35 protein-coding genes and 2 pseudogenes (1 of these 37 cut by a window edge) are annotated in these 44,217 nt (G+C 50.7%); 25 read left to right on the top strand and 12 right to left on the bottom strand.

Annotated elements, in window-relative coordinates; all coding sequences use genetic code 11:
* Window positions 1–396: the 5' end (the start) of an AI-2E family transporter gene (locus ACH6EH_RS15135; protein ID WP_397332929.1), read on the bottom strand. Its footprint begins 792 nt before the window's first position; the window shows 396 of its 1,188 coding nt (coding positions 1–396); the start codon lies at window positions 394–396; the stop codon falls past the left edge of the window.
* A 136-nt stretch (window positions 397–532) separates the two neighbouring features.
* Between ACH6EH_RS15135 and ACH6EH_RS15140 the strand changes: the two genes are divergently transcribed.
* A complete protein-coding gene (locus ACH6EH_RS15140) occupies window positions 533–1,903 on the top strand; it encodes a polysaccharide deacetylase family protein (protein WP_397332930.1) in 1,371 nt (456 codons plus the stop codon).
* Between the two features lie 255 nt (window positions 1,904–2,158).
* On the opposite strand, the gene ilvD is transcribed toward ACH6EH_RS15140, so the two are convergent.
* Complete coding sequence (ilvD, locus tag ACH6EH_RS15145; RefSeq protein WP_138225147.1) at window positions 2,159–3,844, bottom strand: dihydroxy-acid dehydratase; 1,686 nt, start codon at window positions 3,842–3,844, stop codon at window positions 2,159–2,161.
* A gap of 247 nt (window positions 3,845–4,091) precedes the next feature.
* A pseudogene (locus tag ACH6EH_RS15150) lies at window positions 4,092–4,334 on the bottom strand (KGG domain-containing protein); the annotation flags it as partial.
* Between the two features lie 212 nt (window positions 4,335–4,546).
* Between ACH6EH_RS15150 and ACH6EH_RS15155 the strand changes: the two are divergent.
* The 3 genes from ACH6EH_RS15155 to mgrA all read left to right on the top strand — a co-directional run bounded on the left by ACH6EH_RS15155 (window position 4,547) and on the right by mgrA (window position 7,224).
* Window positions 4,547–5,323: an HAD family hydrolase gene (locus ACH6EH_RS15155; RefSeq protein WP_397332931.1), complete on the top strand. Its 777-nt coding sequence runs from the start codon at window positions 4,547–4,549 to the stop codon at window positions 5,321–5,323.
* Window positions 5,323–6,111 (top strand): NAD-dependent protein deacylase, encoded by a 789-nt coding sequence (locus ACH6EH_RS15160; RefSeq protein ID WP_397332932.1) that lies wholly within the window; start codon window positions 5,323–5,325, stop codon window positions 6,109–6,111. Before ACH6EH_RS15155 ends, ACH6EH_RS15160 begins: the two co-directional genes overlap by 1 nt.
* Before the next feature lie 108 nt (window positions 6,112–6,219).
* A complete protein-coding gene (gene mgrA / locus ACH6EH_RS15165) occupies window positions 6,220–7,224 on the top strand; it encodes an L-glyceraldehyde 3-phosphate reductase (protein ID WP_397332933.1) in 1,005 nt (334 codons plus the stop codon).
* 115 nt (window positions 7,225–7,339) lie between these two features.
* Here mgrA and ACH6EH_RS15170 read toward each other — a convergent pair whose 3' ends face one another.
* Window positions 7,340–8,191 (bottom strand): AraC family transcriptional regulator, encoded by an 852-nt coding sequence (locus ACH6EH_RS15170; protein ID WP_397332934.1) that lies wholly within the window; start codon window positions 8,189–8,191, stop codon window positions 7,340–7,342.
* A gap of 181 nt (window positions 8,192–8,372) precedes the next feature.
* Here ACH6EH_RS15170 and ACH6EH_RS15175 point away from each other — a divergent pair, with 181 nt between their 5' ends.
* The 4 genes from ACH6EH_RS15175 (at window position 8,373) to ACH6EH_RS15190 (ending at window position 13,519) form a co-directional block, all read left to right on the top strand.
* Entirely contained in the window at window positions 8,373–9,551 is a 1,179-nt protein-coding gene (locus tag ACH6EH_RS15175; RefSeq protein WP_138227668.1) for a galactokinase, read from the top strand.
* Entirely contained in the window at window positions 9,552–10,541 is a 990-nt protein-coding gene (galE, locus tag ACH6EH_RS15180) for a UDP-glucose 4-epimerase GalE (RefSeq protein ID WP_138225153.1), read from the top strand.
* Between the two features lie 12 nt (window positions 10,542–10,553).
* Window positions 10,554–12,146, top strand: a complete 1,593-nt coding sequence (locus tag ACH6EH_RS15185) for a UDP-glucose--hexose-1-phosphate uridylyltransferase (protein ID WP_397332935.1) — start codon at window positions 10,554–10,556, stop codon at window positions 12,144–12,146.
* A 209-nt stretch (window positions 12,147–12,355) separates the two neighbouring features.
* Complete coding sequence (locus tag ACH6EH_RS15190; protein ID WP_397332936.1) at window positions 12,356–13,519, top strand: iron-containing alcohol dehydrogenase; 1,164 nt, start codon at window positions 12,356–12,358, stop codon at window positions 13,517–13,519.
* Between the two features lie 200 nt (window positions 13,520–13,719).
* Here the strand turns inward: ACH6EH_RS15190 and ACH6EH_RS20240 are convergent.
* A pseudogene (locus tag ACH6EH_RS20240) lies at window positions 13,720–13,878 on the bottom strand (IS1182 family transposase); the annotation flags it as partial.
* 275 nt (window positions 13,879–14,153) lie between these two features.
* Between ACH6EH_RS20240 and ACH6EH_RS15200 the strand changes: the two are divergent.
* From ACH6EH_RS15200 to ACH6EH_RS15240, 9 genes are all read left to right on the top strand, one after another.
* A complete protein-coding gene (locus ACH6EH_RS15200; RefSeq protein WP_397332938.1) occupies window positions 14,154–14,687 on the top strand; it encodes an NfeD family membrane protein in 534 nt (177 codons plus the stop codon).
* A gap of 4 nt (window positions 14,688–14,691) precedes the next feature.
* Entirely contained in the window at window positions 14,692–16,233 is a 1,542-nt protein-coding gene (locus ACH6EH_RS15205) for a flotillin lipid rafts scaffold protein FloT (RefSeq protein ID WP_397332939.1), read from the top strand.
* A gap of 150 nt (window positions 16,234–16,383) precedes the next feature.
* Window positions 16,384–17,607: an aminotransferase class I/II-fold pyridoxal phosphate-dependent enzyme gene (locus ACH6EH_RS15210; RefSeq protein ID WP_397332940.1), complete on the top strand. Its 1,224-nt coding sequence runs from the start codon at window positions 16,384–16,386 to the stop codon at window positions 17,605–17,607.
* A gap of 36 nt (window positions 17,608–17,643) precedes the next feature.
* Window positions 17,644–18,498: a glucose PTS transporter transcription antiterminator GlcT gene (glcT, locus tag ACH6EH_RS15215; protein WP_208202961.1), complete on the top strand. Its 855-nt coding sequence runs from the start codon at window positions 17,644–17,646 to the stop codon at window positions 18,496–18,498.
* Window positions 18,499–18,776: 278 nt separating this feature from the next.
* Entirely contained in the window at window positions 18,777–20,840 is a 2,064-nt protein-coding gene (ptsG, locus tag ACH6EH_RS15220; protein WP_397332941.1) for a glucose-specific PTS transporter subunit IIBC, read from the top strand.
* A 57-nt stretch (window positions 20,841–20,897) separates the two neighbouring features.
* Window positions 20,898–21,173 (top strand): HPr family phosphocarrier protein, encoded by a 276-nt coding sequence (locus ACH6EH_RS15225; protein WP_138225160.1) that lies wholly within the window; start codon window positions 20,898–20,900, stop codon window positions 21,171–21,173.
* Window positions 21,166–22,881 carry a phosphoenolpyruvate--protein phosphotransferase gene (gene ptsP / locus ACH6EH_RS15230; RefSeq protein ID WP_397332943.1) on the top strand — a complete coding sequence of 572 codons (1,716 nt, stop codon included), beginning with the start codon at window positions 21,166–21,168 and terminating at the stop codon, window positions 22,879–22,881. Before ACH6EH_RS15225 ends, ptsP begins: the two co-directional genes overlap by 8 nt.
* Before the next feature lie 392 nt (window positions 22,882–23,273).
* The gene (gene pulA / locus ACH6EH_RS15235; RefSeq protein ID WP_397332944.1) at window positions 23,274–25,622 is read left to right on the top strand and encodes a type I pullulanase; all 2,349 of its coding nucleotides are present in this window, start codon (window positions 23,274–23,276) and stop codon (window positions 25,620–25,622) included.
* Window positions 25,623–25,848: 226 nt separating this feature from the next.
* Window positions 25,849–26,493, top strand: coding sequence for a 50S ribosomal protein L25 (locus ACH6EH_RS15240; RefSeq protein WP_397332945.1), 645 nt, complete (start codon window positions 25,849–25,851; stop codon window positions 26,491–26,493).
* Window positions 26,494–26,576: 83 nt separating this feature from the next.
* Here ACH6EH_RS15240 and kduD read toward each other — a convergent pair whose 3' ends face one another.
* Genes kduD through kduI form a run of 3 tightly spaced genes read right to left on the bottom strand, consistent with a single transcriptional unit; the run spans window position 26,577 to window position 29,019 of the window.
* Complete coding sequence (gene kduD, locus ACH6EH_RS15245) at window positions 26,577–27,329, bottom strand: 2-dehydro-3-deoxy-D-gluconate 5-dehydrogenase KduD (RefSeq protein WP_397332946.1); 753 nt, start codon at window positions 27,327–27,329, stop codon at window positions 26,577–26,579.
* 54 nt (window positions 27,330–27,383) lie between these two features.
* Window positions 27,384–28,145 (bottom strand): DeoR/GlpR family DNA-binding transcription regulator, encoded by a 762-nt coding sequence (locus ACH6EH_RS15250; RefSeq protein ID WP_397332947.1) that lies wholly within the window; start codon window positions 28,143–28,145, stop codon window positions 27,384–27,386.
* A 40-nt stretch (window positions 28,146–28,185) separates the two neighbouring features.
* Window positions 28,186–29,019, bottom strand: coding sequence for a 5-dehydro-4-deoxy-D-glucuronate isomerase (gene kduI, locus ACH6EH_RS15255; RefSeq protein WP_397332948.1), 834 nt, complete (start codon window positions 29,017–29,019; stop codon window positions 28,186–28,188).
* A gap of 187 nt (window positions 29,020–29,206) precedes the next feature.
* Between kduI and ACH6EH_RS15260 the strand changes: the two genes are divergently transcribed.
* Complete coding sequence (locus ACH6EH_RS15260; RefSeq protein WP_397332949.1) at window positions 29,207–30,910, top strand: glycoside hydrolase family 13 protein; 1,704 nt, start codon at window positions 29,207–29,209, stop codon at window positions 30,908–30,910.
* A gap of 53 nt (window positions 30,911–30,963) precedes the next feature.
* Here the strand turns inward: ACH6EH_RS15260 and ACH6EH_RS15265 are convergent, their stop codons facing one another.
* Entirely contained in the window at window positions 30,964–31,182 is a 219-nt protein-coding gene (locus tag ACH6EH_RS15265; RefSeq protein WP_397332950.1) for a hypothetical protein, read from the bottom strand.
* A gap of 308 nt (window positions 31,183–31,490) precedes the next feature.
* Between ACH6EH_RS15265 and ACH6EH_RS15270 the strand changes: the two genes are divergently transcribed.
* A complete protein-coding gene (locus tag ACH6EH_RS15270) occupies window positions 31,491–32,279 on the top strand; it encodes an alpha/beta hydrolase (protein WP_138225171.1) in 789 nt (262 codons plus the stop codon).
* A 113-nt stretch (window positions 32,280–32,392) separates the two neighbouring features.
* Here ACH6EH_RS15270 and ACH6EH_RS15275 read toward each other — a convergent pair whose 3' ends face one another.
* Window positions 32,393–32,923, bottom strand: coding sequence for a type 1 glutamine amidotransferase domain-containing protein (locus ACH6EH_RS15275; protein WP_138225172.1), 531 nt, complete (start codon window positions 32,921–32,923; stop codon window positions 32,393–32,395).
* 279 nt (window positions 32,924–33,202) lie between these two features.
* Here ACH6EH_RS15275 and sigK point away from each other — a divergent pair, with 279 nt between their 5' ends.
* The 6 genes from sigK (at window position 33,203) to ACH6EH_RS15305 (ending at window position 42,578) form a co-directional block, all read left to right on the top strand.
* On the top strand, window positions 33,203–33,904 hold the full coding sequence (gene sigK / locus ACH6EH_RS15280; protein ID WP_138225173.1) for an RNA polymerase sporulation sigma factor SigK: 702 nt from the start codon (window positions 33,203–33,205) through the stop codon (window positions 33,902–33,904).
* Window positions 33,905–34,185: 281 nt separating this feature from the next.
* Window positions 34,186–35,661 (top strand): hypothetical protein, encoded by a 1,476-nt coding sequence (locus ACH6EH_RS15285; protein WP_397332951.1) that lies wholly within the window; start codon window positions 34,186–34,188, stop codon window positions 35,659–35,661.
* An 82-nt stretch (window positions 35,662–35,743) separates the two neighbouring features.
* Window positions 35,744–40,423 (top strand): RHS repeat-associated core domain-containing protein, encoded by a 4,680-nt coding sequence (locus tag ACH6EH_RS15290; protein ID WP_397332952.1) that lies wholly within the window; start codon window positions 35,744–35,746, stop codon window positions 40,421–40,423.
* A 14-nt stretch (window positions 40,424–40,437) separates the two neighbouring features.
* A complete protein-coding gene (locus ACH6EH_RS15295; RefSeq protein WP_397332953.1) occupies window positions 40,438–40,809 on the top strand; it encodes a hypothetical protein in 372 nt (123 codons plus the stop codon).
* A gap of 209 nt (window positions 40,810–41,018) precedes the next feature.
* On the top strand, window positions 41,019–42,086 hold the full coding sequence (locus ACH6EH_RS15300) for an RHS repeat-associated core domain-containing protein (RefSeq protein WP_397332954.1): 1,068 nt from the start codon (window positions 41,019–41,021) through the stop codon (window positions 42,084–42,086).
* Window positions 42,087–42,098: 12 nt separating this feature from the next.
* Window positions 42,099–42,578, top strand: a complete 480-nt coding sequence (locus tag ACH6EH_RS15305) for a HEAT repeat domain-containing protein (RefSeq protein WP_397332955.1) — start codon at window positions 42,099–42,101, stop codon at window positions 42,576–42,578.
* A 354-nt stretch (window positions 42,579–42,932) separates the two neighbouring features.
* On the opposite strand, the gene ACH6EH_RS15310 is transcribed toward ACH6EH_RS15305, so the two are convergent.
* Together ACH6EH_RS15310 and ACH6EH_RS15315 are read right to left on the bottom strand one after the other, a co-directional pair.
* Window positions 42,933–43,178 (bottom strand): DDE-type integrase/transposase/recombinase, encoded by a 246-nt coding sequence (locus tag ACH6EH_RS15310; RefSeq protein WP_397332958.1) that lies wholly within the window; start codon window positions 43,176–43,178, stop codon window positions 42,933–42,935.
* 6 nt (window positions 43,179–43,184) lie between these two features.
* Window positions 43,185–43,385 (bottom strand): IS3 family transposase, encoded by a 201-nt coding sequence (locus ACH6EH_RS15315; protein ID WP_397332959.1) that lies wholly within the window; start codon window positions 43,383–43,385, stop codon window positions 43,185–43,187.
* Window positions 43,386–44,217 lie beyond the last annotated feature (832 nt).

The following is a 44,217-nucleotide window of genomic DNA, read 5'->3' on the forward strand; positions in this document are numbered from 1 at the left end:
GCTCTCGGTCACATCCGGAGGCAGTGCCGCCAGCTTGACCTGAAGGAAGCTTAGCAGGGCTGCGAACTGTTCCTGCAGCATGGAGGTATAGAGCGGTAAATTCTTCTCGAGCTGCATCAATTGCGAGACGATGATCGCGCCGGCGCCGAATAGCAGGGCGACAATAATGAGCAGGAAGATGAGAACCGCGAGGGCGGAAGCGAAGGTTTTCTTCATGCCGCGGCGGTGAAAAAAACGTGCAATCGGCTCGATCATCCAGAACACAAGGAAGGATAAAAAGACGGGAGCCGCAATTTGGTACAGTTTGCTGAACACAAACATGACCAGATATACAGTGAGGACAATCATTCCGATATCAAAAAAAGTCCTCCAGTATTTTTTGTACAAGGGAAGCATAGTCTAGTCAAACGCTCCTTTCAACATAATGACTTCATTGTACATGATTTGTTAAAAAAACGCCTATTTCTTTTTGGCCTATGATAAAATAACAGGTGTGTAATGCCAAAGTAAACAGAAAAGCGGGGAAATTGGCATGCAGACAGTGCTGCTCTGGTTGTTTTACATTTCTTCTTTTTATGCCTTCATTCCCGGGATAATCACCCGTTTTTTCGGTTATCGTGTATTTCGGAGAGGGACGGTGGAGGGCGAGTTTGCCTTGACCTTTGACGATGGACCTGATCCCGTATATACACCTCAGCTTCTGGATTTGCTGAAGCGCTACAATATGAAGGCCACCTTTTTTGTGGTCGGCTCTCATGCAGAGTCCCATCCAGAAATTATCAAGCGCATTCATGATGAGGGACATCTGATTGGTATTCATAACTATGTTCACAAATCCAACTGGCTCATGAGGCCCAAGACGGTCCGCCTGCAGCTCAAGCGCACGGATGATATCATTTTCGGCATTACGGGTGAGCGGCCGGTGTATTACCGTCCTCCCTGGGGCATTGTGAATCTATTTGATTTTGCCAAAAACAGCGGTTACCGTATCATTCTCTGGTCCTCGATGTACGGAGACTGGAGAAGCAGCGTCGGTGCTGATAAGCTGACCCACAGAATGCGGCGCAAGCTGAGAGCAGGGGAAGTGATGCTCCTTCACGATTGCGGAAATACGATGGGTGCAGATGTACAGGCACCGGAGCAGATGCTGCTGGCACTGGACCGGGTGCTGTCAGAAGCAGAGCGTGAAGGCCTGAGAAGCGTTCGGATCGACGAAATGATTACTCATGAGAGGATGTCGTCTTCAATGAAGCTGTCCTTACCGAAACGAATGGCTGTAGCAGTGTGGCTGCTATGGGAGAAGCTGTTTCATGTTGTATTTCGCCTGAAAACGGCGAATCCGTCGGACCCTATGCTGCATTATCGCTTGACCTCCTATCAAGGACAGGACATGGTGACACAGGATGGCTTACGCCTTGTGAAGGGTGATGAGGTGCTGGAGCTTCATTTCGATAATCAGAAGCTGTTTGATATCGGCAGACATGCCCGGAACGAGATGCAGATTGCGATTCAGATGATCCGTGCGGTTCAGAAGGACCTGCCAACCATTGCACAGCGGGTGCTCGACAAGCCGGAATATCGAAACGTGAAAGGTCTGTACGGGGTCACAATGATTACCCGAGGACCGGAGCAATTCGGATTTCATCTTCAGGATTTGCCCTCCGGGCTGTTTGCCAGCTCTACCCGGGTGTATCTGAAGCTGCTCCTGTCTGTCATTCATCCCAAGGGCCAATCGCGGCTCAAGGAAGGCAGCCGGCGCATGGAGCCGCGGATGTTGATGATGCCGGTAGAGGTCCTGATCAGCCGTTATGCCCCACGGGAACTTCGTTCCCGAAGATCTTCTGTCGAGACCGGTCTTGGTGAGCTGTCTGTGGGCAGTACCGCGAAGGAGCTGTCCTCCTAAATAAAATTTATGCACCCAGGGGCTGTCCCAAAAGATCCAGGATCTTGCGGGATAGCCTCGTTTGTTGTTGCCAGATGCTCCGCGTACGCTGCTGCCACTCCAAAGATTTCTTGAATACAAACCAAATAAAGACATGGCGGTGCCGGGCTAATCTCCCTGACTCCACCATGTCTTTATGGGTTGCTTCCTCTTTCACTTAAATGGGCTGCCTCGTTAAATAAGAATCTATTATGGAACAGCTTCTTCTTATTATTGTTAGATCTTCATGATACCGCCGCTGCTGGCGTTGGTTACGAGCTTGGAGTAGCGAGCCAGGTAGCCGGTCTTGACCTTCGGCTCAAAGCCCTTCCAGTCGGCACGGCGCTTCGCCATCTCCTCGTCACTAACCTCCAGCTGAATGGTGCGCTTCTCCAGATCCAGCTCGATAATATCTCCGTTCTCGACAAAAGCGATCGGTCCGCCTTCAGCAGCCTCCGGAGAAATATGTCCGATGCTGATGCCGCGGGATGCGCCCGAGAAGCGGCCGTCCGTGATCAGGCCGACCTTGGCACCCAGTCCCATACCTGCAATCTGCGAGGTTGGAGCCAGCATTTCCGGCATACCCGGTCCGCCTTTAGGACCTTCGTAGCGGATGACAACGACCATACCTTCCGAAACTTTGCCGTTTGCGATGCCTTCCAGCGCTTCCTCCTGGGAATCAAAGCAAATGGCAGGACCGCGATGGTATCCGCCGACGGAAGGGTCAACGGCGCCCACTTTAATGATGGAGCCTTCCGGAGCCAGATTGCCGTAAAGCACAGCGAGGCCGCCGCGCTCGGAGTATGGCTGATCAATCGGGTGAATTACGTTCTTGTCCTGAATCTCACAGCCTGCAACGTTCTCGGCCAGCGTCTTGCCCGACACGGTAATGCAGTCGCCGAACAAGGCATCCGGCTTCTTCAGAAGCTCGTTCAGTACAGCGCTAACGCCGCCTGCCAGATGGACATCCTCGATGAAATAGTCAGAGGCCGGGGCCAGCTTTGAAATATGCGGTACCCGGTTAGCTACTTCATTGATACGCTCCAGCGGGTAATCGATGCCGGCTTCATGCGCCAGAGCCAGTGTGTGCAGTACTGTGTTGGTGGAGCCGCCCATCGCCATATCCAGGGCAAAAGCATTATCGATCGCTTCGCGGGTTACGATGTCGCGCGGCTTCAGGTCCATCTCGATCAGATTCATCAGCTGGCGTGCGGATTGTCTTACAAATTCCTTACGCTCTTCAGCTACCGCGAGAATGGTTCCGTTACCCGGCAGGGCAAGGCCAAGTGCCTCGGAGAGACAGTTCATAGAGTTCGCTGTGAACATGCCCGAGCAAGATCCGCAGGTCGGGCAGCCGTACTGCTCCAGCTCCAGCAGCTCTTCGTCGTTAATCTTGCCGACCTGGTGAGCGCCTACGCCCTCAAATACGGAGGTCAGGGAGAGCTTGCGTCCCTTACTGTCTACGCCGGCTTTCATCGGACCGCCGCTGACGACAATGGTCGGGATGTTAACGCGAAGCGTTCCCATCAGCATGCCTGGCGTGATTTTGTCACAGTTGGGAATACATACCATGCCGTCAAACCAGTGTGCGGAAACGACGGTTTCCAGGGAATCGGCAATGATTTCCCGGCTTGGCAGAGAGTAGCGCATACCGATATGTCCCATGGCGATTCCGTCGTCAACACCGATGGTGTTAAACTCAAATGGAACTCCGCCCGCTTCACGGATGGCTTCTTTAACGATCTTGCCGAATTCCTGCAGATGCACATGGCCCGGTACAATATCGATATAAGAGTTGCAGACCGCGATGAACGGTTTACCGAAATCTTCCTCTTTCACGCCGGCGGCACGCAGAAGACTGCGGTGCGGGGCCCGGTCAAAGCCTTTTTTGATCATGTCTGAACGCATTTTTTTAGCTTTCATGATGCCTTGTTCCCCCCATGTCCTATTGAAATGTATGATGGTCACGCGCTTTAGCGCGGCTTACCGGCAAAGCAGCCGGGTGACAAACGATAATTGATATCATTTAACAGAGTCTATCATAAAAAGTCATGTTTTTCTACCTGTCATTCCAGCGCGGGCAGGGGTTGCTTCCTTATTATATGAGAAAAAGAGCGTCTCCTTCATTCGTGAGGAGCACGCTCTTGCAAACTTCCATCTATGGCTATTTTTTTCCGCCCTTGCGGCCGATTTCCTGGTAAAATTCACGGTCATGATTGCGGGAAGTTGCCTCGCCGCCTTTTTGCCCGATTCCCTGGTAGAACTCGCGACTGTGATTTTTGGAGGTAGCTTGTCCGCCTTTTTTGCCGATTTCCTGATAAAATTCACGGTTATGCTTCTTCGCTGTTGCTTCACCGCCTAAGCGTCCAGCTTCTTCGCGGGTCATTTTTTGTCCGTTATTTTTCTTGGCCATCTTGGTTGTTCCTCCTTCTCCATCATCCTTTTATTGGTTACCGCACGACTTACTTACCACACCCTAGTTGTCATGAAACAGAAAAATAAACTAAAGAATGGAAAATAAGAGGGGTTTTTTTGTCTGTTTTTTGAACAGAGTCTGCTGCTCGAAAGGAAACTTGCAGAAGTAAACAGAAAGTGTAAGATGGAGAAGAAAAGGAGGGGAAGGCTGTGCCGGTGCTTGAGATCCATGAGCGTCGTATGATCTGCAGCGGGCTGCTGTTTGACAAGGACGGCACGCTGCTGCATTTCATGTCTTTATGGGGCGGCTGGGCAAGCTACATGCTGCAGGCTTTGGAGGAGCGGCTGGAGCTGATCGGTAAAGGGTTTACCGGTCCGAGAGACAAGGTGCTCGGTACGCTGCAGGATTCCTTGGGGCAGCTGTATTCCTATGACCGGAAAGGTCCGCTTGCGATGGCTACGGCAGAGGAAACGATCGGGCTGTTAGCCTGGCAGCTGTATGCGGCAGGAATGCCGTGGAATGAAGCGCTGCTGCAAGTCCGGCAGATGGAGAAAAATGCCATGGTTCAGGTAAGGCAGACCAAGCCGGCTTTTCCCATGCCCGGGCTGAATGAGCTGCTGAAACAGTGCCGGACACTCAAGCTTCCGTTGGCCGTTGTCACCTCCGATACGACGGCTGCAGCGAAGGAACATCTGGCCTGGATGGGCCTTTTGGAGAATTTCCCGGTCATTATTGGCCGTGATCAGGTCAAGCAGGGCAAGCCCGGCCCGGATATGGCGCTTGCGGCCTGCAGGCAGCTTGGTCTTCAGCCGGAAGAGGTCGCGGTCATTGGAGACAGTAACGGTGACATGCAGATGGCGAAGCAGGCAGGCTGTGCGCTGGCGATCGGTCTTTACGAAGGAGATGCTGATCATGGGGATGCCCGACATCTCGTGGATGCCGATCTGATCATCAGCGATTATAATGAAATTAGATTAAAGGCCTGATGGCCAGACGTTCTACGGGAGGTGCGCAGGTGGAAAGCAATGAAAAAATAGAAATGCTCGCGACCTGGATCGAAGCAAGCGATTACATCGTTTTTTTTGGCGGAGCCGGAACCTCTACGGAAAGCGGAATTCCTGATTTCCGCTCGGCGGCGGGATTATATCAAAGTGAGCATCATTCTCCCTATCCGCCGGAGATTATGCTCAGCTATAGCTTTTTTATGGAGAAGCCGGACATATTCTATGATTTCTACCGCAGCAAAATGCTGCACCCGGCGGCGCGTCCAAACGGCTGCCACCAGTTGCTCTCGCGCCTGGAGCAGGAGGGCAAGCTGAAGGCGGTAATTACCCAAAACATCGACGGCCTCCACCAGACCGCAGGCTGCGGCGAGGTACTGGAGCTGCATGGCTCGGTGCACCGCAATTATTGCATGGACTGCAACCGCTTTTATTCACTTCAGCAGGTGATGGAAATTCAAGAGCTGGTGCCCCGCTGCGCCGATTGCGGCGGAATGATTAAGCCGGATGTGGTGCTGTATGAGGAGGAGCTGGATCATCAGCTGTTAAAGCGGGCGATCCATGAAATCTCAACAGCGGATCTGCTGATTGTCGGAGGAACTTCTCTTACCGTTCACCCGGCAGCGGGATTAATCAACTACTATCAGGGAAGCCGGACCGCCATTTTGAACGGGGACCCGACACCGTATGATCACAGGGCAGGCCTGCTGATTACCGAGCGCATCGGTGAAGTGATGGACAAGGTGAACGGAATGCTGCGCAGCAGCGTGTAAGCCTGGAATTTACGGTGCAGCGACGCAAGCGGCCGCAGTTTGGGTTAATCATATAGTATGAATTGTATGACCAAAGCATATTTCCAAATGGAGAGGCAGGGATGACCAATGACATATGTAGCGAGTGAAGACCGCTATGAAGGCATGATATATAATCGCTGCGGGCGATCCGGCTTGAAGCTGCCGGCCATTTCCCTCGGCTTGTGGCATAACTTTGGAGGGATTGACTCCTTCGAAAATGCGCGGAGCATGGTGACCCGTTCTTTCGACCTTGGAATCACGCACTTTGATCTCGCCAACAACTACGGTCCGCCGGCGGGCTCCGCCGAGGAAACCTTCGGACAGGTGCTGGCGAAGGACCTGAAGGCCTACCGTGACGAGATGATTATCTCCTCTAAGGCCGGTTATTACATGTGGCCCGGACCTTACGGAGACTGGGGCTCACGGAAATACCTGGTGTCGAGCCTCGATCAGAGCCTGAAGCGGATGGGTCTTGACTACGTGGACATTTTCTACTCACACCGGATGGATCCCGATACACCGCTGGAGGAGACGATGATGGCGCTGGATCATATCGTTCGTTCCGGTAAAGCGCTGTACGTCGGTATTTCCAACTACACGCCAGAGAAGACCAAAGAAGCGGCTGAAATTTTAAGAGGGCTGGGTACACCGCTGCTTATTCATCAGCCGAGCTATTCCATGCTGAACCGCTGGGTGGAGCAGGGCCTGCTTGATGTGCTGGACGAACAGGGCGCAGGAAGCATTGCATTTACGCCGCTCGGCCAGGGACTGCTGACCAATAAATATTTGAATGGAGTTCCGAACGACTCCCGGGCAGCCAGCGCTTCCCAGTTTCTGCATGAAAGCAATATTACGCCAGAGGTGCTCCGCAAAATCCGCGCCTTGAATCAGATGGCTGCCGCCCGGGGCCAGAGCCTGGCTCAATTCGCTCTCGCTTGGGTGCTGCGTGGAGGCCGGGTTACCTCAGCCCTGATCGGGGCGAGCAAGGTTAGCCAGATTGAGGACAATGTGGGGGCTCTCAGTAATCTGGAGTTTTCTAAAGAGGAGCTGGACCGGATTGAGTCCATTCTGAAAAAAGAACCGGAGGCCTGATGCCTCACCGCAGCCGGAAATGGTGCTCCGTGCTCCTTGAGCTGTCAGGGCTGCATCAGCCAGAAGCCCGCTTTCTGCCGAGGAAAGCGGGCTTTGCCATGACTTAGAGAGAGCATCAGCCGGAATTCTCCCGTCGGTAGGCGGTGGGAGACATGCCGCAGAAGCGCTTGAACTGACGGGAGAAGTAAAGGCTGTCGGGCAGGCCTACAGAGGCGGACACCTGCTCCACCGACAGGTCTGGACGCTCCCGCAGCAGCCGCTTGGCCCGGTCCATTCGCAGCTTGAGCAGATACGTAACCGGAGGGAGGCCGGTCTCCTTCTTGAATATGCGCGATAAATAAGCGCGGTTATACCCCAGGCTGGCACACATCTGCTCTATGGATACTGGATGCGCGTACTGGGAGGTCATGACGGTAATCATTTGCTTGACTGTTCGCTGGATCTGCGTTTCCGCTGCAGAGGGCAGCACATGTCGCCGGGTATGAGTCATCAGCTCGGCCCAGAGCAGCTGGAAGTAGCCGGAGGCGGCAATATGTGCCTGATCCTGCTTGCGGCTGAAGCACTCCTGAATCAGCCTTATATATCGGGCGGGCCTGTGAGAACCGGGGTTAAATACGACCGGTGTGTCCGGCAGCATGCCTGCAGCTTTGACCAGGCCCTCCGCCTCCTGACCCTTAAAGGCGACCCAGCGGTAACGCCAGGGCTCCTCCGCGTCAGATACATAGCTGACCAATTGACCGGGATGAATGAGAAACGCATCGCCGGGGCCCAGCTCATATAGAGCATGCTCCGTCTGAAAGGTGCCTTTACCAGCCTCCACAAGATGCAGCAGGTAATAATCATACAATTTGGGACCAAGGGCATGAAGGGGAGCCGTCTGGCTCACCCCTGAAAAAAGCACAATAAGACGGTCATGCAGAGGTAACACGGGACTGGAGGAAACCGAATATGTTTCTTCGTTTGACATACAGCACCTGCCTTTAGGGGTCATCAGGTTGTAGCATCCTGTTGTTCTAACTCTTGTATTTTACTATGAGAAGTCACATATATCCATATGTAGCACACAAGATTGCATTAATCGAAAAAGAGCTTTCTTCTATACTGGAGTCAAGACAGATGGATTTAGAAAATAGGATGGAGTGAACATAATGAACCTGGAATCATTAGTATCCACATTTCATAGTAAGTACGGTACCAGTGATGCTCCTCTGCGGATGTTTAACGCACCGGGACGCGTCAATCTGATTGGCGAGCATCTTGATTATAATGGCGGTTATGTCCTGCCGGCGGCGCTGGAATTTGGCACCACGCTCTTGATTCGCGAGCGCAAGGACAATCAGGTTGCATTTGCCTCGACGAACCTGCCATACGAAGCAGCAGCGGGACCGGAGGAGAGCTATGGGGGCAAGACTGGGGAATGGACAGATTATCCGGTTGGCGTCATCGTCGAGCTGGAGAAGCTGGGCTGCTCTCTTACTAAAGGCTATGAGCTCTTGTATCACGGCGATATCCCGAACGGTGCGGGCTTATCTTCCTCAGCTTCCATCGAGGTAGTGACTGCCTATGCGTTTATGTCCATGGAGGGCTGTGATCGGGATCCTGTAGAAATTGCGAAGCTGTCCCAACGCGCCGAGAATCAGTTCGTCGGTGTGAACTCCGGTATCATGGATCAGTTTGCTGTTGCGAACGGCCGCAGCAATCATGCGATTCTGCTGATGTGCGACACGCTGGAATATGATCTGGTGCCTTTTGAAACAGGCAGCTATAAGATTGTTATCGCGAACACGAACAAGCGCCGCGGCCTGGTGGATTCCAAATACAATGAGCGGCGCAGCGAATGTGATTCCGCGCTGGAGCAGCTTCAAGGCACAAGACCGGAATTGAATTACCTGGCGCAGCTTACACCGGAGCAGTTCCAGGAGCTGCAGGGTGTCATTGAGGATGAAACCGTGCGCAAGCGGGCTCAGCATGTGGTCGAAGAGAACCAGCGCGTGCTGGATTCAGTAGCAGCATTGAAAGAGAATAACCTCCAGGCGTTCGGCAGCTTCATGAACGACTCCCATGCTTCACTGCGCCATCTGTATGAAGTGACTGGAGATGAGCTGGATGTCATGGTCGAGGAGTTCCAGCGGCAGGAGGGCACTCTGGGCGCCCGGATGACGGGAGCCGGCTTCGGCGGCTGCACGGTCGCGCTGGTGCACGAGGATCATGTGGAGCAGGTCATTGCCGAGGTCGCTGTCGGTTACGAGAAGAGAACCGGACTGAAACCGGATTTCTATGTATGCGGTGTTGGCCAGGGTGTACACGAACTGAAAGGGGTGCTGTAAATGGCAATTTTAGTAACGGGAGGAGCCGGATACATCGGCTCGCATACGGTTGCGGAGCTGCTGGAGCGCGGCGAAGAGGTTGTTGTGATCGACAGTCTGGAAACCGGGCACAAGGAAGCGCTGCTGGGTGGCAAGCTGTATCAGGGAGACCTGCGTAACAAGGAGCTGCTGAAGACGCTGTTTGCCGAAAATGAGATTGATGCGGTCATTCACTTTGCAGCCAACTCTCTCGTTGGCGAGAGCATGAAGGACCCTGTGAAATACTACGACAATAACGTCTATGGAACGCTGTGCCTGCTGGAAGCCATGAATGAGGCAGGGGTGCGGAAGATTGTCTTCAGCTCCACAGCGGCCACTTACGGCGAACCGGAAAAAGTGCCGATCGAAGAAAAAGACCGCACGCAGCCGACCAATGTGTACGGCGAGACCAAGCTGATGATGGAGAGAATGATGGCCTGGTTTGATCAAGTGCTCGGCATCAAATATGTATCACTGCGTTACTTCAATGCAGCCGGCTCTCATGCCAGCGGCAAAATCGGAGAGGACCACCGTCCGGAGAGTCACTTGATCCCATTGGTGCTGCAAACTGCGCTGCAGCAGCGTCCGCATATTTCCGTATTCGGAGACGATTATGCTACACCGGACGGCACCTGTGTCAGAGACTATATTCATGTCAGCGATCTGGCGGATGCGCATCTTCGGGCCGTGGAGTACCTGCGCCGCGGCGAGGACAGCAATGTGTTCAATCTGGGCAACGGTCAGGGCTTCTCCGTAAAAGAAGTCATTGAAACCTCCAAAGCCGTCACCGGCCGCGAGATTCCGGTCGTGATGGAAGCGCGGCGCGCGGGAGATCCCGCAGTTCTGGTGGCTTCCTCGGACAAAGCACGTACTGTTCTAGGCTGGCAGCCAGCCCGTGTGAAGCTGGAGGATATTATTCAGGATGCATGGAGATGGCATGTTAGTCATCCGAACGGTTATGAGAGCAACTAAGGAGGCCGCAGCATGGAACAGGAATTGAATCAGGCAGCACCCGAGCCCTATCAGGTGCTGCATGCGATAGAACAGCTGGTGCAGTTTGCGCTGCGCCAGCAGCTTATTCAGGACAGTGATACGGATTACAGCCGGAACCTTCTGCTGGATCTGCTAGGCTATACAGAGCCGCTGCTGGAGGAGATCACTCAGCCGGTACCGGACAGCCCGCAGCCAATGGTCGATATACTCATTGATGCAGCCGCCTCCAAGGGTCTCATTCCCGACAACAGCGACACCTACCGTGATCTGCTGGATGCCAAAATCATGGGTTTGCTGATGGCCAGGCCCTCCGAGGTCACAGGCCGATTCATGCAGCTGAAGGAAGAGCAGGGCATTGAAGCGGCTACGGATTATTTCTATAAGCTGTGCATCGACAGCAACTATATCCGAATGGACCGCGTGGCAAAGAATGAATTCTGGCGGTATGACAGCTCTTATGGTGATATTGAAATTACAATTAACCTGTCCAAGCCGGAAAAAAGCCCGAAGGAAATTGCCATGGCCAAGCTGCTCCCGCCTCCGGTGTATCCTAAATGCCAGCTATGCCGCGAAAATGTCGGTTATGCCGGACGGGTTAATCATCCGGCCCGCCAGAATCTCCGCGTCATTCCGCTGGAGCTGAATCAGGAGAAATGGCTGTTTCAATATTCTCCCTATGTTTATTACAACGAGCATTGCATTGTGCTGCATCATGACCATGTACCGATGAAGCTGACCAAGGACACGTTGCGTCGTCTCTTAGGCTTTGTGGAAGCGTACCCGCATTATTTCTTGGGCTCCAATGCAGATCTGCCCATCGTGGGCGGCTCCATCCTGACGCATGATCATTTTCAGGGAGGTCGCCATACGTTCCCGATTCAGAAGGCTGAGGTCCTTGCAGTCTATGAACACACCAGTCATAAAGGTGTTACTGCCGGCATTGTGAACTGGCCGATGTCGGTTCTGAGACTGACGGCAGAAGACCCAGAAGCTCTGCTGGAATGCGCGAACGAGATTTATGAAGCCTGGAAAGGCTACAGCGATTCAGCACTTGACATTGAAGCATGGAGCGATGCGGAAGGGGAGCGGGTACCTCATAATACAGTGACTCCGATCGCCCGCCGAAGTGCAGATGGCGGCTATGAGCTGGATCTCGTGCTCCGCAACAACCGGACGAACGAGCAGCATCCGGAAGGGATTTTTCATCCGCACCGGGAAATGCATCATATCAAGAAAGAAAATATCGGGCTCATTGAGGTCATGGGCTTGGCAATCCTGCCGGGAAGGCTCAAGAGCGAGCTGGACCAGGTGGGAGATATTCTGGCTGGCGACACGGCGCTTTACGCTGCTGCGCAGGAGGACTCCAATCCGCTTCAGGTACATCTTCCATGGATTGAGCAGCTGAAGAAAGAGCATGCTGAAGGACTCTCCAAGGAAGAGGCGCAGCACGTCATCCGGGAAGCCGTCGGGGAGATCTTCACAGAAATTTTGGAACAGGCCGGCGTGTACAAGCATACGGAAGCAGGGCGTCAGGGCTTCCATCAATTCCTGGATCACATGGGATTTCAACAATCCGGCTTATAATTTAGGCATAAGCACTACTCCCCTGTAAACACAGGACATAGCAGCTCTGGGAGAGATCCCGGGCGGCTATGTCCTTTCTTTTTGCACCCCAAGGATTGGTATATACATCCAGGCCGCACAGGACCGTTTTGAAATCCGTTCGCAGGGGTAGTATAATGAGTGGCTGAAACCAAAGAAATTTGGATTACATATAACTGGAGGGTGATCAGATGGGTCCTTTTGAATTTTATAATCCTACGACCTTGATTTTTGGAAAGGGCAAGCTGAGCTCTTTACCAGCCGAAGTTTCGAAGTACGGCAAGAAGGTGCTGCTGGTTTATGGCGGAGGAAGCATTAAACGCAGTGGACTGTATGACCAGACCCTGTCTCTGCTGAAGGAAGCAGGCGCAGAGGTAACGGAGCTTGCCGGCGTGGAGCCCAATCCCCGCTTGTCCACGGTTCACCGCGGCGTTGAGCTTTGCCGGGAGAACAGTATTGAGCTGATTCTAGCGGTTGGCGGCGGCAGTGTACTGGACTGTGCTAAGGCAATTGCTGTTGGTGCCAAGTATGAAGGTGACATGTGGGATTTTGTAGAGCGGAAGGCTGCGCCGGAGGCCGGACTGCCGTTAGGAACGATACTGACAATGGCGGCTACGGGCTCTGAAATGAACGGTGGTTCTGTCATTACAAACGAGGCTACACAGGAAAAAATGGGCTGGGGCAGCCTCTACGCTTACCCTGCATTTTCTATATTAGATCCAGAGCATACCTTCTCCCTGCCAAAGGATCAGACGGTATACGGCATTGTGGATATTATGTCGCATGTGCTGGAGCATTACTTCCATCTCGATTCCAACACGCCGGTGCAGGACGGGTTCTGTGAAACCATTTTGCGTACGGTTATGGAAACAGCACCGAAGCTGGTGGAGGACCTCAACAATTTCGAGCTGCGTGAAACGATCATGTACTGCAGCACAATGGCGCTCAATGGCATGATCAGCATGGGGCTGCGCGGCGACTGGGCGACCCATAATATCGAGCATGCCGTTTCAGCCGTGTATGACATACCGCATGGCGGAGGCCTGGCTATCCTGTTCCCGAACTGGATGAAGTACAATATCGACGTTCAGCCAGAACGCTTCAAGCAGCTGGCTGTTCAGGTCATGGGTATAGATCCTGCAGGCAAGAGCGACAAAGAGATTGGTCTTGAAGGCATTGAGGCTCTTCGGTCCTTCTGGACCTCAATCGGGGCACCGAGCTCTCTGGCGGATTACGATATTGATGACAAGGACATCGAGGTTATGGCAGATAAGTCTGTCCGCTTTGGACCGTTCGGCAACTTCCGCAAGCTGGAACGCCAGGACGTGATTGAGATTTACAACATGTCACTGTAAGCTTTAATGAACTTATGGATTATACGGGGCTGTCTCATACGGGGCTGTTCCAAAAGTAGATTCTTGTTTAACGAGGCAGCTCACTTGAATGAGATCTGAAGCAAAAAATAAAGACATGGCGGAGTCAGGGAGGTGATCCCAGCATCGCCATGTCTTTATTGTGGTCTATTGCCGCCTTCTTCAACAGGTTATGGGCGAGCGAAAGCCATCCGACCTCCACCAGGATATGCATCCTGGAAGATTATGTCATCAAGGCGATGGACCGCTTCATGGACTACAGTAACAAGCGGATTGGATGGAATGTCGTCTTCTACATCCATGAGCAGATAAAGTTGATCCATGGTATATTGAATGTACAAATGAAACCGCTCCTTTTTAGATGGTTGCTAGACACTTCCATTCTGCCAAAGGGCGGTTTCTTTGTGTTACCTGTTTTTGGGGGCAGCAGCGAGGTGAGGAACGTTTCGTACGCGGAGCATCTCGCAACAACAAACGAGGCCATCCCGCAAGACCCTAGATCTTGTGGACAGCCCCTTTTTGCGCAATTTGGATACAAATTTTTGAAACGATGTTAACTTTTCTTCGTAAGAAGAGTTATCTATACAGTAAGGTTCAACTCGGGGAGGCAGTCAATATGGAGGCACTGTTTTGGGGATGCTTGACAGGCGGCGTGTTGTTCGCCATTGTAAGCGTTCTGCTGGGGGATGTTCTCAGTGGGGCATTGGATGGGGCGCTTGATTTTTTGTCCTTGGATGTTTTGAATCCTATGGTCATTGCAGCGGCGGTAACTGTGTTCGGCGGGTCGGGCATCATGCTGACTACATACACGGAATTCAGCCTGCTCTTCGTCATGATGCTGTCGCTGCTGATCTCAGCCGCTGTCTCAGTCGTAGTCTATTTCGGCTATGTCCGTCCCATGGAGAACAGTGAGAACTCGACCGGCTTCTCCGTACAGGAGCTGACAGGACGAATCGGTGAAGTGATGATTCCCCTTCCAGCCGTCGGCTACGGTGAGGTCATGGTACGGGTCGGTGCCAGCAATACCCTCCATATTGCCTCAAGCTTTGATCAGCGGCCGGTTCCTGCAGGGGTGCGGGTCGTCGTGATTGATGTGGTGGATGGCGTCCTCCGAGTGTCTGAACTAGAAGAAGTCAAGGGAGAGGTGTAACAGCATGCCAGAATTTTTAATTATTCCGTCGGTTGTCATTGGGGTCATTGTCGTATTGGGTCTTGCGTTCTGGGCCCGCTACAAGACCGTAAGTCCGGACGAAGCAATGATTGTGACGGGCTCGTTCCTCGGGAGCAAGAACATTTCGTCGGATGAATCCGGCCGGAGAATCAAGATTGTCCGCGGCGGCGGCGCATTTATCCTTCCGATCTTTCAACGCTCGGAGTTTGTATCGCTCCTGTCTCATAAGCTGGATGTTATGACGCCGGAAGTGTACACGGAGCAAGGTGTACCGGTTATGGCTGACGGCGTCGCGATTATCAAAGTCGGCAGCTCGATTGAAGACGTGGCGACAGCGGCAGAGCAGTTTATGGGCAAGCCGATTGAAGCGCTGAAGGGAGAAGCACAAGAAGTGCTCGAGGGTCATCTGCGCGCGATCCTGGGCTCCATGACGGTAGAAGAGGTATACCGGAACCGGGATAAATTTGCGCAGGAAGTGCAGGGCGTAGCCGCACGTGATTTGAAGAAAATGGGCCTGCAAATCGTTTCCTTCACGATCAAGGATGTCCGTGACAAGCACGGCTATCTGGAAGCGCTCGGTAAGCCGCGGATCGCTACCGTAAAGCGCGATGCTGAGATTGCCGAAGCCGAAGCCGTTCGGGATGCCAGAATTCAGAAGGCGCGTGCGGAAGAGGAGGGACAGAAGGCAGAGCTGGTGCGGGATACGAACATTGCGGAAGCTTCCAAGGAGAAGGAGCTGAAGGTGGCCGCGTTCAAGCGCGATCAGGATACAGCAAAGGCCGAGGCCGATCAGGCTTATCATATTCAGGAAGCCCGTGCGAAGCAGACCGTTGTTGAAGAACAAATGAAGGTCGAGCTCGTTCGGAAAGAGCGGGAGATTGATATTCAAGAAAAGGAAATTATGGTTCGAGAGAAGCAGTATGATGCAGAGGTCAAGAAGAAGGCCGATGCAGATCGTTATGCGGTAGTGCAGGCGGCTGAGGCGGAGAAGGCCCGCCGGATGCGCGAGGCGGATGCGGTTCAGTACTCCATTGAAACCCAGGCAAAGGCTTCGGCGGAGCAGAAGCGCCTGGACGGTATGGCGATCGCCGATGCCGAGCGGGCGAAGGGCTCGGCCGATGCCGAGGTCATTCGTCTTCGCGGCTTGGCGGAAGCAGAAGCGAAGGAGAAGCTGGCGGAAGCCTTCTCGAAGTTCGGTGAAGCGGCTGTTCTCGACATTATTGTGAAGATGCTGCCAGAGCTCGCCGGCAAGATTGCACAGCCAATCTCGTCCATTGATAAGCTGACGGTTGTGGACACCGGTAAAGGTGAAGGTGCAGCCCGGGTCAGTAACTATGTGACGGAGCTGATGTCCACTGCTCCGGAAATGCTGAAAAGTGTGTCAGGCATCGACGTCGAGGCGTTGATCCAGGGACTGACGAAGAAGTCGTCCCCTGCTGCTGCGGAGCCGACGAAGCTTGAGCCGGCAAAGGTCCTGCTGGAGACCAGTGCAGCGAAGGAAGAGAAGGAGCTGGAGACCATCTAACGGCTCTTGGCTCCAGCAATATCGTCATAGCCGTGTCAGAGAAGACTTTCTGACGCGGCTATGCTTTTTTTATGCAAATGTTCTGCACTTCAGGAAGAGGACGCCATGGACCTAGCAAGGTATAATGGTTCTTAACAGGAGGGATACCATATGAAACAGCCGGCAGCGCCTGTATGGCGCTCTGACAAACTGGCCGCGATGGGCAGCTCGATATTTGCCGAGATACAGGCTTGGAAGCAGGAAGCAGCCCAGAGAGGAAGAGAAGTGATAGATCTGAGCATCGGAAGTCCGGATCGGGCGCCATCCTTGGAAATTCGGGAGCTGCTCAGCCGCAGCGTGCTTCAGGAGGATCAATATACATACCCGTCTTCACAAGGTACACCGGCCTTTCGGAAGGCCGCTTCAGCCTGGCTCAAGCATCGCTTCGGGGTGGACACCAACCCGGAGACAGAGATTCTGGCGCTGATGGGTTCGCAGGATGGACTTGCCCATTTCGCTCAGGCTGTGTGCAACCCGGGAGATCTGGCGATGGTGCCGGATCCCGGTTATCCCATTTATGCGGGGGCGCTTCAGCTCGCCGGGGTCGAGCCCTGGCTGCTGCCGCTTCGGGAAGAGAATGGCTTCATGCCTGATTTAACCAAGATCCCGGAGCAGATCTGGCAGCGAACCAAATTTCTGCTGCTCAATTTCCCAGGAAATCCGATTGCGGTTCAAGCAGATCTCTCATTTTTTACCGAGCTGGTTGCGCTGGCGAAGAAGCACAATGTGCTCATCGTTCATGATGCTGCGTATTCGGAAATGGGCTTTGATGATTATCGGCCGGTCAGCATCCTTCAGGTACCCGGGGCCTCGGAAATTGCCGTGGAATTTCATTCTTTCTCCAAGAGCTTTCATATGGCGGGCTGCCGGATTGCTTTTCTGGCCGGCAATGCAGAAGCAGTCGGAGCCCTGAGAGATTTGAAGAGCAATATTGACTACGGCGTATTTCTTCCTGTCCAGCTGGCTGCAGCAGCGGCACTGGAGCACGCCATGGCTTCGGGAACAGAACGGGAAACGGCGCTGCTGTATGAGAAGCGGAGAGATGTGTTCACAGCGGCACTGGAGGCAGCGGGCTGGACGGTGAAGAAGCCGAAGGCAACCATGTTTATATGGGCCAAGTTGCCGGAAGCCTTTCGTCAGGGCCATAACGCAGGAAATTCCCGTCAATTCGCACGGAAGCTGCTGCTCTCTACAGGGGTGGCTGTCGTACCGGGCATTGCTTTTGGGCAGCAGGGGGAAGGGTATGTACGCATTGCCCTTGTGCAAGAGGCTGAAGTACTGACGGAAGCGGCTGCCCGCATCGGGGCTTTTTTGCTACAAGAAGCAGATGTTTGATATGATAGAGGATATGAATGTGTAAATTGAGGTGCAATGGTGGGCAGCATACAAGTATCCAAGGTATTAAACAATAATGTAATTATCGCGAAGCATCCCCGGCATGATGAGGTGGTCGTGATCGGAAAGGGCATCGGCTTTAACCGTAAACCGAAGGACGCCATTCCCTTGACGCTCGTAGAGAAAATGTTCATCTTAACGAAGCCGGAGGAGCAAGAGCAGTATAAGCAGCTGGTGCCTCAAGTCGATGAGCAGCTGATCGAAGCCATGAATGAGATCATTCATTATGCGGCGAACGCGGCCGGGGAAACGCTGAATGAGCATATTCATGTCGCGTTAACCGATCATATTGCATTTGCGATCAAGCGCCAGGCTCAGGGCCTGTATATTCATAATCCTTTTTTGTACGAGACTAAAGAGCTGTATCCGGAGGAATTCCGGATGGCAGAATATGCGGTGCGTACGCTCAAACAGCGACTGGATGTGGATTTGGGAGAGGAGGAGGCTGGCTTTATCGCCTTGCACTTTCACAGCGCATTGACGAATCAGCATATTTCCGAGGTGCGCAAGCATTCCAGGCTGGTATCGGATCTCGTGCATATTGTAGAGGACAAGCTGGAATACGTCATTCCCAAGGATTCGCTTGATTATTCCCGCCTGATCACCCATCTCCGGTTCGCTATCGAACGGATCCGCCGGGGAGAGGCCGAGCCTCAGGAGGGAAGGCTGGATGAGCTGTTGAAGCGGGAATACCCTGAAATGTACGCCTTAGGCTGGACATTAAGCAAGATGATGGAGGTCCGGCTGGGGAAGAAGGTCTATCCGGCCGAAGCGGGTTATCTGACGATTCACTTACAGCGGCTTGCCCAGCGGAAGGAAGATCATGAATAATGCATGAAGATTTTCAAGAGCAGGGATTACACCTCTTGCAAGCCGCTGATCAGGGTGATACAATACGTTCTGTCTTTATGAAAAGCAACAGTATCTAACGTGTAACTGATTCGATCAGGCATGAGTATATAACAGGATTCTTTGGTTGTTTCCAGCCCTTTCAGGGTAACCTACGGGGAGAAACAGCTCAGTGGTCCTGCTGTATGCTTATGCCTTTTTTTGTTGGTATGTTGCTAATGATTCACCTTGAGAGGTGAAATCAAGAAAGGAGATGGACGATGTTTAAGCGTCTGTTTGGCGTTTTACAGAGAGTGGGTAAAGCTCTCATGCTGCCTGTAGCGATCCTGCCGGCTGCGGGCTTGCTGCTGGGTCTGGGGAATATGCTGGTCAACGAGGATTTCCTGCAGTATGCTTCCTGGCTGGATACGGCCTGGGTTCAGGCCATTGCAACGGTCATGATGAATGCCGGGCAAATCGTGTTTACAAACCTGCCGCTTCTGTTCGCGGTCGGTGTAGCAGTCGGCCTGGCTGGTGGAGACGGAGTTGCCGGACTTGCGGCAATTATCGGCTACCTCGTGCTGAATGTGACGATGGGGACCGTCCTCGGCGTAACTCCGGCCATGGTCGGCACAGATTACGCTTACGCCAGTGTGCTGGGCATCCCGACGCTGGCAACCGGGGTGTTCGGCGGGATATTGGTCGGGATCCTGGCGGCCAGCATGTACAATCGCTTTTTCAGGATTGAGCTGCCCTCGTACCTCGGCTTCTTTGCCGGCAAGCGGTTTGTTCCCATAATGACGGCTGCCACAGCGGTGCTGCTGGGCTTGCTCATGACCGTCATCTGGCCACCGATTCAGATCGGGCTGAATGCTGCATCGCATTTCATGCTGGAGCAGAACCGCACACTGTCCGCTTTTGTATTCGGGGTGGTTGAGCGGGGATTAATTCCTTTCGGGCTGCACCATATTTTCTACTCTCCCTTCTGGTTTGAGTTTGGAGAATATGTGAATAGCGCCGGGCAGCTGGTTCGCGGTGATCAGAATATCTTCATGGCCCAGCTGCGGGACGGTGTAGAATTCACAGCGGGTACCTTCATGACCGGGAAATTCCCGTTCATGATGTTCGGACTTCCTGCGGCAGCGCTGGCGATCTATCATGAAGCAAGACCGGAGCATAAAAAATATGTGGCCGGCATTATGGGCTCTGCAGCCTTGACGTCCTTCCTGACGGGGATTACAGAGCCGCTGGAATTCTCCTTCCTGTTCGTGGCACCGCTGCTGTTCGTGGTTCACGTGCTGTTTGCCGGTCTGTCGTTCATGACGATGCACATTCTAGGCACTAAAATCGGCATGACCTTCTCCGGCGGATTGATTGACTACGTTATCTTCGGTGTCATTCCAAACCGGACGCCATGGTGGAACGTCATCATTGTCGGTCTGATCCTGGCGGTCATTTATTACTTCGGGTTCCGGTTCGCGATCCGCAAGTTCAAGCTGCGGACACCGGGTCGGGAGGAGCCGTCAGAGGCCAAAGACGGCGCGAGCGCAAGGTCTGGAAGCAAGGACGATTTGCCGGGCAGCATTCTGTCGGCACTGGGCGGCCAGAGCAATATTGCTCACCTGGATGCCTGCATTACCCGTCTTCGGGTAGAGGTGAAGGAGAAGGGCAATGTTGATAAAGAACGCTTGAAGCAGCTGGGCGCTTCCGGGGTACTGGAAGTGGGTAACAATGTACAAGCGATCTTCGGTACACGCTCTGATACGATCAAGTCGCAAATCCAGGACATCATGTCCGGGATTACGCCGGCTGAAGCACCTCAAGCAGCAACAGGGGACGTCAAGCCGGCCGAAGCGGAGCAGCAGGCGGCATTGGATGGCGATGCGGTTATTCTGGAGGATATTGTGTCTCCGGTTAACGGCGAGCTGATGGATATTTCCAATGTACCTGATCCGGTATTCTCTCAGCGCATGACAGGCGATGGCTTTGCCGTTCTGCCGCATGATGGAACCATTGCATCTCCGGTCTACGGCAAGGTGTTCAATGTATTCCCAAGCAAGCATGCCATTGGCATTATGTCTGATGGCGGCAAGGAAGTGCTGGTGCATATCGGCGTCAATACCGTGAAGCTGAAGGGACAGGGCTTTAAAGTGCTTGTTCAGGAGGGCGATCTGGTGGCTGCAGGCCAGCCGATTATGGAGGTAGACCTGGACTATGTGAAGGAGCACGCGCCTTCGATCATTTCGCCAGTGATTTTCTCGAATCTGCCGGAAGGATCCAAGGTGAAGCTCAACAAGACGGGGAACGTCACCGCCGGAGAAGAGAATATTATCACGATTCAATAATTTTGGGTAAGTACATTCTATACAACAACCATAAACCAAGGAAAGAGGATGATCAGCATGCAAAAAACATTCAGAATTACAGACGAGGATGGCATCCACGCACGTCCGGCTACAGCACTGGTGAACACGGCGAACAAATTTAAGGACACAGAATCCTTTGCAGAAGCAAGCGGCAAAAAAGTAACCTTGAAATCGATTCTAGGCGTACTATCCCTGGGTTTGGAGCAGGGTGACAGCCTGACTCTGATCTCCGAAGGGCCTAGCGCCGAGGACGCGCTGAACGCACTGGCTGAAGTGATGGTGAACGAGGGGCTGGGAGAGCTCAATGACTAACATCAAGGGTATTGCGGCCTCGGCCGGCATCGCCATTGCAAAAGCATTTATTCTGGAGCACCCGGACTACACGGTCAAGCATACTCAGGTTGAGGATGCTGACCGTGAAGCCGCCCGGCTGGACGATGCGCTGAGCCGCTCCAGAGCGGAGCTGGAGGACATCAAAAGCCGCACGCTGCAGGAGCTGGGAGAGAAGAAGGCGGAGATTTTCGAATCTCACCTTCTGATCCTGGACGACCCGGAGCTGATTAATCCCGTCAAGGATAAGATTCGGGAAGAGTCGGTAGCTGCCGAATATGCTCTGAATGAGACAGCGAATCAATTTATCGAGATGTTTCAAAATATGAAAAGTGCTTATCTTCAGGAGAGAGCAGCAGACATGCGGGATGTCACCAAGCGCGTGCTAAAGCATCTGCTGGGGCTGAATTATGTGAGCCCTTCGGAAATTTCCGAGGAGGTCATCGTAATTGCCGAGGATTTGACGCCTTCGGATACAGCGCAGCTAAACCGTAATTTTGTTAAAGGGTTTACCACCAATATCGGGGGACGCACCTCGCATTCCGCGATTATGGCACGCTCTCTGGAAATTCCAGCTGTTGTTGGAACTCAGTCGATACTGTCCAGTGCCGAAAGCGGCGATCTGATCATCGTTGACGGACTGGAAGGGCTCGTGCTCATTAATCCAGATGAAGATACCGTAGCCCAATACCGTGACAAGCAAGAACAGTATGCCAAGCAGCTGGAGGAGTGGAGTAAGCTTCGCGGAGAGCCGACCATCACCCAGGATGGTGTGCACGTCGAGCTGGCTGCAAATATCGGTACGCCGAATGACGTGACCGGAGTGCTGGAGAACGGCGGCGAGGGCGTAGGACTTTACCGCACAGAATTTCTGTATATGGGACGGGATAAGCTGCCTTCTGAAGAAGTGCAGTACAATGCCTACAAATCTGTTCTGGAAAAAATGCAGGGCAAGCCGGTTGTCGTCCGAACCTTGGACATTGGCGGCGACAAGGAGCTGCCATATCTGGATCTTCCCAAGGAAATGAATCCATTCCTGGGCTTCCGGGCCGTTCGCTTGTGCCTGGATCGTCAGGATCTGTTCCGAACCCAGCTGCGTGCTTTGCTTCGTGCCAGCGTCCACGGGGATTTGCGGATTATGTTTCCGATGATTGCGACGTTAGGTGAATTCCGGGAAGCGAAGGGACTGCTGGAGGACGAGAAGGCCAAGCTTGCTGCAGAGGGCATTGCGGTGTCAGACCGCATTCAGCTGGGCATTATGGTGGAAATTCCATCAACGGCTGTCATGGCGGATCAGTTCGCCAAAGAGGTGGACTTCTTCAGCATCGGCACCAATGACCTGATTCAGTATACGATGGCGGCAGACCGGATGAATGAGCGGGTCTCTTACCTGTATCAGCCGTATAACCCGGCGATTCTGCGTCTGGTGAAGATGGTCATTGACGCTGCTCACAAGGAAGGCCGCTGGGCGGGCATGTGCGGGGAGATGGCCGGAGATCCGCTAGCCATTCCGCTGCTGCTCGGTCTGGGGCTTGATGAGTTCAGCATGAGCGCAACCTCAATTTTGCCGGCCCGCAGTCAGATTTCACGGCTGTCTAAGGCCCAGATGCAGGAGCTGGCGTCTAAAGCGCTGGAGCTGCGTACGGCAGAAGAGGTCGTAGAGCTGGTAGAGAGCACCGTTTCCCAATAAGGCATAGGCGCATTTTCCTTTTTCAATTTTTCAAGGTTGACTTCTACAAACCACATTTAAGGTATTCTTTGCTCTTTCATAGAGCGAGGGATACCTCTTTTTTACATACTTTTTCAAAAATATAAAAATATGAAGGGGGCTTTTATGCTAAAATGAGAGTAATCTGCAAGCTGTCTAAATAGGACTGAGCTATTGGCAGGCTATGCAGAAGTCTTATGGATGATGCGGAATTTTCCGATAAAAGACATAGGCCCGAACTTGCCTAGCGCCTACGGCATAGCATAAATATATATCCTATTTTTTGAGTCCGCAGGTCTGTCTTATCAATCAGGCGCCCATACTAGAGCTTAGAATCTACATTTAAAGTGACGGTGATGATGATGAATAGGGACATGATCCAAGAGATTACTGATCAGAGGTTTGGCCTCATCTACAGTGCTGCATCCAGCACATTCAGATTGTGGGCTCCATCGGCTGCTCAAGTATCGTTGATGCTGTATAAAAATGACGGCGTCGAGGGGGGAGAGGCACTCCTGTCGCAGTCCGGGGGCAGCGAGCATCCGATGCTCATAAAGGGTAACGGTGTTTGGGAAACCAACGTGAGCGGCGATTGGGCCGGCTGGTATTATATGTACCGGATCCGGCAGCAGGACGGGCAGCTTCATGAGGCTGTGGATCCCTTCGCCAGAGCTGTCAGCGCGAACGGTCGCCGCGGAGCCATCGTGGACCCTGCGCAGTGCAGCCCGGACGGCTGGGAGAGCGATACCAGACCGCCGCTGGCCTCACCTACGGACGCTGTGCTCTACGAGCTTCATGTGAGAGATTTTTCAATTTCGCCGGATTCCGGCATGACCTATAAAGGAAAGTTCAAGGCATTTACAGAAACAGGCCTGCGCGATGAGGCCGGGAACAAGCTGGGCATTGATCATCTGGTGGAGCTGGGTGTGACCCATGTGCATTTGCTGCCGATTTTTGACTTCAAGACCGTTGACGAGCTGATCTCCTCCTCCAATTGGGACCCGGAAGGCGAATATAACTGGGGATATGACCCCCAGCATTATAATGTGCCCGAAGGCTCTTACGCCACGGATCCGCGAAGGCCAGAGACCCGGATCGTGGAATGCAAGGAAATGATTCAGGCTCTTCACCAGCATGGGATCCGGGTCATTATGGATGTGGTCTACAATCATACGTATTCTGTCGAGGAAGGTCCCTTTGAGCCGATTGCACCGGGGTACTTCTACCGCCAGAATCATGACGGGACGCTCTCTAACGGCTCCGGCGTCGGCAACGAGCTGGCTACAGAGCGGCCGATGGTTCGGAAATTCATCAAGGATTCTCTCCGCTACTGGGCCGAGGAATATCATCTGGACGGTTTCCGCTTTGATTTGATGGCGTTGATAGATACCGAGACCATGGTTCAGATTGTAGAGGAGCTCCGCCGGGAGGTGGCTCCCGATCTCCTGATCTATGGCGAGCCATGGACTGGAGGCGGCAGCCCGCTGGCGAACCAGACGGTTAAAGGAACACAACGGGGCAAAGGGTTTGCCGTGTTTAATGACGATTTCCGGCATGCGATCAAGGGGGATAATGACGGCGGCGGCAAAGGCTTTGCTACCGGTGAAGCCTGGTATGAAGGCGCCGTCGCGGAGGGTCTTATGGGTTCTATCCATGATTTCGCGCTGGAGGCGTCGGAAACCGTCAACTATGTAACCGTGCATGATAACCTCAACCTGTGGGATAAGGTGCTGGTAACGATGGGGAAATGGGATGAAGCCGGGTTTATCCCGCTGCAAGACGGCCGGCCGCACGACGGAAGTCCGCTTATGCCAAAGATTGCTGCTGCCACACCTTATGCAGACGTGGTAGAGGGAGAGGCTCTTGCATCCGAGGCGGTGAAGCGCAGCCTGCTTGCCAACAGCATGGTGCTGCTCTCGCAGGGAATTCCGTTGATCCATGCGGGAGATGAGTTGCTTCGCACGAAATATGGCGATCATAACAGCTATCGCAGCGGGGATGCCATTAACGCAATTTCATGGAGCCATAAAGAGCGGTTTACAGAGGTCTTTCGATATTATCAGGGACTCATTAGGCTGCGGCGCCAGCATCCGGCTTTTCGGCTGAATCGCAGAGAAGAGATTGAGAAGCATATGGAAATCATCCGCTGCAGTGACCGCGTCGTAGCCTACCGTCTCCACAGCCACGCCGGAAATGACGAATGGAAGCAGATCGTAGCTGTGTTCAATGGCGGCGTGGAGGCTGCCAGTGTGGAGCTGCCGCCGACCCCATATGGCTGGAATGTTGTCGTTAATGAGCGGGAGGCCGGTACAGAAGTGCTCTCCACGGCAGACGGTGCTGAAGTGACCGTACAAGGTCTGTCTTGTATGGTATTGTATGAGGATCCGGAGCGGCTGAAGTCGGATCTGACCGAGGTTCACGTGAAATACGACCGGGAGGATGGGGATTACGCCGGCTGGAATTTGTGGGTCTGGGGCACGGGAGTTCAGGACGGCGAGGTTTCACTGACTCCTCGGGAAGACGGGGATGCAGGAGCCGTGTTCTATACTGCGGCTGACGTGAAGAAGATTGGCTGTATCCTCAGACTGAATGAATGGGAAGCCCGGGAATGGGAGCAGGACCGCTTTATTACCGTTCCGGAGGGGGAGAAGACCATCCGTATTCACATTCACAGCGATGGTGTTGATATTCGCCCCCATAATCTCAGCGGCAGGGCATCCTAGAAGCCCTTCCATGTTCATGTATCTTCAACGTCTACCAGAGAATTCGGACATAAAAATGCCGCTTTGCAGCTGCACCTGCAAAGCGGCATTTTTATATATTTAAGAGAGGGGTACATATCATTACCCTGCATCTCTGAGATGAAACGCTTACCTCAAAAATGATTACCTACCAAGGAGAAGGGGTAATGGATACATAAGCTTGTTTCGTATAAGGAGGATGTTAAAGATGACGTCAAAAAGAAGCAGTGTTCAACTGGAAGCTGAGGTTCGAAATGAATTTACACGCGCCTCCCGGCGTACCATTCGGGAGAACGGCGGTGTTCCGGCAGTTGTATATGGAGCAGGCACAGAAAGTGTTCCTGTAACCGTCGATTTGAAAGAGGCGGCCAAGCTGTTTTATAAAGGTCGTTCAGAATCCTTTAAGCTAAATATTCAGGGCTCTGAATCTCTGCCCGTGCTGATCAAGGATGTACAGCAGCGCGCCGGCAAGGTGGTTCATGTAGACTTTCTCCATATTTCCATGAATAAGCCGGTTCGGGTCACGATCCCGGTCAGCTATCAGGGTGAAGCAGTAGGTACCAAGAATGGCGGCACCTTGCAAACGCAGGTGACCGAGCTTGAGGTAGAAGGCTTGCCGGGCGATCTTCCAAGCTCCATTGAGGCAGACATTTCTGCACTGGATGTCGGAGATAAGATGACGGTGGGAGATCTTCAGATTCCGGAGAAGATCACACTCCATGCCGAGGATGAGGAGGTTCTGGCCTCCGTGATCGTTCCTCGTCTGGTTGAGGACACTGAGCCGCAGGAAGAGACCGGCGAAGAGGACGCAGAAGCCGGCAGCGACAGCGCGGAGGAAGAACCACAGGAGTAGCTCCGCCAGATACAATCATAAAAGAGCAGCCCGGCTTGGAATTAAAGTTCCAAGGGCCGGGCTGCTCTTTGTCATTATTTCGTCTAGCGTGCCATCCATCCGCCGTCAACGCACAGCACATGTCCGTTGACATAATCTGCTGCTGCAGAGGCCAGGAAGACCGCTGGAGCCCCGATATCCTTCGGAGTTCCCCAGCGTCCCGCTGGAATGCGATCTGTAATGGAGCGCAGACGGTCAGGATCATTGCGGATTTGCTCCGTATTATCGGTTTCGATATAACCAGGAGCGATTCCGTTAACCTGGATGCCGCTGGAGGCCCACTCGTTCGCCAATGCCTTGGTAATACCAGCAATGCCATGCTTGCTCGCTGTATAGCCAGGAACATTGATGCCGCCCTGATAAGAGAGCATGGAGCAGATGTTGATGATTTTGCCGCTGCCGCGTTCAATCATATGGCGTCCCGCAATCTGGGACAGGAAAAAGGCAGAGTTCAGGTTCAGGTCAATGACATCCAGGAAGTCCTGCATGCTGTGATCCTTAGCCGGAGTCCGGCGGATTACACCAGCGTTGTTCACAAGAATATCTATATGTCCTGTCAGCTCCAGCGCCTGATCGAAGGCTCCCTGCAGCTTGTCGCGGTCGCTGAGGTCCACTTCAATGCCGGAGGTGCTTCTTCCTAATGAGCGAATACTGCTCATTGTGTTCTCGCTGCTATTGTAAGATACGCAGACTACATCTGCTCCCGCTTCTGCCAATGCAACAGCGATCCCTTGGCCTAATCCGCGGGCTGCTCCGGTAACAATTGCGGTTTTGCCGCTCAAATCAAATACACTCACGTGCTTCAGCTCTCCTTCGTTATAATTCTGTAGAAATCAGGAATACGTGCTTATTCATTCGTTCGGCTTGAGAATCGTGACTCCAGCCTGCTCATACACCTGTCCGATGTCGGAAGGCAATTCCCGGTCGGTTAGCACAGCGGTAATTTCGTTCAGGCGGGCAAAGGTACGCAGAGCCGTCTGTCCAAACTTTTGGTGATGCACCACCGCGTACACCTCCTGTGCCGTACTGACCAGCGCTTGCTTGAAATCGATCAAATCGCCGGTATAAATCGTAAGGCCATGCTCGGGATGAACACCTGTTGCCGATATGAAAGCCTTCTGGATATTAAGCTGGCTGATATATGCAGCAGAGTCCGGGCCTGCCAGCATATTGCGCACCCGGTAGCCTCCGGGGACGACCAGGCGGATCGCATCCTTGGCGGCAAGCTCGCTGATAATGTAAACATCATTGGTCACGACCGTCAGCGGCTCATTGGGCAGCCGCTTGGCAATCGCCAGCGTAGTGCTTCCGCCGTCCAGCGCGATAATGTCGCCTTGTTGAATCCGGGCCAGCGCCATCTCGGCAATGGCTGCCTTTTCATCGCCATGCTTGGTCAGCGGCTCTTTGGCCGGGAGGATGCCGAATTGGTCGCTCTGGGCCAGGACCGCTCCGCCATGTACGCGAAGCAGCAGGCCCTGTTCTTCCAGACGGGTCAGGTCCTCCCGAACGGTTTTCCCGGAAACCTCCAGCTGATCGCTCAGCTCGGAGACGGTAATTTCCTTGCGGGTGAGCAGCAGCTCCATAATTTTTTCATATCGTCTAATCGGGTTCATGTAGATAATCCACTCTTCCTTAATGAATTGCGCCGGGGTCTTATCTTAATTCCTTCATGGATACAGGGTCCATATCGTCATAACGCTTGTTGTCTCCTGCCATTCCCCATACAAATGTATAGTTGCTTGTACCTACGCCGCTGTGGATAGACCAGCTCGGGGAAATAACGGCCTGCTCGTTGCGCATCACGATGTGACGGGTTTCGGAAGGCTGTCCCATCAGATGGATAACAGCTGCATCCTCTGGAAGGTCGAAGTACATGTAAGCTTCCATCCGGCGCGGGTGAGTATGGGCTGGCATTGTGTTCCACATATTGCCTTCCTTCAGCAGGGTCATGCCCATGACGAGCTGAGCGCTGTCGATGCCCTTCTGGTGAATAAAGCGGTAGATGACGCGGTCGTTCGAGTTCTTGATGTCACCCAGTGCACTGGAGTCTGCCTCTTCCAGCGTAGCCTTGGCTGCCGGGAATGCCTTATGCGCCGGAGCAGAGTTCAGATAGAATTTGGCCGGCTTAGAAGCATCGCTGCTCTTAAAAATAACGTCTTTAGTGCCCATACCGATATACAGGCATTCTTTGTGGTTCAGTGTGAATTCTTCTCCGTCCGCCGTAACGGTACCGGTGCCGCCTACGTTAATAATACCAATCTCGCGGCGCTCCAGGAAGTATTCCACGCCCAGCTCCTTCATGTCTGTATCCAGCTTCACTTCACCTTGTACAGGGTGAGCGCCGCCGATAATCAGGCGATCCTCATGGGTCAGCACAAGCTCCAGCTGATCGGGTGTAAACAGGGTAGGGATGTGAAACTCCTTGCGCAGTCGGTCAGTATCAAATTGCTTAACCTCATTCGGGTGCGAAGCAAAACGTCTCTCCATGATTCATTTCTCCTTTATGATCAATTAATGATGAACAAACAGGTTCATATATGTACAAATTACTCCATTTGAGTTCATATTGCAAGTCCGAATTATATTCTAGTATGGTGGAAATATAGGAGTCGTCTGAGTGATATTAGAAATGGTTAAGGATAGATAACACAATCTATTCGGAGGTGCGTCTTTGATGGAGCGGGCTTTTTGGAAAGAAGGAGTGGTCTATCAGATTTATCCCATCAGCTTCAAGGATTCGGACGGGGATGGGCGCGGCGATCTGCGCGGTATTTTGGAAAAGCTGGATTATTTACAGGGTCTCGGCGTTACGATGCTGTGGCTGGGCCCTGTATGCAAGTCGCCGATGGAGGATTACGGCTACGACGTCAGTGATTATTATGAAATCAATGAGCCGTTTGGCACAATGGAGGATTTCGAGGAGCTGCTGCGAGAGGTGCATGCCCGGGGGATGAAGCTGTTCATGGACCTCGTTATAAATCATACCTCGGATCAGCATGCCTGGTTTCAGCAGGCCTCTTCCAGCCGGGAGCATCCGCGCCGCAGCTATTACATCTGGAAAGATGGAGTGGCCGGGGCAGAGCCGAACAACTGGATGTCTTTTTCCGAGGAGTCGGCATGGAAGCTGGATGAGCAGACCGGCCAGTATTATTTGCGAATTTTCGATGTGACTCAGCCGGATCTGAACTGGGAGCATGCTCCCATGCGGCATGAGATGTATGAAATGATCAGGTATTGGCTGGACAAGGGAATTGACGGTTTCCGGCTGGATGCGATCAATATTTTGTCCAAAGAACCCGGATTTCCCGATGCTCCGGCAGAGGATCCCCATCCGCGAGGTCAGCGCTATTTCAAGAATGGACCAAAGGTCCACGATTATTTGCAGGAGCTGCATACAGAGGTGTTCTCTCAATATGAGAACATCGTAACCGTGGGTGAGGCACCGAGCATTTCTATGGAGGAAGCGGTGTGCTACTCCGCTCCAGAACGGAAAGAGCTTAGCATGGTGCTGCTGATGGAGATGATCGGCATGGATGTGGAGCGCGGAAACCCGTGGAAGGTGCGGAGCTGGAGGCTTCAGGAGCTGAAGGATATTGTGAACCGGTGGTCCAAAGAGGTGTTTGGAAAAGGGTGGTATGGCACGTATCTAAGCAACCACGATCACCCGCGGATGCTTCCGCGCTATGGCGCAGATGGGGAGCTGCGGGAGCTGTCGGGCAAGATGCTGGCGACTTTTTTGCATACTATACCCGGAACTCCCTTTATGTATCAAGGGGAAGAGCTGGGCATGACCAATGTGAAATTCTCCTCCATTCAGGATTATCGGGATAAGAATACCCTTGGCTTCTACAAGAGGATGGTGGAGGAGGAGGGGGCTTCGGAGCAAGAGGTCCTCGACATGATTCATGCCCGCAGCCGGGACAGCGCCCGTACGCCGATGCAGTGGAGTGCTGAAGCGCAGGCCATGTTTACGAGCGGTACGCCCTGGATCCCGGTGAATGACAATTACAAAGATATTAACAGTGAGGAGAGCATGAAACGCCCGGATTCTCTGTTCCACTACTATCGCCGGCTAATTGCCTTGCGCAAGGAGCAGCCCGTGCTGGCCTACGGAAATTTCAATATGCTGCTGGAAGATGAGGAGCATATCATGTGCTACACGCGAACGTATAAGGAAAAAACATGGCTGGTGCTGCTGAACTTTGCAGATCACGAGGTTACGACACGTTGGCCTGAAGGGTGGAAGAGAGATTCCGGTCAAGCTGTGGCGGTGCTGGGAAATTATGAAGGACTGCCGGCAGTGGAGGAAGGAGGGCTCTACAAGCTGAAGCCGTTTGAGGCTGTAATTGTTGAGGGGGAGACTCGCGCGCCCCGCTAGCACATGTGAAAAAGGATGACCGAGAGTGGCTAAACCATCTCGGTCATCCTTCTTTAGGCTTCGTCCTCGTCCGGTAAATATCCCGGTCTGCGATCCACTGTTTCATTGCCGTGACTGTTCTCTCGCTTCATCTCTTCCTTGTCTTTATTCTCGAGAATGCCGCCGACGACATCGTCAATCATATCTGTAGCTCCGTGGTCAGGGCGGTCCGGCTCCGGAATGGGATCTACTCCAGGAAAGCGGCCGTCATAATGTGGATTTTTGTTAGCCATGTCACTCATCCTTTCTTCTTGGCCTATCTAGGATTGCCCGTTGAAACGTCAAGCATGTATAGTGGGCTTTGGAGATGCCTAATATCAGATGGGGCTGTGCTTTTTGTGGTATAAGTAACGAATAAACCGTAACGGGATTCCTGAATCAGTAACCGAACAAGGAGAGGTGCCAAGAGCAGCCGAGCCGCTGTATTTTGCACAATTACGGGTTGACGAATGATCTATAATCAGCGAAGATCATGTCAAAGGCTTGCCATAGCGCCTGTTCGTTCATGCTATACATCAAGAGAGAAGGAAGGGAATCAAGAATGAAATTGTGGGAAAAGAATATTCCGGGGATTGAGCTGGAGGAAGAGGGTTCATTCGAGCCATATATTGTTCCACATGTCGTGGAGTCCGCTTCACCCCATGCTGCTGTCGTGGTGTTTCCTGGAGGCGGTTACTTCCGCCGGGCCGAGCATGAGGGGGACCCCATCGCGGAGTGGCTGAACAGCCTGGGCTTATCTGCTTTTGTGGTTCACTACCGCGTGAAGCCGACCAGATATCCGTATCCGCAGATGGACGGCATGCATGCCGTCAAGCAGATCCGGCACCGCGCTGCAGAATGGAACATTGATCCGGCCCGGATTGGCGTACTAGGCTTTTCGGCAGGCGGGCATCTGGCTGCTACCGTATGTATTCAGGCAGAAGAAGGACAGCCGGATGCAGAAGACCCGGTTGACCGCGTCAGCGCTCGACCGGACTTCGCCGTGCTGTGCTATCCCGTGATCTCCTTCACACAGCATCGGCATGAAGGCTCGGTCACCAATCTGCTCGGGGAGCAGCCATCGGAAGAGATGATTCGTAAAATGTCGGGCGAGCTGCAGGTAACTTCAAACGTACCTCCAACCTTTTTGTGGCATACTGCTGATGACGCTGCTGTTCCGGTGGAAAATAGTCTCATGTATGCAAGCGCTCTCTCTGCTCAGCAAATTCCGTTTGAGCTCCATGTGTTTCCTCATGGTCGTCATGGACTCGGACTGTCGGAGGAGGACCCGCAGGTTGCACAGTGGACCGGCTTGTGTGCGGAGTGGCTGCGAAGAATTGAGGTTCTTTAGACTTGTGAGCTGAATTTCACCTGTAAGGATGAAGAAACATCACAAACGCCGGATAGACGATGAACCTCGTCCTCCGGCGTTTGTGATTACAATATTACGTACTGTGGCAGACTTTACCAAGCGTTTGAGCCCAAAGCATCCAGGGTAGCTTGAATAAAGGCTGGCTCGTCCTCCGGAGTACGGGACGTAATCAAATTACCGTCCGTTACCACTTCTTGATCCACGAATTGGCCGCCGGCTTCGCGAACTTCGTCCTGAATGCCGGGATAGGACGTCAGCGTACGGCCTTTCAGCAGGCCGGCCGCCGCCAGGATCTGCGGACCATGGCAGATGGCCGAGATCGTCAGCCCTTTCTGATCCGCCTCCTGAACAAAGGCTTGAATATCCTTGTCGTCCATCAGATGGGATGGAGATTTACCGCCCGGAATAATGACCGCAGCATAATCGGATGCCTGCGCGTCTTTAACAGCCAGGTGGGATTGGTAGGATACCGAGCCCTGCTTGCCTGTTAGCTCCTCATTTTCCTTCAAGCTGATAATTACGTTATCGTGGCCATTTTTGATCATAGCCTCATATGGGTTTTTCATTTCCGAGTCTTCAAAATCGTTAGCCAGCAAAAATGCAATCTTCTTTGCTTCAGTCATGATCGGTCACTCCTTCCTAAAATCATACTGTACAGTGTGCACCAAGAAAGGCGCGTACATGCTTTTTTTACCCGCTGGGAAGGAGATTCAAGCAAGAGCGGCCCATCCGCTGAGGAAAAACCGTTGCTGCACGGCTCAGCAGGCGTGATGCAGTGCCATAAGAATAGGAACTTTTTCACGTACAGGCACGACTGGGCTCCTGCCCACATACAATGAACAGACTGGAAACCGAGCGCGGCAAGAGGCCGGTTGCATTGTATTCTTCAGGAGGTGTCCCCTGTGCCTGGACTGTTTACCGCTATTGCACTGTTCATCAAAGAGCTAAGCCTGTTAGTGTCGTATGTGAAAAACAACGCGTTTCCCCAGCCCCTGACCGAAGAAGAGGAAGCGAAGCATCTACAGCTAATGGCTGAAGGTGACGCAGCTTCGCGTAATAAGCTGATTGAGCACAACCTTCGGTTGGTGGCTCATATTGTGAAGAAATTTGACAACACCGGCGAAGACCTGGAAGACCTGATATCCATCGGCACCATCGGCCTAATCAAAGCGATCGAAAGCTTCCGAACGGGCAAGGGAACGAAGCTTGCAACATTTGCCGCTCGTTGTATCGAGAACGAAATACTTATGCATTTGCGCAGTTTGAAAAAAACGCGTAAGGATGTATCCCTGCATGATCCGATCGGCACAGATAAAGAAGGCAATGAAATCACGTTGATCGATATTCTAGGAACCGAAGCGGACGATATCGTGGATAAAGTGCAGTTAAAGATCGAGAAAAGCAAAATTTACCGCAACCTCGATATCCTGGACGACCGGGAGAAGGAAGTGGTCATTGGGCGATTTGGATTGGAGCATGGCGGAGAGGAGCGCACCCAGCGGGAGATTGCGAAGGAGCTGGGGATCTCGCGGAGCTATGTTTCGCGGATTGAGAAGCGGGCGCTCATGAAGCTGTATCATGAGTTTTATAAGGCGAAGCGATGATGGAGTATGGAATTTAAGTCGGCTGTGCCAACGTGAAGCAGAGGGAAACCTCTGCTTTTTTCGCATTCATGTGGTACTGAAAGAATGTGCGGTGTGAGCAAAATGATCCAATATTCCTGATGATAAATTAATATTTTTTTGATTGAAATTTCTCAAAATGGTTAACTACACACTATGCCTTTATATAATCATATTTTTCCTAGTCTTTTAGAACCTTTTTTATAGTTGAAAAGTTGGAGAGTGTGGTTAGGGCAAAATAACCAGCACGGAGGATTGATCAAATGCAACAAAGAAAGCATCTTAAATTATTAGCAACTCTAGTACTTGCAGTGACAAGCACAGCTAGCTTGCCTTATGAAGTATTGGCGAAGACGGAGTCTAACCTGCTTGACGCTTCTTTGCCAGCACCCTCGGTTTCAGAAGCAAAGAGGCCAGCGAAGGAGGAATTACAGACCCCGCAAATTGAAAAAGAAGAGGTCAGCAAACGCACACTTTACAGTAAAAGATATCTTTTGAGTGACGGTAGTTACAAAGAAGTTATATCGCTGACTCCTTTGCATTATCAAGACAAGGAAGGAGTTTACCAGGACATTGTACTCGATTTTGAAGAAAAGATTCTTCCGACTGTGTCTGACAGCGTCTATAAAGAACCAACACTCCAAGAACTTACTCCACAAGAACCTCTCGACGAACCAATTGAACAAGAATTTATATATACCTCCCAAACAGTTCCGTACAGCATAGAAATACATAAATCATTTCAAAAAGGATTTAGTTTCGGACATAATGGCGGCCTAATTTCGTTTCTCCCCTTAAATACGATCCCTGCTGATGTAGATAACAGCCTGCTAAGTAAAGGAAAAGCAGGATTTAAGCAGGTCTGGACAGATACAGATGTGAAAATAAATTTAACTCCGAGTGGAGTTGTCCAATCCTTATATTTAAAATCTGACCAGGCACCGTCTCAATTCAATTTTGAACTTAAAGACAATGTCGAACTATTTGAATCTGGAGCATTGAGGCTGGGTCAAGCCTGGGTGCAGGATGCTAGCGGGCAGACTAGACAAGTCACTCAAAAAGTAATACAGGAAAGAGACTCCAGTATTCTGGAAATCTCATACGATAAAAATGGCCTGGTTTACCCGGTTATGCTAAGTAGTAAAGTCAGTTTATCCTCGTATTCACAAGAGTCAGGCGATCACAGCACCTCGATGCAGTTTGATTTATCTATGCTGCCGAAAGAAGTTAACATTCTGGAATCATCGCTGTCATTCAATGTATTGGATTTGAGTGCAGTAAGCGAACTGCACGTTCTACGCAATATAGAGCCAGTGGCGTTAAATTCAGATGCTGCAAGCCAGCTCTATGAAGGTGATGCGGACAATACTTACGGACAACAAACACTTTCCGACACAGGACTACAGAGCATTGAATTAGAAAAAGATTTGCTAACTGGCTGGCTCTCGGGAGAATTTGATAATTACGGACTGAAGCTGCAGTTACAAGAACAGAATGAATTCATTTCTCTCTCCTCTGCAGATGAAGCAGATGCTTCATTAAGACCGATGCTGCAAATTTACTACACCGAAGGAATGCTGGACGTTCAAAGTGTGATTCAGACAGCCATGCTCTTTACCTATTCCTATGACGAACAAAACAGGCTGCAGTTTATTGACTTTCCAACCGGCGACCGAATCCGGTTCACCTATGATTCCAGTGGTAATTTGATCCAACGGGAATTTGTACCGGTTCCTTAAACAGGGCGTAGACGTCAAGTTTCATCATCTCAATTCAAGTCGAGTACTAGGCATTATTCCATAGAAATGAGGAGAACAATCCGTGAACAAAAATATCTTAAAGTTTATAAATATATGGCTGACGATCAGCTTACTGCTGATTCCTATCTCGACTCCACTGGCATACGCAGCAGAAGAGGAGTTGCCATTAGTCACAGTACCATCTGACATTCCGTATTCCATCTATGAAATAGCAGGGAACACACCATACTCTGGTTTACATGAAGGAGAACAAATATCTGAGGTATCCGGTACTCTCCGGAGAGTAGAGACGGATTTTTCTCTTCCAGGCAGAAATAATCTGGATCTCACGATACAAAGAATCTATCAAAACAGTAGTTCTATGATTTGGGAGCCAAACGCCACACCATCTACAAATAGCTCAGGTGATGTCGTTTATTCAAATGAGAACGAATACTATACGTACCATGAGAAAACATCCAATCTGGGGATCGGATGGTCCTGGGCATTCCCATCCATTGAACAGCGGGAAACAATGAGTTACCTCCATTTTGGAGACGGCACTGTCTATCCCATCGCTGATGGAGGTGAGGGACTGGTTGGTTATCCACTGCACGACGTAACCTTTGGTCCATCTTCCGAGTTATTGACCACCCAGGATACCTCCGGAACAGAGGTTAGTGAGCAGGCTGCATACAAATTAAGCGATACGATGGGAACCGGAGTGTATTTCAACGCCACGGGCCAATGGATTGGAACGAAGGATGTGTATGGCAACGTCATTCTGGTTCAATACACGAATCAACAAGTCAACGAACAACAGTCTTTTCCACAGATTGATAAGATCATTGACACTTTAAATCGTGAAATTACGTTTGAGTACACGCCGGAATCCGTGGTGATTACTTATGCACCTGGCAAATCCTATACGTACAACAAGCGGCTCATCACCAACACGAACAAGAAGCGGGCTTTAACTTCTGTCATGAATGAGAATCAGGAAACGGTTGCTTATAGTTACAGCAAAGATGAAGGCCGCTTTGATTACGATACTTCAGACTCCGAACCGGAAATCAAAACCACCTATAATAATTTGGTTGAAGTCCAATATCCGACAGGTGCCAGTTCGGTATACAAATATACATCAGAGCCTGCTGTAAAGCGCATGGGCAGCAGTGGAACACTGCAATATTTCCGTGTGGCTGAGCGGTACGAAGAGATGCGGGAGAGCATCGATAAGAAGAAAAATGTCATTGCTTATGATTATTCCGATACCACGGACTTTTCCGACCCATCTGTCCAAAGTTCTATGGTGAGATGGCGTTCAATCAGCAATCCTAACGATCCAACACATATTGAACGCGTGGAAAAACTGGCAGGAAGCTACACGCTTAACGCCGACCATCAGATTATTCATTCCGTTAGGGAGAAGGACGGCGAATATAAGCAGGAAATCGATACTACGTATGATCCGGCAAGTAAACTTGCGCTGTCTGTCACGGAATCCAATACGGATTATACGGTGAATCCTCCGCAAACTGCAGCCAAAACCTTTACCTATATGTACGATACATATGGTAACGTACTGAGTTCTGCCGATCCGGCTGGACATACCCGTCAGTATACGTACTCCACGCAGTATCCTGGGCTCCTCATCAGCCAGAAAACATTGGTTTCAGGTATTACTGTGGACGATGTTGCTTATACAGAGGATTCGCAGTATCCACAGATCAACATGGAGACTAGAACCTACAAGGACGACAATGGACAAACTGCGCAGCTGGAGACTTCGTATCAGTACGATAGTTATGGAAATGCAACAGATATATCTTTAGCGCTTGAGGATGGCAAGGTTCAGCATACAGAGATTGAATATGCAGCAGCGGTCAAACACGCTTACCCGACCAAAATTAAGCAGCACGTTACTCAGAATGGCACCAATAAAGTGATAGAGGAGCGATATGAGTACGATCTCCCAACCGGCCGTGTAACCCGTTATTATGACGGCAATGCCGTCCAGAAGGGAGCACCAGAAGATGCGGGTCAAAGCTATGAGTATGATCCTGTAGGCCGTTTGACTAAAATTACACATCCAAGATTACAGAATGAAGCAGCTTCAAGCTCCAGTACTTACAGCTATACGTACGATACGATTGATCAGATGATGATTATGCAGCATAGTGATGAGGAAGGACGTCAGACGAAGCAGATCTATGACGCAATAGGCAGGCCGTATCAGATTCAGCTTCAGCAAGAAGACGGCTTCTATCCTATAGAAACCAATCATTACAATGACCTTGGCGAGCTGGATTACACCCAGGATGGCGAAGGACACAAAACCTATTATGAATATCATGCCAATGGAGACCTGAAATCCGAGACGTCAGCCGAAGGAAGAGTACTGGGGTTTGCTTATAATGCTATGATGGAACAAGCAACTACCACCACAGACTACGGTGAGAAAATCACGACGACAACCGACGCCATTGGACGGGAAACAGAAACGAAGCGGGAGGATGGCATTACCGGCAGTACCATTAGCCATGGAACAGCGTATGAAGTGAACGGCGATCCGTTTGCTGCCCAAACCACCGATGGAAACGGAAGCGTAACAAGCTTTACTGCAAACGGACTGCACCGTCTGCAAAATGTGACCCAATCCGTTGATGAGCAGCAGCTTCAGACCACATATCAATATAACAAGCTGGGCAGCCTGACATCCAAGGTGTTTCCGGACCTCTCCAATATAGCCTATAGCTATGATGAACTGGGCCGCCGATTATCCAAGCAGGACTCGGTGCTGGGCACGGAGATGTATACCTATGACGACAACCACAACATCACGGGAGGAACAACTCGAAACGCGAAGTCGGTCCTGAATCAGTTTGATGAACGAAATCGTCTTCAAGCCTGGAGCAGTGGAGACAAGAACGGCAGCTTTACGTATTATAAGAACGGTCTGCGTAAATCGATGACGGATGAAACCGGAACGACGCAGTATGTTTACCAGAAAGACAATCTTTTGCAAAAGGTTACTTATCCGGACGGAAAGACGCTGGAGTACTCCTATTATAAGAATGGCCTGCGCAAAACCATGAAGGATCCGTTCGGGGTCATTGCCACCTATATATACAACCAGGACAACCAGCTCAAAGAGGTACGGACGGGCGGCAGCCTGGAAGCGGAATATATCTATCGGGATAACCTGAACACTACAGATCTGAATTATAAAAAATCATCACAGCTGTACCAGACCAAGCTGGCTAACGGACAGCTGATAACCACCTATCTTCGGGATGGATTTGGCCGTCTGAGCACGCTGACCCAATCGGGACCCGCATTTACCGAAACCTATGAATACGGGTATGATAATAATGGCAATATCGTCCATCGAACCGAAGGGATCCGAAGCGGACAATTCACTTACGATGCTTTGAACCGTATTCTTACCAGCACGGAAGGCAGCGAGATCTATACCTACGATGCCAAGGGCAACCGCCTGACACTGCAGTCCAGTATTCAGATGCCGCATACGGACAACGTAGAGTACACCTATGATGATGCCGAGCAGCTGAGCACCGTCCAGCGCGGAGGGGCTGAGGTCACGTATCGGTACAACGGCGACGGCCTGATGGCCGAGCGGACAGAGACGAAGGATGGCGTTTCTTCAACCACCCGTTACTACTACGATGGAGAGAATATCATTGCAGAGGGAAGCGTCCATGCCGGGCAGGTGACCTTTAAAGCCCGCTATGTGCGCGGTGCACAGCTCATTTACCGGGAAGATGCCGAGGGCAAAGCCTACTATTTGCAAAATGGACACGGCGACATCACCGCACTGAGGCTGGCGGACGGGACGCTGGTAAGTGAATATGCCTATGATATCTGGGGCAACCCGCTTCCAGGAAGCGAGCAGCAAGCCGGAACAGAGAATCAGGTAGAGAACCCATTCCGCTACTCCGGCGAGTACTGGGATGAAGCCACGGGTCTGCAGTACCTGCGAAGCCGCTGGTATGATCCGGGACTAGGACGGTTTATCCAAGAGGATACATTTGAAGGATATATGAACCGCCCGAGCAGCTTGAATCCGTATGTGTATGTGGAGAATAATCCGCTGACTTATGTGGATCCTTCAGGTCATTGTGGGGTATTGCCAAATGAGAACTTTTACGATTGTAACCCAGCGGATTCTGTACTTCTTAAGATGAAAATTCAGTATGAAGAAGCAAGTAATAAGAAAAAAGCAGAATTAAGTGATAAAGCTACTAGGATTAGAAACATCATTGGGCGTTATGATGAAAGAAACAACCCCAATGGTTACACAGTTACATCTTCATTGGGTCTGGATTACTATACTGTTATTGATGTAACCAAAAAACTAAATGGTTTAATGCTACAATACGAGTATATGTACTCTGAAAGGACTGATAATAATTTCGCTCAAAATCTAGAGGATTTTTACAATATTGTAAGAAACAAAGCGGTACTGGATTTAAAAAATCAGCCTGGCTGGCAACATTCTCATTTTATTTATACTGGTGAAGTTATTGATAAGGATGTTCCAGGGAATATTTCTTATGGCTACTTTGGGAAGGTAATGAATATTCCAGATCTTGTTTTGACTGCTGGCGCTGGGTTTGCACAAATAGATGCTGGAACTATTTCAATAAATGGACTAGACTTCACTAGTTTTGGTGACGATCCAAGGGATACCAGAAGAATTTTACAGGGTATAGAAATTTATAAAAAATGGCATAAATAGATAAAGGAGAATGTATGAAATCACAAACATTATTAATATTTATAACAATTCTATCTTCTATGTTATTAACATCCTGTGATAGTGATTTATGCACTAACGATGTTGTTGAAAAGCTCGACTCGCCTGACAATAGCAAAAGCGCTGTAATCTTTATAAGAGCGTGCGGTGCAACAACTGACGAATCTTATCAGTTGTCAATTCTTGAAGAAGGGGAAGATTTAACTAATCAAAAAGGTAACATTTACATTTCAAAGGGCAATTTCGAAGTGGATTGGAGTAATAACAATAAAATTCATGTTTCTTTTTATTCGAGTGAAGTTTTTAAGCAAGAGACGCAATTTCAAGATGTGGAAATAGAATATGAATATAAAAAAAATATTGAGTGATGACATATTAATGACTACAAGGCGAATGATTAGTGCCTTGTGGTTTTTTTTTTATGTTTTCCACAGTAGGACCTGAATGAAAGACCCCACACTTTGTCAAATGTAACGGTGCCTAGCATCTAAATTAAAACATAAATTCAATATCCCGAAAATTAGAATTGGCTTTGAGCCAGCATCTGATGATGATTGGTGCTTGTTAAAAATCGGTTATGAAACCGTTAATTTTGAGAGTTGATTGTGAGAGCGTCCATGCCGGGCAAGTGACCTTTAAAGCCCGCTATGTGCGCGGTGCACAGCTCATTTACCGGGAAGATGCCGAGGGCAAAGCCTACTATTTGCAAAATGGACACGGCGACATCACCGCACTGAGGCTGGCGGACGGGACGCTGGTAAGTGAATATGCCTATGATATCTGGGGCAATCCGCTTCCAGGAAGCGAGCAGCAAGCCGGGTCAGAGAATAACGGACCAGAGAATCCGGCAGAGAACCCGTTCCGCTACTCTGGCGAGTACTGGGATGAAGCCACGGGTCTGCAGTATCTGCGAAGCCGCTGGTATGATCCGGGATTGGGACGGTTTATCCAGGAGGATACATTTGAAGGGTACATGAACCGCCCGAGCAGCTTGAATCCGTATGTATATGTGGAGAATACTCCGCTGACAAATATAGATCCAACGGGACACTATTGCGTTTCGGCAGACGGAAAATATGCTCACGCAGGTACATGTAATTTGGAGGGTTCAGTTTATCTTGGTGAGGGCAAAGAGTTTAGTGGTCGTCCAGTTCTTTGGAATGGGGTTATGACAGGAACAATTAGGAACAAAGCTACAATTCCTTCTTACCAAGTCAAGCTTAATTATTGGACGACATATACAAATGACTATTCCTATGTTCGCTGGCTTGCAGGAGATAATAATTACTACTATAACTTAAACAGGGATACTCAATTAGAACTTAGACAAAGATTGTTATCTAACTATATGTCTGAACAAATAGAACAGGGGTTTCCAAACTTTATTGATGGCTTTATGTGGGGAAAGTCATTAGCTAAGAAAGGTATTACTACACTATTAGGGGCGAAAAAGGGTACGCAACTGAGGGGCGGTTCTAAATCAAGTAGGGACAACTGGTATGGTTATGACAAAAATAAAGAGTTTGTAAGATGGTGGCACAGATCAGGTAAAAAAGAATTTGGCGGTAATGATTTTGATAATAAAAATGAAATAAAATCAATCTATGAATATTGGATTCAGATGGGTAAACCTAAAGTTAAATAGGGGAGTGACGTTATGGAGATTCATATATTAGACGATCTTATTCGTGAAGGCAAAATCGATGAGGCTATAGAAATAATCAGATTAATTAGTGAGAATAAAGACGAGTCGTATCTTGAGGTACTGTTAAATAACCTTAAGGCTACAGATAATAATATACTGAGGAATGAAATAGCTATTGCCTTATCTGATATTGGTAATGAAAAAGCGGTAGATATTTTGATAGGGGTATTAATTCATCCTAAGACTACAGGAAGTAGAGGAACATTGTTGTATGCACTAGAGAACTTTGACTACACTGCACATATATTCACTATTGCAGGTTTTATTGGTTCTTCAAGTCTCGAAGTCAGTATGCAAGCTTTTTTATTGCTTGAATATGTAATAGACGAGCTTTCAGATAAACAAAAAGAGCAATGCAAAAGTATTCTTGAATCAACGTTTAAGAATACTGAAAATGAAATCCTTAAAGAAGCATTAGAGTTGCTAGAATAAAATGAGTATAAAAATATTTAAGGAAAGAATTTTAACCTTGAAGGTGCTCCCCTTCAGGGTTTTTCTTGTGTGCCTTAAACATAGCAAGGGATTGTTTAGATCAAGTCATACAGAAATCCCGTTATTAAGCTGCTTGTGACAGCATGCTTTCACGATAAATAGCTGGCGGCCAACCTCCTAGATTGGAGATTTAGATCCACCGCCTGTTGTAGTAGACCATCTAGCTAAACGTGATGCCATTCAAAGCATGAGTGGTACGGGACGTTGTTATAATAACGCAAGAATGGAGAGTTTTTTTACTACGCTCAAGAAAGAAAAGCTGTACAAGATCAAAACGGAGCGCTATCCGATGGCCTATATTAAATCGATCATCTTCAGATACATCATTCCGCGAGCATTTTTTGCTTTACAGGCATTCTCAAAGGCTTGAACGCAGAGTTTCTTGCGCATATTGTCGTCCATCGCAACCCCCACGATCTCTCCATTAAAGCAATCCAGTACCGCGGACAGATATAGCTTCCCGTCTGAACAAGGAACTTCGGTGATGTCCGATAGCCACTTTTGGTTGAGTGCTGAGGATCTGAAGTCTCTCTGAATCAGATCGCTCTATTGAGCTGCAGCATCCTCACGTGTAATGCCGTTTGGATGACGCTTCACTTTTTTCAGCAGTCCGTGCTTCTTCATGATGCGATAGACGGTACTGTAGCTGGTCGTCACACCTAATTGTGACAGCCTCAGCAGAATACGCTGGACACCGTAATTGCTTTTGTCTTCATGTTCTCCGATGATTTCTTTAATCTTGACCAGAAGGCGTTGCTGCGCTCCTGATTGGGTCCAGGCTTAAGCTACGATAGTAGCTCGATTCGCTGACAGCTAGCACGTCGCACATCTCCTTTACGGTCTATCGATCCCGTCGTTCACGGATGTAAGCATAGAGCTGACGTGACTTTACCGCTTCCGGTCTTTTGCGAAAAAACCGAGTGCATCCTTGAGAATTTTATTTGCTCGGCGTAGCTCGCCAATTTCTCGTTCTAGTTCAACTTCACGTGCAGTTTTATCGGCAGACACATAAGCACGTCCGTTCCCGATATGCGCTCCGTCGCCGTGCAAGGTTCTTCGCTTTCTCCATTCCTGCAAGGTATAGTAGGATACGCCTAACTGCTCGGCGGCTTTCTTTGATCCAATCTCATCACTTCATCTTACGGCTTCTTCTTTGAATGCTTTATCGTACCGATTCATTGTTACTCGTCCCCTCGCTTGTTCATTTTATTTCATACGAGGGTGTTTATCGACTGCATTATTATCGTAGCACTCCAGCCAAGAGCAACCGTCGACCCTGCAGTCCAGTATTGTATTTGGCAATCGAAAAGTGCCGAGTTTTGCAATGATGTTTTGAATCAAAAACAGCAAATGGGGTAAGGTTAAAGGTGGCTCAGATCAAATTAATCAGGCAGCACTGAAGCATTTAGAGGAGATTCTTGATGCACCAGGAGATTTCATTATAGTTACTAACTCAACTTTCGCAGCTTAAATTTGGCAGATAAGCCTTGATATAACTGGGCAAATCGGCAATCCATTGCTGTAGTTGTGTTTGAATGAGTTTTGTCATTTTCTTATTTGCTTTCTTAGCCACATCCTC

The sequence above is a fragment of the Paenibacillus sp. JSM ZJ436 genome (assembly GCF_044383795.1).
GTDB classification, from domain to species: Bacteria; Bacillota; Bacilli; order Paenibacillales; family Paenibacillaceae; genus Paenibacillus_AQ; species Paenibacillus_AQ algicola.

Coding starts and splice junctions, on each gene's coding strand:
- ACH6EH_RS15270 (WP_138225171.1), top strand. CDS start 31,491: ATGAAATTGTGGGAAAAGAATATTCCGGGGATTGAGCTGGAGGAAGAG.
- ACH6EH_RS15160 (WP_397332932.1), top strand. CDS start 5,323: ATGGCCAGACGTTCTACGGGAGGTGCGCAGGTGGAAAGCAATGAAAAA.
- kduI (WP_397332948.1), bottom strand. CDS start 29,019: ATGGAGAGACGTTTTGCTTCGCACCCGAATGAGGTTAAGCAATTTGAT.
- ACH6EH_RS15295 (WP_397332953.1), top strand. CDS start 40,438: ATGAAATCACAAACATTATTAATATTTATAACAATTCTATCTTCTATG.
- ACH6EH_RS15170 (WP_397332934.1), bottom strand. CDS start 8,191: ATGTCAAACGAAGAAACATATTCGGTTTCCTCCAGTCCCGTGTTACCT.
- ACH6EH_RS15190 (WP_397332936.1), top strand. CDS start 12,356: ATGGGTCCTTTTGAATTTTATAATCCTACGACCTTGATTTTTGGAAAG.
- ACH6EH_RS15225 (WP_138225160.1), top strand. CDS start 20,898: ATGCAAAAAACATTCAGAATTACAGACGAGGATGGCATCCACGCACGT.
- ACH6EH_RS15305 (WP_397332955.1), top strand. CDS start 42,099: ATGGAGATTCATATATTAGACGATCTTATTCGTGAAGGCAAAATCGAT.
- ACH6EH_RS15175 (WP_138227668.1), top strand. CDS start 8,373: ATGAACCTGGAATCATTAGTATCCACATTTCATAGTAAGTACGGTACC.
- galE (WP_138225153.1), top strand. CDS start 9,552: ATGGCAATTTTAGTAACGGGAGGAGCCGGATACATCGGCTCGCATACG.
- ilvD (WP_138225147.1), bottom strand. CDS start 3,844: ATGAAAGCTAAAAAAATGCGTTCAGACATGATCAAAAAAGGCTTTGAC.
- ptsG (WP_397332941.1), top strand. CDS start 18,777: ATGTTTAAGCGTCTGTTTGGCGTTTTACAGAGAGTGGGTAAAGCTCTC.
- ACH6EH_RS15300 (WP_397332954.1), top strand. CDS start 41,019: ATGAAACCGTTAATTTTGAGAGTTGATTGTGAGAGCGTCCATGCCGGG.
- ptsP (WP_397332943.1), top strand. CDS start 21,166: ATGACTAACATCAAGGGTATTGCGGCCTCGGCCGGCATCGCCATTGCA.
- ACH6EH_RS15200 (WP_397332938.1), top strand. CDS start 14,154: ATGGAGGCACTGTTTTGGGGATGCTTGACAGGCGGCGTGTTGTTCGCC.
- ACH6EH_RS15205 (WP_397332939.1), top strand. CDS start 14,692: ATGCCAGAATTTTTAATTATTCCGTCGGTTGTCATTGGGGTCATTGTC.
- ACH6EH_RS15210 (WP_397332940.1), top strand. CDS start 16,384: ATGAAACAGCCGGCAGCGCCTGTATGGCGCTCTGACAAACTGGCCGCG.
- pulA (WP_397332944.1), top strand. CDS start 23,274: ATGATCCAAGAGATTACTGATCAGAGGTTTGGCCTCATCTACAGTGCT.
- ACH6EH_RS15285 (WP_397332951.1), top strand. CDS start 34,186: ATGCAACAAAGAAAGCATCTTAAATTATTAGCAACTCTAGTACTTGCA.
- glcT (WP_208202961.1), top strand. CDS start 17,644: ATGGTGGGCAGCATACAAGTATCCAAGGTATTAAACAATAATGTAATT.
- ACH6EH_RS15275 (WP_138225172.1), bottom strand. CDS start 32,923: ATGACTGAAGCAAAGAAGATTGCATTTTTGCTGGCTAACGATTTTGAA.
- ACH6EH_RS15265 (WP_397332950.1), bottom strand. CDS start 31,182: ATGGCTAACAAAAATCCACATTATGACGGCCGCTTTCCTGGAGTAGAT.
- ACH6EH_RS15240 (WP_397332945.1), top strand. CDS start 25,849: ATGACGTCAAAAAGAAGCAGTGTTCAACTGGAAGCTGAGGTTCGAAAT.
- ACH6EH_RS15260 (WP_397332949.1), top strand. CDS start 29,207: ATGGAGCGGGCTTTTTGGAAAGAAGGAGTGGTCTATCAGATTTATCCC.
- ACH6EH_RS15250 (WP_397332947.1), bottom strand. CDS start 28,145: ATGAACCCGATTAGACGATATGAAAAAATTATGGAGCTGCTGCTCACC.
- ACH6EH_RS15185 (WP_397332935.1), top strand. CDS start 10,554: ATGGAACAGGAATTGAATCAGGCAGCACCCGAGCCCTATCAGGTGCTG.
- ACH6EH_RS15140 (WP_397332930.1), top strand. CDS start 533: ATGCAGACAGTGCTGCTCTGGTTGTTTTACATTTCTTCTTTTTATGCC.
- mgrA (WP_397332933.1), top strand. CDS start 6,220: ATGACATATGTAGCGAGTGAAGACCGCTATGAAGGCATGATATATAAT.